At 67.1% G+C, this 49,115-nt stretch carries 51 protein-coding genes and 2 pseudogenes; 5 read left to right on the top strand and 48 right to left on the bottom strand.

Features of this window, described 5'->3' with window-relative positions; all coding sequences use genetic code 11:
- Together ABKW30_RS28865 and ABKW30_RS28860 are read left to right on the top strand one after the other, a co-directional pair.
- Nucleotides 1–263 (top strand): annotated as a pseudogene (locus ABKW30_RS28865) (type 1 glutamine amidotransferase domain-containing protein); the annotation flags it as partial.
- Between the two features lie 287 nt (nucleotides 264–550).
- Nucleotides 551–1,567, top strand: a complete 1,017-nt coding sequence (locus ABKW30_RS28860) for a LysR family transcriptional regulator (protein WP_348602420.1) — start codon at nucleotides 551–553, stop codon at nucleotides 1,565–1,567.
- Here ABKW30_RS28860 and ABKW30_RS28855 read toward each other — a convergent pair.
- From ABKW30_RS28855 to ABKW30_RS28720, 28 genes are all read right to left on the bottom strand, one after another.
- A complete protein-coding gene (locus tag ABKW30_RS28855) occupies nucleotides 1,512–1,739 on the bottom strand; it encodes a DUF2274 domain-containing protein (RefSeq protein ID WP_348602419.1) in 228 nt (75 codons plus the stop codon). The two genes, ABKW30_RS28860 and ABKW30_RS28855, sit on opposite strands and share 56 nt — an antisense overlap.
- 2 nt (nucleotides 1,740–1,741) lie before the next feature.
- Nucleotides 1,742–2,950: a TrbI/VirB10 family protein gene (locus tag ABKW30_RS28850; RefSeq protein WP_348602418.1), complete on the bottom strand. Its 1,209-nt coding sequence runs from the start codon at nucleotides 2,948–2,950 to the stop codon at nucleotides 1,742–1,744.
- Nucleotides 2,947–3,975: a P-type conjugative transfer protein TrbG gene (trbG, locus tag ABKW30_RS28845; RefSeq protein WP_348602417.1), complete on the bottom strand. Its 1,029-nt coding sequence runs from the start codon at nucleotides 3,973–3,975 to the stop codon at nucleotides 2,947–2,949. The genes ABKW30_RS28850 and trbG overlap by 4 nt, the downstream gene beginning before the upstream one ends.
- A complete protein-coding gene (gene trbF, locus ABKW30_RS28840; protein WP_348602416.1) occupies nucleotides 3,972–4,655 on the bottom strand; it encodes a conjugal transfer protein TrbF in 684 nt (227 codons plus the stop codon). Before trbF ends, trbG begins: the two co-directional genes overlap by 4 nt.
- Nucleotides 4,655–6,013 carry a P-type conjugative transfer protein TrbL gene (gene trbL / locus ABKW30_RS28835; protein WP_348602415.1) on the bottom strand — a complete coding sequence of 453 codons (1,359 nt, stop codon included), beginning with the start codon at nucleotides 6,011–6,013 and terminating at the stop codon, nucleotides 4,655–4,657. Before trbL ends, trbF begins: the two co-directional genes overlap by 1 nt.
- A 4-nt stretch (nucleotides 6,014–6,017) precedes the next feature.
- On the bottom strand, nucleotides 6,018–6,404 hold the full coding sequence (gene trbK-alt / locus ABKW30_RS28830) for a putative entry exclusion protein TrbK-alt (RefSeq protein ID WP_348602413.1): 387 nt from the start codon (nucleotides 6,402–6,404) through the stop codon (nucleotides 6,018–6,020).
- Nucleotides 6,405–6,414: 10 nt separating this feature from the next.
- Nucleotides 6,415–7,182, bottom strand: coding sequence for a P-type conjugative transfer protein TrbJ (trbJ, locus tag ABKW30_RS28825; RefSeq protein ID WP_348602412.1), 768 nt, complete (start codon nucleotides 7,180–7,182; stop codon nucleotides 6,415–6,417).
- Nucleotides 7,179–9,617 (bottom strand): conjugal transfer protein TrbE, encoded by a 2,439-nt coding sequence (gene trbE, locus ABKW30_RS28820; RefSeq protein WP_348602411.1) that lies wholly within the window; start codon nucleotides 9,615–9,617, stop codon nucleotides 7,179–7,181. Before trbE ends, trbJ begins: the two co-directional genes overlap by 4 nt.
- 7 nt (nucleotides 9,618–9,624) lie before the next feature.
- A complete protein-coding gene (locus tag ABKW30_RS28815) occupies nucleotides 9,625–9,906 on the bottom strand; it encodes a VirB3 family type IV secretion system protein (protein WP_348602410.1) in 282 nt (93 codons plus the stop codon).
- Nucleotides 9,906–10,238: a TrbC/VirB2 family protein gene (locus ABKW30_RS28810; protein WP_348602409.1), complete on the bottom strand. Its 333-nt coding sequence runs from the start codon at nucleotides 10,236–10,238 to the stop codon at nucleotides 9,906–9,908. Before ABKW30_RS28810 ends, ABKW30_RS28815 begins: the two co-directional genes overlap by 1 nt.
- Nucleotides 10,235–11,230: a P-type conjugative transfer ATPase TrbB gene (gene trbB, locus ABKW30_RS28805; RefSeq protein ID WP_348602407.1), complete on the bottom strand. Its 996-nt coding sequence runs from the start codon at nucleotides 11,228–11,230 to the stop codon at nucleotides 10,235–10,237. The genes ABKW30_RS28810 and trbB overlap by 4 nt, the downstream gene beginning before the upstream one ends.
- A gap of 169 nt (nucleotides 11,231–11,399) precedes the next feature.
- Nucleotides 11,400–11,834, bottom strand: coding sequence for a ribbon-helix-helix protein, CopG family (locus tag ABKW30_RS28800; RefSeq protein WP_348602406.1), 435 nt, complete (start codon nucleotides 11,832–11,834; stop codon nucleotides 11,400–11,402).
- Nucleotides 11,835–11,841: 7 nt separating this feature from the next.
- Entirely contained in the window at nucleotides 11,842–13,836 is a 1,995-nt protein-coding gene (locus ABKW30_RS28795; protein ID WP_348602404.1) for a conjugal transfer protein TraG, read from the bottom strand.
- 28 nt (nucleotides 13,837–13,864) lie between these two features.
- Nucleotides 13,865–15,601 carry a DUF3363 domain-containing protein gene (locus ABKW30_RS28790; RefSeq protein WP_348602403.1) on the bottom strand — a complete coding sequence of 579 codons (1,737 nt, stop codon included), beginning with the start codon at nucleotides 15,599–15,601 and terminating at the stop codon, nucleotides 13,865–13,867.
- Nucleotides 15,602–15,845: 244 nt separating this feature from the next.
- A complete protein-coding gene (locus tag ABKW30_RS28785) occupies nucleotides 15,846–16,622 on the bottom strand; it encodes a lytic transglycosylase domain-containing protein (RefSeq protein WP_348602402.1) in 777 nt (258 codons plus the stop codon).
- A 3-nt stretch (nucleotides 16,623–16,625) separates the two neighbouring features.
- Nucleotides 16,626–16,961, bottom strand: a complete 336-nt coding sequence (locus tag ABKW30_RS28780) for a DUF736 domain-containing protein (RefSeq protein WP_348602400.1) — start codon at nucleotides 16,959–16,961, stop codon at nucleotides 16,626–16,628.
- Nucleotides 16,962–16,997: 36 nt separating this feature from the next.
- Nucleotides 16,998–17,543: a S26 family signal peptidase gene (locus ABKW30_RS28775; RefSeq protein WP_348602399.1), complete on the bottom strand. Its 546-nt coding sequence runs from the start codon at nucleotides 17,541–17,543 to the stop codon at nucleotides 16,998–17,000.
- Nucleotides 17,540–18,061, bottom strand: a complete 522-nt coding sequence (locus ABKW30_RS28770; RefSeq protein WP_348602398.1) for a DUF2840 domain-containing protein — start codon at nucleotides 18,059–18,061, stop codon at nucleotides 17,540–17,542. Before ABKW30_RS28770 ends, ABKW30_RS28775 begins: the two co-directional genes overlap by 4 nt.
- Entirely contained in the window at nucleotides 18,058–18,309 is a 252-nt protein-coding gene (locus ABKW30_RS28765; protein ID WP_348602397.1) for a hypothetical protein, read from the bottom strand. The genes ABKW30_RS28770 and ABKW30_RS28765 overlap by 4 nt, the downstream gene beginning before the upstream one ends.
- Nucleotides 18,306–18,944 (bottom strand): ParA family partition ATPase, encoded by a 639-nt coding sequence (gene parA / locus ABKW30_RS28760; RefSeq protein WP_348602396.1) that lies wholly within the window; start codon nucleotides 18,942–18,944, stop codon nucleotides 18,306–18,308. The genes ABKW30_RS28765 and parA overlap by 4 nt, the downstream gene beginning before the upstream one ends.
- 211 nt (nucleotides 18,945–19,155) lie before the next feature.
- Nucleotides 19,156–20,040: a replication initiator protein A gene (locus ABKW30_RS28755; RefSeq protein ID WP_348602395.1), complete on the bottom strand. Its 885-nt coding sequence runs from the start codon at nucleotides 20,038–20,040 to the stop codon at nucleotides 19,156–19,158.
- A gap of 12 nt (nucleotides 20,041–20,052) precedes the next feature.
- Nucleotides 20,053–20,334 carry a helix-turn-helix domain-containing protein gene (locus tag ABKW30_RS28750; protein ID WP_348602394.1) on the bottom strand — a complete coding sequence of 94 codons (282 nt, stop codon included), beginning with the start codon at nucleotides 20,332–20,334 and terminating at the stop codon, nucleotides 20,053–20,055.
- Between the two features lie 134 nt (nucleotides 20,335–20,468).
- Nucleotides 20,469–20,969, bottom strand: a complete 501-nt coding sequence (locus ABKW30_RS28745; RefSeq protein WP_348602393.1) for a DUF2285 domain-containing protein — start codon at nucleotides 20,967–20,969, stop codon at nucleotides 20,469–20,471.
- 384 nt (nucleotides 20,970–21,353) lie between these two features.
- Nucleotides 21,354–21,620, bottom strand: coding sequence for a DUF2285 domain-containing protein (locus tag ABKW30_RS28740; RefSeq protein WP_348602422.1), 267 nt, complete (start codon nucleotides 21,618–21,620; stop codon nucleotides 21,354–21,356).
- 93 nt (nucleotides 21,621–21,713) lie between these two features.
- Nucleotides 21,714–21,971: a hypothetical protein gene (locus ABKW30_RS28735; RefSeq protein ID WP_348602392.1), complete on the bottom strand. Its 258-nt coding sequence runs from the start codon at nucleotides 21,969–21,971 to the stop codon at nucleotides 21,714–21,716.
- Between the two features lie 213 nt (nucleotides 21,972–22,184).
- The gene (locus ABKW30_RS28730) at nucleotides 22,185–22,583 is read right to left on the bottom strand and encodes a single-stranded DNA-binding protein (RefSeq protein ID WP_348602391.1); all 399 of its coding nucleotides are present in this window, start codon (nucleotides 22,581–22,583) and stop codon (nucleotides 22,185–22,187) included.
- A gap of 609 nt (nucleotides 22,584–23,192) precedes the next feature.
- Nucleotides 23,193–23,627 (bottom strand): hypothetical protein, encoded by a 435-nt coding sequence (locus ABKW30_RS28725; protein WP_348602390.1) that lies wholly within the window; start codon nucleotides 23,625–23,627, stop codon nucleotides 23,193–23,195.
- A 122-nt stretch (nucleotides 23,628–23,749) separates the two neighbouring features.
- A complete protein-coding gene (locus ABKW30_RS28720; RefSeq protein ID WP_348602389.1) occupies nucleotides 23,750–23,917 on the bottom strand; it encodes a hypothetical protein in 168 nt (55 codons plus the stop codon).
- 335 nt (nucleotides 23,918–24,252) lie between these two features.
- Here ABKW30_RS28720 and ABKW30_RS28715 point away from each other — a divergent pair, with 335 nt between their 5' ends.
- Nucleotides 24,253–24,813, top strand: a complete 561-nt coding sequence (locus ABKW30_RS28715) for a flavin reductase family protein (protein ID WP_348602388.1) — start codon at nucleotides 24,253–24,255, stop codon at nucleotides 24,811–24,813.
- Between the two features lie 10 nt (nucleotides 24,814–24,823).
- Here ABKW30_RS28715 and ABKW30_RS28710 read toward each other — a convergent pair whose 3' ends face one another.
- The 8 genes from ABKW30_RS28710 to ABKW30_RS28675 form a co-directional block, all read right to left on the bottom strand.
- Nucleotides 24,824–25,756 (bottom strand): DUF2493 domain-containing protein, encoded by a 933-nt coding sequence (locus tag ABKW30_RS28710; protein WP_348602387.1) that lies wholly within the window; start codon nucleotides 25,754–25,756, stop codon nucleotides 24,824–24,826.
- Between the two features lie 318 nt (nucleotides 25,757–26,074).
- Entirely contained in the window at nucleotides 26,075–27,133 is a 1,059-nt protein-coding gene (locus tag ABKW30_RS28705) for a toprim domain-containing protein (RefSeq protein WP_348602386.1), read from the bottom strand.
- The gene (locus tag ABKW30_RS28700; protein WP_348602385.1) at nucleotides 27,133–31,458 is read right to left on the bottom strand and encodes a strawberry notch family protein; all 4,326 of its coding nucleotides are present in this window, start codon (nucleotides 31,456–31,458) and stop codon (nucleotides 27,133–27,135) included. Before ABKW30_RS28700 ends, ABKW30_RS28705 begins: the two co-directional genes overlap by 1 nt.
- A gap of 92 nt (nucleotides 31,459–31,550) precedes the next feature.
- The gene (locus ABKW30_RS28695) at nucleotides 31,551–31,859 is read right to left on the bottom strand and encodes a DUF4326 domain-containing protein (RefSeq protein WP_348602384.1); all 309 of its coding nucleotides are present in this window, start codon (nucleotides 31,857–31,859) and stop codon (nucleotides 31,551–31,553) included.
- Between the two features lie 218 nt (nucleotides 31,860–32,077).
- Nucleotides 32,078–32,299 (bottom strand): hypothetical protein, encoded by a 222-nt coding sequence (locus ABKW30_RS28690; protein WP_348602383.1) that lies wholly within the window; start codon nucleotides 32,297–32,299, stop codon nucleotides 32,078–32,080.
- Nucleotides 32,300–32,322: 23 nt separating this feature from the next.
- Nucleotides 32,323–32,562: a DUF6117 family protein gene (locus ABKW30_RS28685; protein ID WP_348602382.1), complete on the bottom strand. Its 240-nt coding sequence runs from the start codon at nucleotides 32,560–32,562 to the stop codon at nucleotides 32,323–32,325.
- Complete coding sequence (locus ABKW30_RS28680) at nucleotides 32,559–32,972, bottom strand: hypothetical protein (RefSeq protein WP_348602381.1); 414 nt, start codon at nucleotides 32,970–32,972, stop codon at nucleotides 32,559–32,561. Before ABKW30_RS28680 ends, ABKW30_RS28685 begins: the two co-directional genes overlap by 4 nt.
- 108 nt (nucleotides 32,973–33,080) lie before the next feature.
- Entirely contained in the window at nucleotides 33,081–35,216 is a 2,136-nt protein-coding gene (locus ABKW30_RS28675; RefSeq protein ID WP_348602380.1) for a ParB/RepB/Spo0J family partition protein, read from the bottom strand.
- Nucleotides 35,217–35,485: 269 nt separating this feature from the next.
- Here ABKW30_RS28675 and ABKW30_RS28670 point away from each other — a divergent pair, with 269 nt between their 5' ends.
- Nucleotides 35,486–35,779 (top strand): hypothetical protein, encoded by a 294-nt coding sequence (locus ABKW30_RS28670; protein ID WP_348602379.1) that lies wholly within the window; start codon nucleotides 35,486–35,488, stop codon nucleotides 35,777–35,779.
- A 40-nt stretch (nucleotides 35,780–35,819) separates the two neighbouring features.
- Here the strand turns inward: ABKW30_RS28670 and ABKW30_RS28665 are convergent, their stop codons facing one another.
- The 3 genes from ABKW30_RS28665 to ABKW30_RS28655 all read right to left on the bottom strand — a co-directional run bounded on the left by ABKW30_RS28665 (nucleotide 35,820) and on the right by ABKW30_RS28655 (nucleotide 38,093).
- Nucleotides 35,820–36,200, bottom strand: a complete 381-nt coding sequence (locus ABKW30_RS28665) for a DUF2958 domain-containing protein (RefSeq protein ID WP_348602378.1) — start codon at nucleotides 36,198–36,200, stop codon at nucleotides 35,820–35,822.
- Nucleotides 36,197–37,156, bottom strand: coding sequence for a zincin-like metallopeptidase domain-containing protein (locus tag ABKW30_RS28660; RefSeq protein ID WP_348602377.1), 960 nt, complete (start codon nucleotides 37,154–37,156; stop codon nucleotides 36,197–36,199). The genes ABKW30_RS28665 and ABKW30_RS28660 overlap by 4 nt, the downstream gene beginning before the upstream one ends.
- A 430-nt stretch (nucleotides 37,157–37,586) precedes the next feature.
- The gene (locus ABKW30_RS28655) at nucleotides 37,587–38,093 is read right to left on the bottom strand and encodes an SOS response-associated peptidase (RefSeq protein WP_348602421.1); all 507 of its coding nucleotides are present in this window, start codon (nucleotides 38,091–38,093) and stop codon (nucleotides 37,587–37,589) included.
- Between the two features lie 56 nt (nucleotides 38,094–38,149).
- Here ABKW30_RS28655 and ABKW30_RS28650 point away from each other — a divergent pair, with 56 nt between their 5' ends.
- Entirely contained in the window at nucleotides 38,150–38,740 is a 591-nt protein-coding gene (locus ABKW30_RS28650; RefSeq protein ID WP_348602376.1) for an SOS response-associated peptidase, read from the top strand.
- Here ABKW30_RS28650 and ABKW30_RS28645 read toward each other — a convergent pair.
- The 9 genes and pseudogenes from ABKW30_RS28645 to ABKW30_RS28605 form a co-directional block, all read right to left on the bottom strand.
- Nucleotides 38,737–39,504 carry a hypothetical protein gene (locus ABKW30_RS28645; RefSeq protein WP_348602375.1) on the bottom strand — a complete coding sequence of 256 codons (768 nt, stop codon included), beginning with the start codon at nucleotides 39,502–39,504 and terminating at the stop codon, nucleotides 38,737–38,739. The two genes, ABKW30_RS28650 and ABKW30_RS28645, sit on opposite strands and share 4 nt — an antisense overlap.
- A gap of 36 nt (nucleotides 39,505–39,540) precedes the next feature.
- Nucleotides 39,541–40,050 (bottom strand): hypothetical protein, encoded by a 510-nt coding sequence (locus tag ABKW30_RS28640; RefSeq protein ID WP_348602374.1) that lies wholly within the window; start codon nucleotides 40,048–40,050, stop codon nucleotides 39,541–39,543.
- A 48-nt stretch (nucleotides 40,051–40,098) separates the two neighbouring features.
- Entirely contained in the window at nucleotides 40,099–40,725 is a 627-nt protein-coding gene (locus ABKW30_RS28635; protein WP_348602373.1) for a hypothetical protein, read from the bottom strand.
- Between the two features lie 31 nt (nucleotides 40,726–40,756).
- On the bottom strand, nucleotides 40,757–44,023 hold the full coding sequence (locus tag ABKW30_RS28630; RefSeq protein WP_348602372.1) for an error-prone DNA polymerase: 3,267 nt from the start codon (nucleotides 44,021–44,023) through the stop codon (nucleotides 40,757–40,759).
- On the bottom strand, nucleotides 44,020–45,543 hold the full coding sequence (locus tag ABKW30_RS28625; RefSeq protein ID WP_348602371.1) for a DNA polymerase Y family protein: 1,524 nt from the start codon (nucleotides 45,541–45,543) through the stop codon (nucleotides 44,020–44,022). Before ABKW30_RS28625 ends, ABKW30_RS28630 begins: the two co-directional genes overlap by 4 nt.
- Entirely contained in the window at nucleotides 45,458–46,210 is a 753-nt protein-coding gene (locus tag ABKW30_RS28620) for a damage-inducible protein (protein WP_348602370.1), read from the bottom strand. The genes ABKW30_RS28625 and ABKW30_RS28620 overlap by 86 nt, the downstream gene beginning before the upstream one ends.
- A gap of 301 nt (nucleotides 46,211–46,511) precedes the next feature.
- Nucleotides 46,512–47,981 carry an NAD-dependent succinate-semialdehyde dehydrogenase gene (locus ABKW30_RS28615; RefSeq protein ID WP_348602369.1) on the bottom strand — a complete coding sequence of 490 codons (1,470 nt, stop codon included), beginning with the start codon at nucleotides 47,979–47,981 and terminating at the stop codon, nucleotides 46,512–46,514.
- Between the two features lie 316 nt (nucleotides 47,982–48,297).
- The gene (locus ABKW30_RS28610; protein WP_348602368.1) at nucleotides 48,298–48,732 is read right to left on the bottom strand and encodes an EamA family transporter; all 435 of its coding nucleotides are present in this window, start codon (nucleotides 48,730–48,732) and stop codon (nucleotides 48,298–48,300) included.
- A 120-nt stretch (nucleotides 48,733–48,852) separates the two neighbouring features.
- A pseudogene (locus ABKW30_RS28605) lies at nucleotides 48,853–49,115 on the bottom strand (type 1 glutamine amidotransferase domain-containing protein); the annotation flags it as partial.

Below are 49,115 nucleotides of genomic sequence, written 5' to 3'. Positions count from 1 at the left end.
ACTGGCCCTATGCCGGCTACCGCGTGACGGTGTTCTCGACGGGTGAGGAACAGGCGCTGGAAGGCCCGAGCGGCCTTGGCGGCAACGTCCAGTTCTATCCGGTCAACGCGCTCGCCGAAGCCGGTGCGCGGGTCGAGAGCATCGCCAACTGGCATCCCAACGTGGTCGTCGATCGCGAACTGATTACCGGCCAGCAGCCGATGTCGGCTCCGGCCTTCGGCGACGCCCTCGTCGCCAAGCTGAACGCCGCGAAGAAGAAGTAAGCTGACGCTGTCGTTGGTGCGCGCGAGCCGAAAGGGGCACGCGCGCACCGGACATTCTGATCGGCAGCCGACTGAAGGTGTAAAGCCGCCTCAGTTCGATTGCCGACAAGGTGCCGGTCCACCGACAACTGGCTCTTGGACACCTGCTCCAGGCCCGTAGCGAGGACTTCAAGTCTCGCGATCAATCTCTCTCCCAATGCTCCACTGCAGCGGTCGCCCCGAAGCTTTCGGTGGGCAGCGGATGCTGTGGGTATTGCTTAAGTCAAGGTCTCCCACCGCGTGTACTCATGCCAGATCTAGCGCTCGATCTTCGATACCTGCGGTCCGCGATCGCAACAGCAGAGCATGGCAGCTTTCGTCAGGCGGCGATGTCGCTGAATGTTTCGCAGTCCACGGTGATCCGACGAGTCCAGCTCTTGGAGCATCGTCTCGGATTCGCAATCTTTCTCCGTGACAGGAAGGGTGTGTACCTCACGCCGGCCGGCGAGAACTTTCTGAAAGAGGCCACGCCGGGAATGAACCAACTCCGCCGCGCGATCCAGTTGGCCTCCGCGAGGCACAGAGGCGAGCATGGCGAGCTGAACATCGGCATCCTGGCTTCACTTGCGTCAGGCTTCCTCCAACTGGCACTGAAGGAATTCCGCGAGCGGAGCCCTGCCGTGAAGGTCATCCTTCATGAAGGGACCGCGCAGGAGAACCTCCACAAGCTTGCGCTGGGACGGCTGGACGTCGTCTTCATGACCGGTGAGCCCGAAATCGCCGGCCATGTCGCGCAGCGCCTCTGGACCGAGCATGTCTTCGTCGTTCTGCCCTCCGGGCACAGGCTGTCTGAAGCCGAGACGCTATCGTGGCAGGAGGTCAGGGACGAAACCTTTATCGTGAGCAGCGGCGGTCCCGGGCCGGAGATCCAGGACTATTTGATGAAACGGTTGGCGGATCTGGGCTTTCGGCCGACGATCGATGTCCACGAGGTGAGCAGGGAAAGCCTGATGCACCTGGTTGCGATCGGTTATGGGCTCACGCTCACCAGCTCCTCGACGGTCGGAGCATCGACGCAAGGCGTGGTGTTTCGGCCAATCGCCGGAGAGGACGAAGACCTTCCGTCGAGTGCGGTCTGGTCCCCCAGCAACTCGAACCCATCGCTCAAGCATCTTCTGGGCCTGGTCAAGAGATTGGCGAGCGACGTCGCCAAAAGGTTGACATGGTTGGCGCTCTGCATACTGATAGCTGCGAGCGCTGTCCCGGATCTCATCGACCTGGACGATCTCGCCGAGCCCGCGCGAATCCACGGTCGGTCTCTATGAACCTCTGGAGCATCGGTACGATGAGCCGAACCGGGTCTCCCACTGGTTGGCCCGTTTCACCGGCAAGGGCTTGCGCATAAGCGGTCAGGTCGCGATGCAACGCGGCGGGCAGCTCGACCGTGACCTTGACCGGCTTGTCATCGGCCAATGGGCCGAGTTTCAACTTCGGCATGTTCAACCTCCATAGGGCTCGAGGACGAGATCGCGGGTGACGATCACGCGCACCCCGAAACCCGGCCGGATCGTGAGCGTCGGGGCGATGTTGAGCTGGCGCCTGATGATCTGCTGACCCGCGTCGTTGATCGTGTCCTGCCCGCCGTTGCGGATCGCCTGGATCAGCCGATCGTCGTTGTTGGTGGCGAGTTCCGCGCCAACGCTGAGGAGCGTCGAGAGGCCGGCGGCCTTGGCGAGATCCCACCAGTGATAGTCGACACCGTCCTGCAGGCCGGCATTACCCTCGGCGTCGGCGCCGGGTTGACGCTCCAGAACAATCGAGCGGCCATTCGGGAAGATCAGCCGGTTCCAGACGAGAAGGACGCGGCTTTGCCCGAACTGCACATTGTTGTCGTACTGGCCGATGACGCGCGTGCCCTGTGGGATGAGCAGGATGCGCCCGGTCGGGCTGTCATAGATATTTTCCGTCACTTGCGCGGTGATCTGCCCCGGCAAATCCGAACGGATGCCGGTGATGAGCGCGGCCGAGATGACGGCGCCTGCCTGAAGGATATTGGGCGATGCTGGCGCGGCGACCCGGTCGGCGGCGACGGTGCGGCGATCGACGGGCGCATTGAGGAAAGCTTGCTGGCGCTCCTGGGCGGTGGGCGTCGCCGGCGGCGGCGCCAGCCCGAGGCTGGTCAAATCCGGAGGCGTCGGGTTGGGCTGGTTCGTCGCGACCGGCGCGGTATTGCGCGCCTCGGCGGCCGCGAACAGCCGGCTCGTGCGGGCGGTCTCGATCTCCTGGAGCCGGCGCTGCTCCTCGGCGCTGAGGCCGGGCTGCGGCGGGGCGACGCCGGGATTGGGCACGGGCTGACCCCGGTTCTGGGCGCTGACGATGGGCCGGCCGAGGTCGCCCGGCAGCGGCGGGCCGAGCTGGGGGACGCCGGTATAGTCGCGCGGCAATCCCTGCAGTCCGTCGGCCGTGTTGCGGTTGTCGGTCGAATACAGCTCCTCGGGCGCGCGACCGGAGTTGCGAGTCTGGAGCGCATAGACCAGCGCGCCGCCGATGCCGAGGCTGGCGACCAGGCCGAGCCCCGCAAGCACCTTGCGCGACAGCCGCGTCACGCGCGGCGTGTCGGCGCGCAGCCGCATCGGGGCGGCCGCGTCAGGCGTCGAGCCCGTCAGGGGCGCACCGGCGTCCTCTTCCTCCTTCCGGTCCTCGCTCACGACGCCGGCCTCCCGTCGGTACGGGTGATGCGGACGCGCTTCTGGGTGTCGCCGGAACCGAACCGCAGTTCGGCGGCAGCGAAGAGCCGGTCGACGATCATGTAGTTGTTGCGGACCCGGTAGTTGACCAGCTCGGAGGTGGTGCCCTCGGCGCCGACGACAAACAGGGGCGGCATCTCGCCTTGGGCGATGCCGCGCGGGAACTCGATGAACACCTGCCGGCCGTCGTCATAGGCGCGCAGCGGGCGCCACGGGGCGCGGTCGCCGGTGACCTCATAACGGAAGTTGATCCGCGAGAGATCGACGCCGGTTGCGACCGGCTGGGTGGCCTGCGCTTCCGCATTCTGGCGGCGCAAGGCGATGAGCTGGTCCTGCGGATATTGCCAGGACACCGAGGCCATATAGGTGCGCTCGGTCGAGCGCAGCTCCATGTGGTAGGTGCGCAGGTTGGTGTTGATGACTAGGTTCGTCATCAGGTCGGGCCTCGTGGGCTTCACTAGGATATGGACCTGCAGGGTCGCGCCGGCGCCGCTCTGCGTGTCGCCGATGATCCAGCGGACGGTATCGCCGGCGGCCACAGGCCCGGAACCGACGAGCTGCTCGCCGGGCTGGAGCGCGATGTCGGTGATCTGCCCGACGGCGGTGTAGACTTGGTAGAGGGCCCCTTGCGTGAAGGGATAGACCTGCATCGAATTGATGAAGCCGTCGCGTACCGGCTGGATGCGTGCGGCGGCGTTGGCTTGGTTGACGCGCGCGGTTGGATCGGCCGGCTCGGGCGCGCGGCGCGATTCCTCGACAGGCTTCATCTGCCCGGGGAGCGGTAGCGGGCGCGGCAGCTCGACGACCTGGACGGGGGCCGGCGGATCGACGGTCTGCACCGCGGCGGGCGCGTCGTCGTAGCTGATCTCCGGCGGACGCTGCGCGGTGGCGCAGCCGGCGAGCGTGGTGCCCGTGATCAGCAAAGCCGCGAATGTGTGGATGCGTAAAGCCGGTTCTCCGGCTTTACGGAAAATCGGCATTGTCATTGCCCCAGCTCCCGTGACCAAGAAATTGCGTTGACGTAGATCCCCAAGGGATTGGCCCGCAGCCGGTCGGCGTTGCGGGGAACCTGCACGACGATGGTGAGGATCGCCGTCCAGCGTGTGGTCTCGGCGAGCTGGCCGTTCTCGTAGCGGCGCTCGGACCAGGCGACGCGGAACGAGTCCGGCGACGCGCGGATCACGCTCGATACGTCGACGGCGATCTGCTGGCGCCCGACCTTGGTGAACGGGTCGTTCGAGCGCGCATAGTCGTTGAGCGCCGCGGCGCCGCGATCCGTGGTGAAGTCGTAGGCGCGCAGCCAGTTCTGCCTGACGATGATCGCGTCGGCCGGGATCGAGCGGACCTGCTCGATGAAGCGCGCGAGGTGGAACGCGATTTGCGGATCGGTTGGCTGATAGTCGGCGGTCGCTGGCGCGATCGCCTGCGCCTGGCCGAGCCGGTCGGTCTGTACCACCCATGGCACAACGGTGCCGCGCGCCGACTGCCAGACGAGCGCGGCGGCGAAGCCAGCCGAGAGGAAGAGCGAACCGAACGCCATGTAGCGCCAGTTGCGCGCCTGGACGCGCGCCGAGCCGATGCGGTCGTCCCAGACCTGGGCGGCGCGTTGGTAAGGCGTCTCGGGCTCGGGGGCTTTCCCGTAGTGAGTGGACGGTCTTCTGAACATCAGCGGTCGCTTTCAGAGAGGTTGATGGAACTGCCGCCGCCATGGCTGTCGCCGCTACGCACCGCATGGACCGTGGTCGACACGGCGTGGCTCATTTGTTGGGAGCGCTTCATGCGGCGGGCCCAGGCGGGCGGCTGATCGCCGGAACCGGATGCCGCAGGTGCGGCCTCGTCGGCTGCGCCGCCGACCGTGCCCATGGTCGAGGAACCGCCAGTCGCCTCGAAGGCGGCGCGGGCTCCGTCGGAGAAGTTGGAGCGCATGCTCTCGGCCGAGCGCTCGGCGGCACGGCGGAGCGGCGATGTGGCGGCCGAACCGGCGGCCCGGGCGACGCCGCCCAGGCCGCTGGCCACGCCCGAAGCGCCCGACTGCCCTGCGGCGCCCAGGCTGTAAGCGGTGGAAGCGCCGCCCGCGAGGGCCGCGCGTCCGCGAGCGGCGGCGGCCGCGCCTCCGGCCAGGGCGGCGCCTCCGGACGCGACAGCGCCAACGGCGGCGGCGCCTGAAGCGACCATGCCGCCGGCGGCAAGGCCGGTGCCGACGGCAGCGCCCGCGCCGAGCTGGGGGCCGCCGGAGACGAGGCCGTTAGCGATGCCCGGACCGAAGATGCCGAGGCCTAGCAGCGTCAGCGCCGCGAGCACGATCGCCATGGCCTGGTCGATGGTCGGCGTCGCGCCGCCGAAGCCGGCGGTGAATTCAGAAAACAGGCTCGATCCGATGCCGATGATGACGCCGAGGACGAGCACCTTGATGCCGGAGCTGATGACGTTGCCGAGCACGCGCTCGGCCATGAAGGCGCTTTTGCCGAAGAGCCCGAACGGAATGAGGACGAAGCCGGCGAGCGTGGTCAGCTTGAATTCGATCAGCGTGACGAAGAGCTGGATCGCGAGGATGAAGAAGGCGAGCAATACGAGCGCCCAGGCTAGCAGCATCACCGCGATCTGGATGAAGTTCTCGAAGAAGCTCCAGTAGCCCATCAGGTCGGAGATGGAGTCGAGGAGCGGTCGGCCGGCGTCGAGCCCCGTCTGGGCGACACGGCCCGGGCGCATCATTTCGGCGACCGTGAAGCCCGTGCCCGACGCCTTGAGGCCGAGGCCCGCGAAGCTCTCGAAGATGATGCGGGCCAGGTTGTTCCAATTGGAAATCAGATAGGCGAAGACGCCGACGAACAGCGTCTTCTTCACGAGGCGAGCGACGATGTCGTCGTCCGCGCCCCAGGACCAAAAGAGCGCGGCAAGCGTCACGTCGATCACGATCAACGTCGTCGCGATGAACGCGACTTCGCCGCTGAGGAGACCGAACCCGCTGTCGATGTAGCGGGTGAAGACCTCCAGGAAATGATCGATGACGCCGGTGCCGCCCATGATGTCAGCGAGCCTCGTTCGTATGGGAATCTGCGGCGGGCGCCGGCGTCTCGACGACGGGCTCGTGGCGCCGAGGCGGGTTGAGCGGCGTGCCTTGTGGACCGGGCGCCTGCGGCGCCGGCTGCTGGGGCACGGGCTGCGAGGGCTTCAGGAAGCGGTCGCGATTCTCCGCCCAGGTTTGCAGGCAGCCATCGTCGTGGGTGCCGGCCTCGCCGAGGCGCTGGCAGCGGCGCAGCTCGACCTTCAGCGGGTCGGCGGTCGCCTCCGTCGCCACGGCGAGGCTGCGGTAGATCGGCGGCTCGTCCTTGCGGGCGAGTTCGATGGCGGTTGCGGTGACCGCGAAGGTCACGAAGAAGACGGCGCCGATGCGGGCCAGGATCTTTCCGTCCATCGCCGCACCCTCAGTTGCCGCCATTGGGGAACATCTGCGCGTTGCCGGGCTGGTAGCCCGTCCCCGGCGTCAGGAAGCGGCGGCGCTGTTCGCGGCCCTGTTCGGCGGCGGCGGACCGCTCGGCCTCGGCGAGCGCCTGGGCCCGTCCGTTGGCGGAGACGACGGCGGTGAGATCGGCGAGCTGCTGGGCCTGAAGAGCGAGGAGCTGGTTGCCCGCCTGCGTCGCCTGCAAGGCGCCGGTCGCGCCCTGACTCTGGCCGACCAGGGCCGACATCTGCGTGCGGTTGGTGTCGATGTTGCCGACGACGCCGGCCTGGACGCGCATGGCGTCCTGCAGGCCGGCGACGGTGTTGTTCCAGCGCTCCTTGGCCTGCGCGACGAGCTGCTGGTCGGAGGCCGACATCGAGGCGCTGCCGGCCCCGTAGTTCGTGCGGAACGCCTGGTCGATGTTCTGGACGTTATAGGCGATGTTCTGAGCCTGGCTCAGGAGCTGCTGGGTCCGTTGCACGGACTGCTGGAGCTGCTGAAGCGACGAGAACGGGAGGCTCGTGAGATTGCGGGCTTGGTTGATCAGGGACTGCGCCTGGTTCTGGAGGCTCGTGATCTGGTTGTTGATCTGCTCCAGGGCGCGAGCGGCCTGCAGGACGTTCGAGGCGTAATTGGTCGGGTCGTAGACGATCCACTGTGCCGACGCCGGCGCGATCAGCACCGGCGATGCGGACAAAGGGATGGCGAGGATCGCGGCGGCGAGCGCCGCGCGGGGGACGCGCAGTTTCATGGCAGGCTCTCCAGGTTGGTGAGGTCTGGGATGAGGTCGGCGGCCCAATCGGCGCCGCGAAAACGCAGCCAGGCCGCGAGGAAGCCGTCGCGGCCGTGCTCGGTGACGATGCGGTCGATGGCGGCCTGGTCGGTCTTGGAGGAGGCGGCGCAGAGGGCGAGCGCGACGTCGGACAGGCCCAGCTCGAAGAGCCGGTTGCCCCGGCGGCTCTGGCAGTAATAGTCCCGCTTGGGCATGGCGCGGGCGAGGATCTCGATCTGGCGCGCGTTGAGCCCGAAGCGCTCATAGATCGCGGTGATCTGCGGCTCGATGGCGCGCTCGTTGGGCAGCAGGAGGCGGGTCTGGCAGCTCTCGATGATGGCCGGCGCGATCGCCGACCCGTCGATGTCGGAGAGCGACTGCGTGGCGAAGACGACGCTCGCGTTCTTTTTCCTGAGCGTCTTCAGCCACTCGCGGAGCTGCCCGGCGAAGCCCTCGTCATCAAGGGCGAGCCAGCCTTCATCGACGATGATCAGCGTCGGCTCGCCGTTCAGCCGGTCCTCGATGCGGTGGAAGAGATAGGCGAGCACCGCAGGCGCTGCGGCCGTCCCGATGAGCCCCTCGGTCTCGAACGCCTGGACGGCGGCGACACCGAGATGCTCGCTTTCGGCGTCGAGCAGCCGGCCATAGGGCCCGCCGACACAGTACGGACGCAGCGCCTGCTTCAGGTCGTTCGACTGGAGCAGCACGGCGAGGCCGGTCAACGTCCGCTCGCCGATCGGCGCGCTGGCGAGCGAGGAGAGCGCCGTCCAGATGAGTTCCTTGACGTCGGGCGTGATCGCGATGCTCTCGCGCATGAGGATGGCGACGATCCAGTCGGCCGCCCAGGCGCGCTCGGCCGTCTCGTCGATGCGCGACAGCGGCTGGAGCGCGACGCTGTCCGCGGAGCCTTCCGTCAGGCCGCCGCCGAGATCGTGCCAGTCGCCGCGCATCGCGATCGCGGCAGCGCGGATCGAGCCGCCGAAATCGAAGGCGAAGACCTGGGCTTTCGGATAGCGGCGGAACTGCAGCGCCATCAGCGCCAGCAGCACCGACTTGCCGGCGCCGGTCGGGCCGACGACGAGCGTATGGCCGACATCGTCGACGTGAATCGAAAACCGGAACGGGGTGGACCCCTCGGTTCTGCCGTAAAGCAGAGGGGGTTCGCCGAGATGGTCATCCCGTTCCGGCCCCGCCCAGACCGCCGATAGCGGGATCATGTGGGCGAGATTGAGCGTCGAGATAGGCGGCTGCCGGACGTTGGCGTAAACATGGCCCGGCAGCGAGCCGAGCCAGGCGTCGACGGCGTTGATCGTCTCCGGCATGGCCGTGAAGTCGCGGCCCTGGATGACCTTCTCGACGAGTCTCAATTTTTCCGCCGCGACGCGCGGATCGGCGTCCCAGACGGCGATGGTGGCGGTGACATAGGCTTGGCCGGCGAAATCGGCGCCCAGCTCCTGGAGCGCGAGATCGGCATCGGCGGCCTTGTTGGCCGCGTCGGTATCAACGAGGACGCTCGCCTCGTTGGTCATCACCTCCTTCAGGATCGCGGCGATGCTCTTTCGCTTGGAAAACCACTGCCTGCGGATCTTGGTGACGAGCTTGGTCGCGTCGGTCTTGTCGAGCAGGATCGCGCGCGTGCTCCACCTGTAGGGAAAGGCGAGCCGGTTGAGGTCGTCGAGAATTCCGGGCGTCGTCGCCGTCGGAAACCCGACGATGGTGAGGATGCGTAGATGCGTCTCCCCGAGACGCGGTTCGAGGCCGCCGATAAGCGGTTGGTCGGCGACCAGCGCATCGAGATACATGGGGGTCTCGGGGACGCGGACGCGGTGGCGCTTGGTCGAGACGGTCGAGTGCAGGTAGGTCAGCGTCTCGACGTCGGAGAGCCAGGCGCACTCCGGCATGAAGGCTTCGACGAGCTGCAAAATGCGATCGGTGCGGTCTATGAAGCCGCGCAGCGCCTCCCAGGCGTCGACGCCGCGTTCGGCCTTGCCTTCGTAGAGCCAGCTCTCGGCGCGTGCCGCGTCCTCGGCCGGCGGCAGGAAGCCGAACGTCAGGAAGTAGCTGGACTCGTAGTGCGCGGCTTCTTCCTCGAAATCCGCCTTGCGCTCCGCGTCGACCATCGCCGAGGCCGCGTCGGGAAAGCGGCTCGCCGGATAGGCGCCGACGGCATGGCGCTGCGCCTCGACGAAGATCGCCCAGCCGGAACCGAGCCGACGGAAGGCGCTGTTGAGGCGTCCGGCGACGGCGATCAGCTCGGCCTGCACGGCGCTGTCGAGATCGGGGCCGCGGAAGCGCGCTGTGCGTTGGAAGCTGCCGTCCTTGTTGAGGACGACACCGGGGCCGACGAGCGCGGCCCAAGGGAGGAAATCGGCGAGACGGGTCGAGGTCCGGCGGTATTCGGCGAGATTCATCATGGCGGGCTCAGACTCCGAGATGGCCGGGGATGCGCAGGTGCCGGCGGCCGACATCGACGAATTGCGGGTCGCGCTTGGCCGCCCACACGGCGGCGAAATGGCCGATGGCCCAGAGCGCCAAGCCGACGAGCCAGAGGCGCAGGCCAAGACCGAGAGCGGCGGCGAGTGTGCCGTTGAGGATGGCGATCGACCGGGGCGCCCCGCCGAGCAGGATGTGCTCGGTCAGCGCCCTATGGACCGGAACGGTGAAGCCCGGCACATCGCCGCCGCTCTCGATCGGCCCGGCCATCAGACCAGGGCTCCGCCGCCGAAGCTGAAGAAGCTGAGGAAGAACGAGCTGGCGGCGAAGGCGATCGAGAGACCGAACACGATCTGGATCAGGCGCCGGAAGCCGCCGGAGGTGTCGCCGAAGGCGAGCGTCAGACCGGTGACGATAATGATGATGACGGCGATGATCTTGGCGACCGGGCCTTCTATAGATTCGAGGATCGACTGCAGCGGCGCTTCCCACGGCATGGACGAGCCGGAGGCATGGGCGGCGGGCGTCAGCATCATGCTGACGAGCACGACTGACGCGGCGGTCGCGACGTGGCGGTGAAAACGCAAGGCGCGGCGGATCATGAGTGATCTCCTTCTGGGGGCTGGGCTGGGGGCTGGGTCGTGGGGCGGACGCTGTAGTCGCCATCGGGGCCGAGCCCCTCGACGCGGCCAAGTTCGGCCAGGCGTCGGTTCGAGCCACGACCCGACAGGACGGCGACCACGTCGATCGTCTCGGCAATAAGCGCGCGCGGGACGGTGACGACGGCTTCCTGGATGAGCTGCTCGAGACGTCGCAGCGCGCCGATCGCGGTGCCGGCGTGGATCGTGCCGATCCCGCCGGGGTGGCCGGTGCCCCAGGCTTTGAGCAAGTCGAGCGCCTCGGCGCCGCGCACCTCGCCGATCGGGATGCGGTCGGGGCGCAGGCGCAGCGAGGAGCGGACGAGATCGGAGAGCGTGGCGACGCCGTCCTTCGTGCGCATGGCGACAAGGTTTGGCGCGGCGCATTGCAGCTCGCGGGTGTCCTCGATCAGCACCACGCGGTCGGAGGTTTTCGAGACCTCCGCGAGCAGCGCGTTGGTGAGCGTGGTCTTGCCGGTCGAGGTCCCGCCCGCGACCAGGATGTTGCGTCGGTCGACGACGGCCTGGCGCAGCATCTCGGCCTGCTCGGCCGTCATGGTGCCGGCGGCGACATAGTCGTGCAGGGTGAAGACAGCGACAGCCGGCTTTCTGATCGCGAAGGCCGGCGCGGACACGACCGGCGGCAGTAAGCCCTCGAATCTCTCTCCCGTTTCCGGCAGCTCCGCCGAAACCCGGGGACTTCCGGCATGGACCTCGGCGCCGACATGATGCGCGACCAGGCGCACGATGCGCTCGCCGTCCGCCGGCGACAGCGTCTCGCCGGTGTCCGACAGCCCCTCCGAAAGCCGGTCGATCCAGAGGCGGCCGTCGGGGTTGAGCATCACCTCGACGACGCTGGCGTCCCCGAGAAAGCCGGCGATGGCGGGGCCAAGGGCGGTGCGCAGCATGCGCGCCCCGCGGAGTATCGCCTCAGATTTCTCGGAAGAAACGGCCACGTTGTCCCCGTTCTCTGCGGGACCGCGTCAGGCCGCCCCTGGATCGGGGATGATTAAGAGAACCGGAAATCGGTCCTCGGCAACAGGTGTCAGGGCGTAGTAGTAGTCTAGCGTGCAGAGACAGGCGTTCGGCGGGGTTGCCGATTACTTGTGATGCCGCAATCGCTCCTTATTGCGCGTCGCGCGCCGGCTCGATGTCCTCCGAAATCTCCTGACGCAGCTTCGGACCCTTGGCGAGTCTGCGGCCAAGCGCGGCGACGAAGGCGTCGTAGCGCTCGCCCGCCTGGGCCCGGGCGGCGGCCTGCGCCGGCTCGGGCAAAGGCGGGTTGGTGGTGAGCCAGAAGCGGACGAAGACGGCGAGCATCTCGACCGAGATGCCGACGTCGCGCTCCATGCGGGTCATGCGGCGGTCGAGCTGGTCTAACCTCTTGGTGGTGGCCGCCTCCTGCCGCTCGGCCGCATCCGGCGACAGGAAGGAGGCGATCGCCGCCTCGGCGACGAGTGAGCGCGACTGGTCGCGACGGGCGGCATGGGCGGCGAGCGCCTTCATCACATCGGGTTCGAGATAGACCGACAGGCGCTGCTTCTTCGACGGGTTGGCCATGGGCGCCTCACAGCTCCATGCCGTCGTTCGGGTCGAGCGAGACCTGGCGGGCGACGCCTTGCATGAGCTGGTTGGCCCGGCTGATGCGGGCGGTGTCCTCATCCGGCTCGGCGTCGAAGCCACCGTCGAATTCGTTCTCGATGGGCGTCTTCTGCTCGACGGGCACGGCGCGGTTCAGCTCGGGCTGGTGCCGGCGTTCCGAGCCGGTCGGATCTTCGTCGCCAGCCTCGGCCGAAGATGCGGCGCCGGCAGCAATCGCGGCGGCAAGCCGGGCCGGCAGCGGCAGCCGACTCCAGTCGTCCGTTATCGCCCGCGTCGGCTTGGTCAGCGCCGGCGGCGGGATGATCCGTTCCTTGAAGCGGCGGTCCTCGTAGTAGCGCGCCTTCTTCGCCTTGATAGGTGGTGTGCCGGCGACCATGACGATCTCGTCGGCCGGCGGGAGCTGCATGATTTCGCCGGGGGTCAGCAGCGGACGAGCGGTCTCCGAGCGGGAGACCATGAGGTGGCCAAGCCACGGGCTCAGCCGGTGGCCGGCATAGTTGCGCATCGCCCGCATCTCGGTGGCGGTGCCAAGCGCGTCGCTGACGCGCTTGGCCGTCCTTTCGTCATTGGTCGCGAACGACACCCTGACGTGGCAATTGTCGAGGATCGAGTTGTTCGGCCCGTATGCCTTCTCGATCTGGTTCAAGCTCTGAGCGATCAAGAAGGACTTGAGCCCGTAGCCCGCCATGAAGGCCAAGGCGCTCTCGAAGAAATCGAGCCGGCCCAGGGCCGGGAATTCGTCGAGCATGAGGAGCAGCCTATGACGGTTGCCGCGCGCCTTGAGATCCTCGGTCAGGCGCCGGCCGATCTGGTTGAGGATCAGCCGGATGAGCGGCTTGGTCCGGGCGATGTCCGACGGCGGCACGACTAGGTAGAGGCTGGTCGGACGCTGGGCGCCGACGATGTCGGCGATGCGCCAGTCGCAGCGGCGAGTCACCTCCGCGACGACGGGATCGCGATAGAGGCCGAGGAAGGACATGGCCGTCGACAACACGCCCGAGCGCTCGTTGTCGGATTTGTTGAGCAACTCCCTTGCGGCCGAGGCGATGACGGGGTGCGGGCCGACCTCGCCGAGATGTGCCGTCTTCATCATCGCCGCCAAGGTTGACTCGATCGGCCGCTTCGGGTCGGACAGGAAGGCTGCGACGCCGGCGAGCGTTTTGTCTTCCTCGGCATAGAGGACATGCAAGATCGCGCCGACTAGCAGCGCGTGGCTGGTCTTCTCCCAATGATTCCGTTTTTCGAGGCTGCCCTCCGGGTCGACCAGGATGTCGGCGATGTTCTGCACGTCCCTGACTTCCCACTCGCCGCGTCGCACCTCGAGCAGCGGGTTGTAGGCGGCGGATTTGGCGTTGGTCGGGTCGAAGAGCAGGACGCGGCCGTGCTGGGCGCGAAAGCCTGCCGTCAGCGTCCAGTTCTCTCCCTTGATATCATGGACGATGGCCGAGCCCGGCCATGTCAGCAGCGACGGCACGACGAGGCCGACACCTTTGCCGCTCCTGGTCGGAGCAAAACACAGCACATGCTCGGGACCGTCGTGCCTGAGATAGGCGTGTTCGTACTTGCCGAGCACGACGCCGTCCTCGCCGAGCAGGCCGGCGCCACGCACTTCGTCGGCGCGGGCCCAGCGCGCTGAGCCGAAGGTCTCGGCGTTCTTGGCTTCGCGCGCACGCCACACCGACATGCCGATCGCCACGCCAATCGAGATGAAGCCGCCGCTGGCGGCGATATAAGCCCCCTCGACGAAGACCGGCGGCGCATAGGCGTCGTAGAAGTACCACCACGCGAAGAAGGACCACGGATAGTAGACGGGCCATTCGCCGAGCATGAACCAGGCCGGCCCGAGCTGCGGCTGGAAGCCGAGCTTCCAGGCCGTCCATTGCGTCGCGGCCCAGGTGGTCAGGATGACGATGGCTAAGACAACGAGGATCTGGCCCCAGAGGATCTTGGTGGCGGACATGGCAGGCTCCTTTCGGTTGGGTTGAGGGTCACAGGCCGATCCCTCGCTGTCGGCCGAAGCTCCAATCGACGCCGCCGTCGCCGCGCGCGACGCCGGAGACGTGTTTGCCGAGCTGCTTTTCGAGCGACGGCGTCCACGGCACGAGGCTGAAGCCGAGGCCGTCGTCGATCATCGCGAAGCGGCCGGCCGCGAGATTGAGCCGCCGCTGATAGGTGCCGGTTACATACTCGCCGGCTTCGGGCTTGGATTGCGGGCGGCCGGTCTCGGCGGCGAGCCGCTGGGCGACGTCGTCCAGCTCCCGGCGCCGCAGGGTCTCGATCAGCCCCGGCTGGAAGCTGACGCCGCGCTTCTGCCGCTCGGCGAGACCCTGGCCGACAAGGTGCTCGGCCCGCCGTTCCAGCGCGTCGCGAACCTCGGCGCCGAAGCCGCCGCCGAGCGCGGCCGGCTCGCGGGCGATGTTCTGCCGGTCGAGCCAGGTCGCGCCGCTCGCCGTGACCTGCCGCTCGATGTCGACGTCGGAGCGCACCGCGATCGCGACGCGGCGATGCCCATTCGCGTTGGCGAAGGCGCGCAGCTCGACGATCGAGCCCGGCGCGCTGTCGCCGGCGGCGTCGAGATCGGGAAGCTTGATGTGGTGGGTGCGGCCGTCGACGCCGTCGACCACGGCGAAGGCTGTCCCCTTCAGCTCGTCGTCGAGCCCTCGGGCGACCAGCCGGCCGATGACCGGATGGTTAAGGCTTTCCGACGCGAGCACATAGCTCGCCGCGCTGCGCGAGATGCCGCGTTCGGTGAGGCCGTGGTGGATGCGCTTGATGATGTCGCCGCGTTCGCCGAGTTCGCGCAGCGTCGCCTCAGCCTTGTCCGAAATCGTCCACTGGCCGGGACCGACTTCGTCGGCGAGGCCGAGCCCTTCGAGCTTGCGCAGCCGGCCGACCTTCAGCGCATGGAATTCGTCCGGCTGCCGATCGGCATGTGGGGCGAGATCGATGACGCCGGTCCGATAGGCGTCGCGCGCGAGCTGACGGTCGAGGTTGGTCCAGCGATCCGTGTCGATCTGGCGTTCGAGCGTCCGGCGGATTTCCTGATCGGTGCGCGGCCCGAGTTCCTGGGTGATGATGTCGCGGGCGCGGTCGCGCATCCCTTCCTTGATGTAGTCGCGCGAGATGACCAGGTCGGAGCCGTCGTCGCGCACACCGCGCACGATCAGATGGACGTGCGGATGCTCGGTGTTCCAATGGTCGACGGCGACCCATTCGAGCTTGGTGCCGAGATCCTTTTCCATCTGCGTGACCAAGTCGCGCGCAAAGCCCTTGAGGTCGGACATCTCCACCGCGTCGTCGGGCGAGACGATGAAGCGGAAATGATGGCGGTCGCCCTCGGCGCGCGCGGCGAAGTCCTTGGCGTCGGCGCCGTCGCCATCGGGGCCGAACAGGCGGGCCTTCTCCCCGTCCCGGGTCACGCCGTCGCGCTGGAGATAATTGAGATGCGTCGACAGCGGCGCGCCGCGTCCGCCGTGACGGACGACACGGGCCTTGATGACCGCCCCGCGCGAACGGCTGGTGATGAGGCGGTTGGCCTGAATCGAGGCCCGCTGTCCCACGCCGAACCGCGAGCGCGCGCCAGGCCCGATCCTCCCGTTCCGGGAGACGCTGCCGCCGGCCCGCTGCGCGGCCGCCAAAGCCTGGGCGATGAAGGGCCGCACGCGTTGGGCGCTGGTTGAGCGGATGCGGCCCGGCCGGATGCGGAATTCGTTGTCCTCGGTCATGGCCGAGGCCCCGCACATCGCGCGAAGCCGATGAAATGCTTGAAGAAAGTGCGGTATCGCAGGCTGCGCCGATCAGGCGTACCTCGCGAAATCGCGCCATAAGCCCTTGAAAAAGCACAACCGAACCAAGGCGCACCTCGCGCCCTTTTATCCTGCCATCGTGCGGTTGTGCTTGCGGCTTCCCCTCCCAACGCCCGCCATTCTGCGCTGGGGTTCGCCAAGGTGCGATTGGGGGATGAACGAGTCATCGCGGGCCTGCCGGGTCTCGCCTCGAGACGAACAGGCCGCCGGATTGCGCCGCATCGGCGGCTTCTTCACGCGCTCGCGGCGCCGTCTCGCTGTCACGAGGCTGCGCGTCGGCCTGCACCGAAGCCGTCGTAGGGATGCGCTCGGCGGCGCCAACGAAGAGCGGCGCGCGGGTCCAGGCCATCGGGTCGGCGGCCGCGACGGTGACGGTCGCGGCGCCGGGTTCGCCGGTGATGAGCGGTGCGATCTGGGCGACATAGGCGCGCGTCTCGCCGGGCAGCGCGCGGCCGCCGGCGAGGAATTCCTCGTAGCGCCCGGGACCGGCATTGTAGGCCGAGAGGAAGCCAGGCGAGCCGTATTTGTCGAAGAGTTCGCGAAGGTACGCCGTGCCGGCCAGGATGTTGTCGCGGGGATCGAAGGGATCGCCGCCGAGACGGTGGCGGGCGCGCAGCTCGGCCCAGGTGTCGGGCATGATCTGCATGAGGCCCATGGCGCCCTTGGACGAGACGGCGCGCGTGTCGTTGGCGCTCTCGACGCGCATGACGGCCCGAATCCAGGCGACCGGGATGCCGAAGCGCTGCGAGGCTTCCGTAACGAAAGAGGCGAACGGCGCATCGGGCTGGACGATGGCCGGCGGCGCGGATTGCGCGAGCGCCGATGCGTTCGGCGCGGCGGCGAGCGGCAGGCCGGAAAGGAAAAGGAGGAGCAGCCGGGGCGCGGCGCGAGTTGATCTCGCTCCGCGTCGGCGCCGCTGTGGGTCGAGCGGGACGCGCACCGATCAGTCTCCCTTCTGCCGCTTCGGCTTCGGGGCCGTGTGCAAGCCCCATACGGAGCCGTCGTTGGTCGAGCGGAAGAGATTGGCGCGCAGCGGCTGGGGAAAGAGCGGGCTCTCGATCTCCAGCGAGAGGTAGTCGCCGGCCCGTTCGCCGACGTGTTTCCACGCCGCGCCGATGTCGAGCCCGTCTTCGTCGCCGAGCAGAACGCGGTATTCCGGCGCGTTTCCCGAGTCGGACGGGTCGGTCTGAACGAGGGTGATTTCCTCGTTCAGACCGGGCGCTCGCAGGTGCCCCGAATAGCCGGACTGAGTGCGATTGAAGAGTCCGAGATGTGCCATGATGGTCTCCTTCGGTGGGGGGTGGGAGGCGGAAGCTCAGTGGGTCGGCGCGCGCCAGACGTAGCGGGCGTCGCCGTCCTCATCGGTCCAGAGCGGGGTCGCCCGACCGATGACGGCGTTTGCGGGAATGGGCCCGAAGTAGCGGCCGTCGAGGCTGTCGCGGACGGACCAGTTCATGAGGAAGACTTCGCCGTTGGCGATGCGCCGGCATCCCTGCCAGAGGGGCAGCGGCCGGCCGAGACGGTCGCGGTCGAGCGCGTCGCCCATCGGCACGTCGTCGACCGTGATGGCGTGGCCGTGGCGGCAGACCTCTTGCCCCGGAAGGCCCGCGACCCGCTTCATCAGCGGCACGCCGCGGCCGATATAGCCCCGCTCGACCATGAGGTCGGCGAAGGCGGCGGGCGGGCGCACCGCGACCAGGTCGGTCACCGTCAGGTGACGCGGCCGGTCGAGGGTGTAGAGCCCGATCGGCGTGCTGGCGGAGGCGTTCCAGATGAAGGTCTTCGGGAAGTCAACGAACGCGGCGATCGCGGTTCCCATCACCATGAAATAGGTGACCATGACGTAGCCGAAGCGGCTCATGACAGGGTCCTCCGGCGCAGGAGGAAGGCCCGGTGATGCTCGGCGGTATAGGCGCGCGGCTGATGGCCGGCGGCGATGCGGTTGTGGACGTGGCGCCAGTGATCCGGCGAGACGTCGGCCGGATCGATGCCGATCGCCTCGATCGCGTCGATCATCTGCAGGACGCGCTCGACCCTCGGCCAGCCCTCGACGCGCAGCAGCGCATCGGCACCGGGGCGGACGAAAGGCACGCTCTGGCGGGGCTCGGCTGGCAGTGGCGCGCGCAACACGTCGAGGTTCGAGGCGACCGTGCCGAAGTCGTTGGCCGACCAACGGATGAAGGCGAAGATGGTCTCCGGCGCGAAGCGCAGCACGCGGCGGCGGCGGTCGAGGATCTGTTCGCCGGCTTCCCGGCCGAACCTGATCCAGTTCTCGACGCGCTTCTCGATCCAGGTGAGTTCGACTTCCGTCAGGTCGCTCGGCGGCGGCGTGGCCGGTCTCGGCCCGCCGCGCGCATGGATGGCGCTCGGGCCGTTCATGTCGCATCTCCTGTGCTTGGGGGGAATTCGCGCGCGAGCAGCTCGCGCAGCATGTCGGCGACCGTGACGCCGCGCTGGAAGGCGGCGATCTTGATCCGCGCGCGCTGGTCGGACGTCACGTCGATGGTGAGCCTGGCCGTGAAGGCATTGGGGTCTGGTGCGCGCGTGGGCGGCTCGGCCGATCTGATCCAGCTCTCTGCATCGCCGGGCCGGGTCGCGAAGCCGCGCTTAGGCGTGGACGGGGTCATGGCGCGATCCTCGCGATCTCGGTGGCGAGAGCGGCGATCTCGCGCGCCGCCGGGCTTTCGGAATCCAGCTCGCTCACGAGCCGTCCGGTCTGCGCGGTGTCGGCGAAGGCGACACGCTGACCAATCGTGGCGGCGAGCAGCGGCGGATCGTGGTCGGAAAGCGTCTCGGCCGTCTCGCGGGCGATGACCGTTCGCGCGGCACAGCGGTTCAGCACGAAGCGGGCGGCGAGCTGGGGCCGATAGATACGGGCTTCCCGGATCAGCGCCAGCATCTCGGCCGACGCCCATCCGTCGAATGGCGATGGCTGGACCGGGACCAGGACGAGGTCGGCGGCGAGCAAGGCCGATCGCATCAAGCCAGCGACACGCGGCGGCCCGTCGATGACGATGTGGTCGGCGTCGCGGGCCAGCTCGGGGGCTTCCCGGTGCAGCGTGTCGCGCGCCAGGCCGACGACGCCGAACAGGCGCGGCAGGCCTTCGCGCGCCCGCTGTTGCGACCAGTCGAGCGCCGAGCCCTGCGGGTCCGCGTCGATCAGCGTGACCCGTTGTCCCTGCCGAGCCCATTCCCCGGCGAGGTGCAGGGCGAGCGTCGTCTTTCCGACGCCCCCCTTCTGGTTGAGAAGCGCCACTATCATGACGCACCCGCGGCCATCGCGGCGCGGTTATCCAGAACCTGCGAAAAAGCGGGTTGCGTTAGAAAGATTCCGAAGGAATCTAAGTTAGATAAGTTAGAGGGGCCGCAAGCTGTTGATTCAGCGTGCGGATTCGGCGATTTCGGTCCCCGATAGCACGAGAGTCCGGTCCCCGATGGCACGATAGTGCCGGTCCCTGATAGCACGAGACTATTCACAGCTTATCCCCAGGGCGAGTTGACGAGCGGTGCCGGCGGCGCGGGATGCCCAGCGCGTCGGGATCGGTCGGTGTGAAGGAGAGAATTTCCGGGCCGCCGACGCACCGTTCGATGTTCAGCCGGTAGCCGGGAAGTGGTTGGCGCCGGACGATCTCGCGCAGGTCGTGCGCAAAATGCTTGAGCGGCGAAAGACTGCCGGACTTCGCGTGGAGATGCGGAAAGTCGAAGCTCCAGCCGAATTCCTGGCGACCGCCGTGCTTGCGCACGAGGCGGTAGAGCCAGCGCTCCAGGCCACCCGTCAGGTCGAAGTAATTGCGGTCGATGGTCAGTACGAGCGCGTCATCGAGGACGGCGCCGTAGAACCAGTCGGGGACGATCAGTTCGAGGCCGAGCGGCCGGCCGCGGTGATCGGCGCGCTCCTTCCACTCGTTGATCCACGAGAAACGGTGCAGCCGCCGTTCGGTCGGCTGGCGGATGGACGTGGCGATGGTGGTGGACTGGAGCCGATCAAGCGCGGCCTTTAGCCGGTCGTAGTCGCGCAGGCTGACGCCGCGGCCGATGAAGTTGAGGATTTCGTAGGGCGTGGTGCCCATCAGGCGCGACGGGCGCAGGCCGGCATCGCGCGCCTCGACGATCTGCGAGGCAGCCCAGATCAGGATGTCCGCATCCCATATCGTCGCCATGCCGTGCTCGGGCACGGCTTCGACGCGGATGACGATCGAGCCGGCCTTGAAGTCGATCGGTGCCAGTCGTTTCGATTTGGCGAGCGAGAAGAACGGGTACGCCATCAGGTCCTGCGCGTCGCGGGGCGCGAGGTCTCCGGGCAGCGCCCGGAAGAGGTCGAGCTGTTCGCGTTCGCTGCTGGGATGGCGTACCGACATCGGGCCGTCGCCTCAGCGTTCGGTGGTGCGGGCGTTGCCCGCGCCGTCGACGGTGTGGCGCTTCGCCGGCAGGATGGTGTCGCTGTCGGCGGTCGATTTCTTGGTGCCGCGATTGGCCCAGGCTTGCAGGTCGGCGATCGCGTAGACGACGCGGCCGCCGAGCTTTTTAAAGGCCGGGCCGGTGCCGTAGGTGCGATGCTTTTCGAGGGTGCGACCGGACAGACCGAGGAAGCGAGCGGCTTCCGGGGTACGAAGAAGGCGTGGGGGTACGTGAACCGTGGCGCTTTCGGCCATGATCGAAGCTCCGTGCGTTTGTGGGGTGCCGTCGGATGCTCTCGGCGGCGTCAGCGCACGGTGGCTCGGATCGACCGCGTCCACGATGTCGAAGATTTGCGGGAATAATCGACACCCGGGCGACGGGGCGTCGCTCAGGCTTTGCGGGAGCGCCTAAGCAGCTCTCGATAGCCGCCACCGACGAGCTTCATGCCGTCGCGGGCGAGTCGGATTGTTGTTTCGCGAAGCGCATCGCCAGCCCAAGCGGCGGCGTCGATCTTGTGCTGGGGGAAGAGCACGCCGGCGATGGCGCGGTAGGTTGCGTGTTCGATGCGCGCGTCCACGGCGCGGAGCATCTGCCGGAGCCGGCTGCGGCGCTGCGGCGTCAGTCGCGGATCGGCGGGCGCGGGAGGACGTCGCCATCCGTGCCAGAAGCGCGCGATCGCCTCCAGGCGATCGGGTGTCGCGTCGTCGAGCGGCACGATTGCGACCGGCTGGCCGCCCAGGCTCATTGTCACGTCGGCACGGACACGGAACATCGCACCGCCGATACTCAGGCGCTGATGGCCCGAAACGATGGTGATCGGATCAGTCGCGGGGCTCGCAGCCGCCGCAGCCGCCATAATCCACGGTGGCGGCGCCTGAAGGATCAGCATTGATGGGTCGGCGGTCGGCGTCCAGGCGGCCTCCGCCTCGGGCGCAGGGATGTCGGGGTCCGTGACGAAAGGACAACCCCCATTTTTCGGCGAGCTTCTCAGAGACTGCGTCTTCGTGGTCGCCAGCCGTCAGTCGTGCATAGTCTTTGCGATATTCCGGATTGCGCCTCAGAAATTCCCAGGCCAGGTCCGGAGGATCGAGATCATTCACATAGTCATAGGCGGTTGAGATCCGCCATCTGCCCTTCTCTGGCATCGCATGGCCTCCCAAGCCTCGCTGAACGCGAGAACTGTGGATGATACGATTCTCGGTTGAGCAGCTTTTTGGGAAGTCCGAAGATTTGCGCGCGTGATGCGTAACTTGCAGCACGGGGGATGCATTAGTTAATGATAGCTTGTCCGTATGAGATCCTTGAAGCCGTTTTCGGTCATCCAATGTGCGCGCGCCAGATGCGACCGATAGGTCTGTTCGGCGCGCGCGGCATCGTTGTCCGGATCGAGCCCGAAGATCAGCTTTGTGACTTCCTGCCACGCTGCGCCTTCGCTCTCCGCATCAAGCAAGCGGAGATATGTGGCAAGGTGGGCGCGATCATAATCGGTCAGGCACGTTTCGCTCGGCGCCTGGTCGAGGAATCCGGATTTCTTGTTCATCATTAACGTCCCCCACCGGGTCTTATCCGAAACGGATGGAGTTTGCACGACGGTCGGAGCGTATTCATGGCGGAGATCGGCGACGTGGTCGCACTAGCCTCGGTTCGCGTTGCTCTGACGATCTTTGCGAACAATCATCACCCCTTCGCCCTGATCGGAGGACAGGAAGACGATCCCGTTCTCCTCGAGCGCGCGCAGAACCTGGTGCCGCGTTGACTCATGCACGCCAAGTCCGCTCTCGGACTCGACGCGCTTGAGCGCGGTCAACGATACCAGGGCCTTGTCAGCGAGCGTCTCCTGATTCCAACCAAGCAACGCGCGGGCGGCCCGAGACTGTCGGGCGGTGATCATGCATGATCACCTCCTACAGACCTGACTGCGCACGCCACGAAAACGACTATTATAGTCGCCTTTGATGGTCAACGCGAGGCCGAAAGCTCTATCACAGGCCGTTTTCGCTTCCCTTTGGAAAACTGATTCGGTTGCGGCGTATCGGCCGTGGTGATGTTGTCGGCAGCGAAGGGAAGGCCCGGCGGCTTGAGCCGCCGGGCCGATGCGCCGGCGTCAGAACGGGATGTCGTCGTCCATCTCGCGGCTGCCGCCGTTTTCGACCGGCTTCGCGCGGCTCAGGAAGTCGACGGTCTCAGCGATGATCTCACAGCCGTAGCGATCGACGCCCTCATTGTCGGTCCACTTGGTGTAGTGGATGCGGCCCCGGACGAGTACCTTCATGCCCTTTTCGCAGTATTCCTCGACGGTCTTGCCGAGGCCGTTGAAACAGGTGATGCGGTGCCACTCGGTATCCTGGACCCGCCGCCCTTCGCTGTCGCGGACAACCTTGCCCTCAGTGTAGCGCGGACGCGAGGTCGCCAGCGTGAAGTGGGTGATGCGGGTGCCGCCTTGGGTGGTGCGGGCTTCCGGGTCCTGGCCGATATTGCCGGCGAGAATGACGATGTTCTGCATGGTAGTCTCCGTTGCTTCCGTCCGAGGGACCATTCCCTCCGACGAGACCCGGCCAAGTCCGTCGGGAGGCGACTGCACCGGAGCGCAGCGGAGGCTGGACCCCGGCGGGCCGAAGTGGTGCGGGCCGGCGCGCAGCGCCAACTCGGTTCGGCATGAAGGGGTTGTTGTCGAAAACCGAACGGGCTTAGGGGCTTGATCGGTCGGAGGGATTGATCCGCCGACGTGAGTACGCGCGGAGGCTGCCAGACACGTCATCATCGCGACGGTTCGTCGGCGCTAAACCCGGATTGGCACCACCGGCGCGCCCGCACCGCCACCCTGGCGAAGCTCCGCATTGCAATGGGGACAAGGTTGTCGGCGCGGGGGCTTGGTCAGGACAATGTGCCGCGCGCCATCGCATCATCGCGCCGGCCGGAGATCTGTGTCGAGAATGCGATCGGGCGTGAAAAGCCGTCGGGCTGGTCCATGAGGCGGACGACAGCGGGAGCGCTGGTTGGGACGTACGTGAGGAAGGCTGTGCCGTTCTGGATGCTCAGGGGCGAAGGCGTGTTGTCGGGGGGCTGGGATGGGCGACGTCTCGCTTTGCGGCGGACGGGGTGGCCCGAGGCGTCAGCCGCGAGCGAAGCCCTGCACGGGCTGGGCGGGTCCGGCCCCGGCGATGCGCAGCCATGCGGTAACGCCGACGGCGATGGCGCCGATCACCGAGAAGACGACCTGCCAAGCCTCGGACGGCATGGCGTGCTGCGCTATGCCGTGGACGGCGTGATAGCCGGCGATCGCGGCCGGCGCGGCAAAGGCCGCGCCGATGACGAGGCGCACCCACACGGGCCGCAGGAAGGCGAACAGGAACTGGCCGAGGCCGAGCGTCACGGCGGCAGAGACCAAGCCGACGAGAATGGCGCCGGGCCACCCGGCGCCCGCGCCATAGGCCCAGGCGCCGATGGTGATGCCGGCGAAAAACGGCAGCGCGTAGACGGCCAAGGTAAAGACCAGCCAGCAGAAAAGGCCGATCGCCGCAGAGATTCCGAGGATACCGAGGATCATGGTGGTAGTCTCCGATAGGTGAACGGTCGAGCGGTCGCGCGTTCCACTACCACCACGGCGCAGCCGGCAGTATAGCCGAAGTGGAGGCTCGACGGGAGCCGAAAAACCCGCGTCCGGTCCCGTCAACTCGGGAACGGATCGACTTCGTGGATGATCGCGTTGGCGTCGCCGTCATATTCGCCGGCGGGCATGACGCCCATGGTGCCGTCGCCGGCCTGGAAGATGACGATTGAGACCATGAGGGTGGAGGCGAGGCTGAAGGCGAATGCGTGAGCTTGCTTGAGGGACATCTGACCGGCTCCTGTCTTGGAGGCGGGAGACCATCTCCCGCGCGACAGGCGCCCGATGTGTCCGGCTGATGGCCGCAATCACCGCGCAGGCGAAGCCGGAGCGGCGGCACGCATTGCGTAGTCCGACCCTTACGGGTTGATGGCGTCAGGCCAGCGGCTGGACCAAGGATCAGCGCAATGGAAGCGGGAGATGGTTTCCCGCCATGACCGGGGCCACGATGGAAACGCCCGCTCAATGCTTTCGCACCAAAGCATCGCTGCCATGCAGCCGGTCGTGATGCTGCCGATATGGGCCGGTATGGCCATGCAAAGCGCAACAGCCGAAGAGGACGCCCATGCCGAAGCTTCCCAAGAAGACCGACTTCCCCGTCAGCCAGGTTCGGCGTTATCTGGAGCCCGGACCAATCGTGCTGGTGTCGTCAAAGTGGCAGGGCGCGGCCAACATCATGACGCTCGGCTGGCACACGATCCTGGAATTCTCGCCGTCTCTGGTCGGGCTGATGATCTCCGGCGGCAATCACAGCCACCGCATGATCCGCGAAAGCCGGGAGTGCGTCATCAATCTGCCGACGACGGCGCTGACCGATACCGTGGTCGGGATTGGCAATACGTCGGGAGCCGACATCGACAAGTTCGCCAAGTTCGATCTCACGGCGGAAGACGCGAGCGAGGTCGATGCGCCGCTGATCGGCGAATGCCATGCCAGCTTTGAATGCCGCCTTCACGACGATGCGCTGGTCGAGAAGTACAATTTCTTCATCTTCGAGGTGGTGAAGGCGCATGTCGCCACGTCGCCAAAGCATCCTGAGACGCTGCATTACACCGGCGATGGCGTGTTCGTAGTGTCGGGCAAGGTCATCAGCCGCAGATCGCTGTTTCGACCCGAGATACTGTGAGAGGCGGCGCTCACGCGCCACCTCCCTTCGCGCGGAAGTCGAACAGCGGGATGCCGAGCTTCCTCGCCTTGTCGGCGAGATTGTCCTGAATGCCGGTGCCGGGGAAGACGATGACCCCGATCGGCAGGACGTCGAGCATCTGATCGTTGCGCTTGAACGGTGCGGCCTTGGCGTGTTTCGTCCAGTCGGGGGCGAAGCCGACCTGCGGAACCTTGCGGGTGTCGGCCCATTTCGCCGCGATTTTCTCGGCACCCTTCGGTGACTTGCCGTGCAGCAGCACCATGTCGGGGTGCTTGGCGTGGACCTGATCGAGCTTGGCCCAGATCAGGTGGTGATCGTTGAAGTCGAGCCCGCCGGTAAAGGCGATCTTCGGACCGGCGGGCAGCAGCACCTGATTGTCGGCCCGCTTCTTGGCGGCGAGGAAGTCGCGGCTGTCGATCATCGCCGAGGTCAGGTTGCGATGGTTCACCATCGATCCGCTGCGTGGTCGCCAGTTCGATCCGGTGTGGCGCTCATAGTGCTCGGCGGCCTGGTCGCGCATCAGTTCGAAGGCGTTGCGGCGTTCGATCATGGTCTGGCCCTCGGCCGTCAGGCGTTCCAACTCGACCGCCTTCACTTCGCTGCCGTCCTGTTCCCGCTGGCCGCGCTGTTGCGCCTGCTCGTTGTCGTCCAGCTCGCGCTCGATCCGCTCGGTGGCACGGTGGAAGGTGTTGACCGTCGACCAGAGGAGATCGTCGAGGTCGGGTTCGAGGCGGGTGTCTCCCAGCGCCACGACCAGGGCGTCGACGATGTCGGCGATCGCGCCGGCGAGCACATTGCCCTCGGGAAGCGGGCGCGGATCGGGTTCGTCCTCGAAGGGGCGGTAGCCGTAGAGTTGAAGCTCGGTCAGGAGGTGGTCGGTAGGGGATGAGGCGTGGACGGGTTCGTAGTCGGTCTCGCTCATGGGGTGCTCCTTCGTCGGGTGTGACCGCGACCCTCGCGGCCTTCATGGCGACGAAAGCCGGCGGGCGGGCCCGACCTGCACCCACAGCGTCAGCACGGGGCCGGAGCACAGCGGAGGATGACGAAAGCCGGCTATTTTGCTTCGCGATGCAAAGCCCGCAGGGCGGCGGAAAATAGCCGGGCGCAGGCATTGCCGGTCGGGGCCGTTTGCTGGCCGATCGCCCTCTCGAAGGCCGGGTCGCGGTTCTCTCCCGCGTTGGAGGCGCGTCCCATGAGCGAGACCGACGACGCCCGTTCCCGCGCGCTCGTTCCTGGCCGCCTAAGCGGCAAGCGTCATGAAACGGGCGACGTCCTGGGGTGCGATCTGCGGCCGTGCCTGCGCCCGCAGGGCCTCGATGCCGAGATGGCGTAGATCCTCGTTGAAGTCGCCGAGCCGTGGCGAGACTGGGATCACCTCGATGCCGACCGCCTCGGCGCGCTCGGTCAGGGTGTCGCGCGCCCCATCGCCAGCCGGATCATCGTCAATGGCGATATAGAGCCTGCGCAGCGCCGGCGGGAACAGGATGGCGGCAAGGTGGGCTGCCGAGAGCGCCGCCATCATCGGCATGTTGGGCAGGACCTGGCGCAGCGACAGCACCGTCTCGATGCCTTCGCCGGCCGCCATGACCTCCGCGCCGACGCCGAAGCGCACCGCGTTTCCGAGAAGGTCACCCATCGCCCGGCGCGGCGTTGCGATCGGCGCCTTGCCGAGCGTGGCTTCCGAGAAGCCTGCGGGATCGAGCCAGGTGCGATGCGCGCCCCGGATGCGGCCGTCGAGATCGGTGACGGCGGCGACCATCGCGGGCCACGTCTCGGTCGGGCTGTGCTCGTCCGGCCGATAGTAGCAGCGGGGGTGGAATTGCAGGCTTCCGGTTCCGTGCAAAAGCGTAATGGCGCGGTCCCGCAGATACGTCTCCACGCGAGTCCGGAAAATCGGCTGGGCCATAGCAATGAGGCGGCGGGCCGCTTCGGGCGATCCGCTCGGCGCCGGGGCTGCCCGCATCTGGGCGGACGGCTCCGGATCGGGCGTCGGCAGGCTGAGGAAAGTCCTGGCCTCGTCGGCGACGTCCTTGAAGTCGATGAGGCCGCAGCTCTCGCGGATGATGTCGAGAAGGTCGCCATGCTCGCCGGTGGCCGCGTCGGTCCATTTCCCCGCCGCGCCCTTGCCGGATTCGGGACCGGACAGGCGCACATACATCGAGCGGCCGGGCGTGTTGCGGGCGTCGCCCACGAGCCAGTAGCGGCCTTCGCGATGGCCGGCGGAGAGATAGTGCTTACAGACGGCCTCGGCTTGGCGGCCGAGGCGCTGCGCGAGGGTGGAAGCGTCGTCATGCGCCATCACGCCGCCTCCTTCTCGCCGACGCGGTGGACCGGGAAGCGGTCGAGCAGCCGCCCGAGGACGGCGGGGCCTGCCGCGTCGGTGGGCACGAACATGCGGAGCTTCCACGAGATGATCTCGTGGAACAGTCCATAGGCGGTCAGCCGCTCGCGCATGGCGTCGGTGAAGCCGGACAGCTCGATGCGGTTGACGCCCATGACGCGGGCGCGGCGGAGCTGGAGGCCCTCGGCAAGGTCGAGGATGGTGCGGCCGTCCATCAGGGCGTTGAAGGCGCCGTCCGGGGTGAGCGTCGGGGCGTCGGACGCCAGCGCGCCGGCGACCCAGGCGGGCGAGACGCGGCGGCCGATGATGCGCTCGCCGTCATCGGCCTGCAGGCGATAGACGCGGGTCGACTCGTTCGGCAGGCGCTTCCAGATCGGGAGCAACAAGCCCGAGACGACATGGAGCGTGCTGTCGGCGAATTCCGGCACCTCGGCCAGCTCGTTGTTCCACGCCGCGGCGAAGGTGTCGCGATCGACTTCGGCCCAATGGGTCTCGGCCATCATCTTCAGCGGGACCTTGGTGCTTTCCATCGGCCGGACGAGACGCACGCGCCGCTCCACCTCGCCGTCGTCGAGGAAGAGGCTGGTGGTCGGCACCTGGACGGCGGCGCGGCCGGAGCGCTCGTTGACGAGCAGCACGGCCTTGCGCTCGCTGCCGAGACCGAGTGCCTCGTCGAGGCTGACCGGCTGGTTGCGCTGGCGCTGGGTGATGGTCAGGAGCCGTGTTTCCGCGCCGGTGCCCGGATGGACATGGATGACGCGCCGGTCGGTGACGACGAAGCTCTCGGCGCGCAGGGTCTCGAGGCCGACGTCGTAGCTGCCGCTGGCGATGGCGCCCTCGATGCGGCTGTTCAGGAGCTGCTCGAAGGCGGTGAAGAGCACGCCCTGCATGTCGATGGTCAGCGCGAGCAAGCGGTTCAGGAAGGTGGTGATTGCCGGCAGCTCGTCCCGGATGCCGTTGTCGTCGGTGAGGCTGAGGCCGGTTGCCGCCTCGAATTCGAGAAGCGAGCAGCCCTCGACCTTGCCGCGGACCAGGAGGAGATAGAGCTGGCGCAGCGCATCGCGCGCATAGTCCGATTCCAGATTGTCCTCCGGTCGGAACAGGCCCTGGCCGCCGGTCTGGCGCTGGCCGCGCGTGATGGCGCCGAGCGTGTCGAGGCGCCGGGCGATGGTCGAGAGGAAGCGCTTCTCGGCCTTGACATTGGTGGCGATCGGCCGGAACAGCGGCGGTTGCGCCTGGTTGGTGCGGTTGGTGCGGCCGAGCCCCTGGATCGCCGCGTCGGCCTTCCAGCCCGGCTCCAGCAGGTAGTGGACGCGCAGGCGCGTGTTCCGTGCCGACAGTTCGGCGTGGTAGCTGCGCCCGGTCCCGCCCGCGTCCGAGAAGACGAGGATGCGCTTGTCGTCGTCCATGAAGGCCGCCGTCTCGGCGAGATTGGCCGAGGCGGGGCGGCTCTCGACGGCGAGCCGGTCGATCCCGCCCGGTGACGTGCGGCGCACGATGCGGCGGGAGCGGCCGGTGACCTCGGCGACAAGGTCGGTGCCGAAGCGCTGGATCACCTGGTCGAGCGCGCCCGGCACGGGCGTCATGGCGGCGAGCGTTTCGATCAGCCGGTCGCGGCGGCCGGCGGCCTCACGGCTCTCGACCGGCTGGCCGTCGCGATAGACAGGTCGCGACGACAGGTTGCCCTCGGAATCCGTGAACGGCTCGTAGAGTTGGGTCGGGAAGGAATGGGCGAGATAGTCGAGGACGTATTCGCGCGGCGTGATGTCGACCTGCACGTCGTTCCAGTCCTCGGTGGGGATTTCCGACAGGCGCCGCTCCATCAGCGCCTCCCCGGTGGAGACGATCTGGATGACGGCGGCATGGCCCTGCGCCAGGTCGCGCTCGATCATGGCGATCAGCGTCGGCGTCTTCATGCTGGTCAACAGGTGGCCGAAGAAGCGCTGCTTGGCGCTCTCGAAGGCCGAGCGCGCGGCGCTCTTGGCCTGCGCGTTCATGGTGCCCTTGTCGCCGGTGATGTTGGCCGCGCGCATGGCGGCGTCGAGGTTGTTGTGGATGATGGCGAAGGCGCCGGCATAGGCATCGTAGATGCGGGTCTGCTCGTCGGTCAGCTCGTGCTCGACCAGCTCGTATTCGACGCCGTCATAGGAGAGTGAGCGGGACGTATAGAGACCGAGGGCGCGCAGGTCGCGGGCCAGCACCTCCATGGCGGCGACGCCGCCGTCCTCGATCGCGGCGACGAATTCCTCGCGGGTGGCGAACGGGAAATCCTCGCCGCCCCACAAGCCGAGGCGCTGGGCATAGGCGAGATTGTGGACGGTGGTCGCGCCGGTCGCCGAGACATAGACCACGCGGGCATTGGGCAGCGCGTGCTGGAGCCTGAGCCCCGCGCGTCCCTGCTGTGAAGCGGCCTGGTCGCCGCGTTCACCTTTGCCGCCGACGGCGTTCTGCATGGCGTGGCTCTCGTCGAAAATGATCACTCCGTCGAAATCGGAGCCCAACCATTCGACGATCTGCTTGACGCGCGAAACCCTCTCGCCGCGGTCGTCGCTGCGTAGCGTGGAATAGGTGGTAAAAAGGACGGCCTGATCGAGCGCGATCGGCTTGCCCTGGGGGAAGCGCGACAGCGGCGTGACCAGCAGGCGCTCCATGCCGAGCGACGACCAGTCGCGTTGGGCATCCTCGATCAGCTTGTCGCTTTTCGAGATCCAGACCGCCTTGCGCCGGCCCTGGAGCCAGTTGTCGAGGATGATGCCCGCGCATTGGCGTCCCTTGCCGGCGCCGGTGCCGTCGCCGAGCATGAAGCCCTTGCGGAAGCGCACGGCGTTGGGCGCGTCCTCGCGTGCGGCAGCGAGCTTGTCGAAGGTCGCATCGACGGTCCAGCCGCCCGCGAGATAGTCGCTGTGGGCTTCGCCGGCATAGACGACGGTCTCGATCTGCGCGTCGGACAGGAGACCGGCGGTCAGCACAGCGGGCGGAAGATGCGGGCGGTAGCTGGGCTTGGGCGGCGCGACGCTGGCCATCGCCGCCGACTGGACGAGCTTGGTCGGATGGGCCTGAGAGCCGGGAATACGGATCGACTGCAATCCGTAGGGCTCGTAGATGGCGTCGGTGATGCGGCCGTCCTCGGCGGGCTGCCAGTCCACGGTCTCGTAGGCGAGCGGCGCGCCTTCGATCTCGATCGGCTCGGCGCGGCGGGCGGCGGTCGCGTTGGTGCGGGCGAGATAGCCGCGCACGCTGCGGGGCGCCGGGGTGGACGGCGGCGTCGGGCGCGCGAGGGTTTCGCGGGCCGGAACGCGCTCGGCGATCCAGGCGAGCAGCGTCGCGACATCCGGGGCGACGCCTGGCGAGTCCGGAAATATGGTCGGATCGGCGGCCGGTCGCTTGTCGATGACGGTGAGACGGGTGTCGATCGTCGTGCCGTGCTTGGCATAGACGGCGCCGTCGATGGCGGCGGTGAAGACGACGCGGGCCTCCTCCTGCAGGCGCATAAAGGCGTCGCGCCAGGCCGGTTGCTCGGGTCCGAAATTGGCGCCGGTGATGGTGACGAGGCGTCCGCCCGGCGCCAGGCGCGCAAGCGCCGAGGCGACATGGCGCAGCACGGCCTCGGACGTGCGGCCTGCGACATTGGCCAGGACCGAGAACGGCGGGTTCATGACGATCACGCCAGGCGCGACGCCGGCGTCGAGGTGATCGTCGATCTGAGCGGCGTCGAAGCGGGTGACGGCGGCGGCCGGAAAGAGGATGGAGAGAAGATCGGCGCGGGTGTCGGCGAGCTCGTTGAGGGTGAGCGCGGCCCCGGCCGTCTCGGCCAGGATGGCGAGAAGCCCGGTTCCGGCCGAGGGTTCGAGCAAGCGGTCGCCGGGCGCGATGCGGGCAGCGGCGACGGCGGCCAGGCCGAGTGGGATCGGCGTCGAGAATTGCTGGTAGGTCTCGGATTCGGCCGAGCGCCGGGTGTGGGTCGGCAGGAGCTGGGCGATGCGCGCCAGCAACGGGAGGACGCTCGCCGGATCGGCGTCTTTACGGAAAAGCGCAGGTCCGTATTTCCCGAGAAACAGGACGGTGGCGGCCTCGCAGGCGTCGTAGGCGCTTTTCCAGTCCCAGGCGCCGCTCGCGTCGGAGGCCCCGAAGGCCGTCTCCATGGCGGTGCGCAGCGTCTGGGCGTCGATGCGGGCGCCGCGCTCGATATGGGGAAGGATCAGTTCGGCGGCGCGGATCAGGGCTGCCGCCTGGGGCTGGACGGTCGCGGCCTCCGAAATCGCGGGTCTGGGCATGAAGGTCATGGGAGGAACTCCGGGAGAGCTGGGACAGGCGAGCCTCCGGCGCTCTCTCTCGACCGGACGGGCTCAAACCCGTCCCGGCCGTCCTCTTCCTCTCAGGCGGCGGCCTTGACGCCGCGCCACCACGCGATGCGCTCGTCGCGGCTGGCATTGGCCAGGCGCCGCAACAGGTCGCCATGGCACGGCAACGGCGCGCAGAAGCAGACGAGATCGCGCCCGCGCAGCTCGTCGAGCGCGCGCAGCAGATGATGCTGATCGGCGAGCCAGCGCGCGTGCTTTTCTATGACGGCGGCGCGGTCGCCGTCCGGGCCGATCCGGAACGGATTGCCCCACTTGCTGCCCCGGCCGATATAGACGGCGCCCTCGGGCACGCCCGCCTGATGCTTGTTGAGAACCCTGCACATCGCCGTCGCCTCCTGATGCCGTTGCGGCGAACCGGCGGCCGGGTGCGGACAGGGCCGCACCGTCACGCGTCCGGCGCGGGAACGGCTTGCCCGTTGACGGGCGGCACGCCGCATTCAGACGGATCGAGCGGCAACGCTCAGGGGGCATGGCGCAGGGGCTCGGGATCATCGGGGCGTTCCCGTGCCGGCCGCGCCGGGCGGGTTGCCATAGGGTCAGGTCAGTAGCCGAACTCCCAGGACGGCCAGTCCTGGCCGTCATTGGCGGCGGCAACCGCCGCGTCGAGATCGCGGGCGTCGCCCTCGACAAGCGTCGGGTCCTTGACCGGCGTGTCGTCGAGGATGACGACGGCGACGACCTGGCCGTCCTCCACCTCGACATGGACCGGCACGAGATATTGGAAAATGACGCGGCGCGCCGGCGCTGAATCCGCGATGGGCATGGAATGTCTCCTTCCGGTGACGTTCAGGGTTGGGACGGCCCGACGCCCGGCTCGGGCGGCAGATAGGCGTCGTAGGGATTGCCATCGGCGAGATGGCCGAAGGGCGTGAAGACGTAATCGCCGGCCTCGCGGCCGACGGCGCAGATGACGAAGCGCGGTTCGCCGGTCGCGGCGTCGGCGCATTCCATGAGGGCGAGATTGCCGGCGGCGGCGGCGCGCAGCAGCGTGTCGAAGTTGGCGCGGGCGTAGTGGGGGATGCTCATAACGGCCTCCCTTCGGCGAGGCGGTCGGCCAGCCAGCCGGGCGTCGAGATCCAGGCGACGGTCTCGCCGGTGGCGAGATCGAGCACATGGGCGCCGCCCGAGAAGGCGTCGACGCGGGGCCGCGAGCAGGTTCCGGCCCACTGGAAGCCCCAGCGTCCGGAGAGCTGGAAAGCCTCGGCGCAGCGGAGGACGAAGTCGATGACGCTCTGGGGATCGCCGGTGACGTCGTCGCGAATCCAGAGTCGGGTCGCGCCGTGCTCGGGGGTGACTGAGACGAGGAAGGCGTCGGACGGCGGGTCCTCGGCGGCGTTCTGCGCCATCTGGATCGAATAGAGTTCGAGTGCGCGCGCGGCGTTTGCCGGCGTGCCGACATCGAGCAGGCATGAGAAATGGGTGAAGAAATCGGCCATGTCGGGCTCCGAAAACGGGACGAGCCCGGCTGGTCCCTCGGATGCGAGGGGGCCGGGCTCGGAGGTTTGGGGAAAGGCGGCGGGACGGCCGGAGCCGCCCCGCGGGGATCATTCGGCGGCGATGAGCGCGGCCGGGTCTTCCTCGGCGGCCGGCTCGCCGTCGTCCCCGCCGCGCGCGGTGAGGAACTGCGGAAGCTCGATCACCTCGTCGGGCTCCGCCTGAATGGGCTCGACGGCGGTGTCGTCGGCCACCAGGCGCAGCGGCTCGGGCAGCCAGCCGGTCTCGGCCAGCAGGCGCTCGGCCTCCTTGGCCATATCGCCCTTCTTGAGGTGGTCGATGAGCTGGGCGCTGCGCTCGCCGGCGCCTTCACGGACGGCTTCGAGGATGCGGGCCTTGGTGACGCGGCCGAGATAGTTCGCCGAGGTCGGCCGCCAGCCGGCTTCGACCATGTCGAGACCGACGGCGCGCGCCAGGCGGTCAGCATGGGCGACGCGCTTGTCGAGGCTGTGCTGGGACAGGCCGGAACCGCCCAAGCGGTCGACCTTCTCGACCAGGGCGTTGACGCCGTAGCTGACGCAATGGGCGAGCAGCGCCAGGCGGCTGGCGTCGTCGAGGCCGGCGAGCCAGTCCCACAGCGCCTGGTCGTCGTCGGGAACGTCGGCCTGCCAGCCCTCGTGCCGCTCGGTCACGGACTTGGCCGAGGGGCTGTCCTTCAGGTCCTCGGCCTGGGCCGGGAAGAAGATGTGACGCACGGAGGCTTCGAGGCATCCGCCCCCGACCAGAGGCCGGCGGAAGGTGTCGCAGACCAGCTTGTGCAGCAGCGCGGTCAAAGCGACGTGCGGATTGCCGGCGACGGCGTCGCGCAGCGCGAGCGTGCGATGGGCGGTCAGCTCCGTCACCAGCCTCTCCGGCAGCGGCTTGATCGCGTCGTCCTCGTCCTCCTCCGGCTCGGCCGGCTGGCCGCCGATGGTGATGACGGCGCGCTGCACCGCCGGGATCGCGGTCTCGCCGCCCTCTGCCGTGGGCGCGTCCGGATCGGCCTCCGGCTCGACGGGCGCCTCGTCGCAGGGGCGGACATAGCCGCGGTCGATGTCGAGGGACCCGTCGGAATCGATGCTGATGAAGACGCCGGCCCGGGCGATGTCGTCCGCTTCGTAGAAGGCCGGGCGATTGTCGAAGCTCGCCAGCGCGGTCTCGATCTCGCCCAGGCGCTGGTCGATCTCGTCGGGCAGCTCGTCGGCGCCTTCATATTCGGCTTCGAGCCCGGCGTATTCCGCGTTCAGCGCCTCGATCGCCGCCTTCTCGTCGTCGCTCAGGTCCGTGGGCACGCCGACGACCTCGCGCAGGCCGTTGGTGACGCCATAGGGGAAGCTGACGGCGACCTCGATCCAGCGCCAGCCCTCGGCGGCGACGGTTTCAGCCGCGGTCTTGAGCTTGTCGGCGACGAGCCGGTCGAGCAGCGCGGGGTCCTGAAGCCAGCCGCCGTCGTCGGACTGGAAGAGATCGCGCATGATCGCGCCCCCGGCGGCCTCATAGGCATCGACGCCGACGAACACGGCGCGCTTGTCGGAGGCGCGCACCGTGCTCTCGGTGAGCATCCGCCGGATCTGATGCGGCTCTCTTGACCAGGCGCCCTTGATGGCGTCCCAGACCTGCTCCTGGCGCGCGTGGTCAGCCGAAACGGTAAACGCCATGAGCTGTTCGAGCGTCATGCCGTCCTCTTCGTAGACGGCGAGCAGCGTGGCCGAGACGGTGGCGAGGCGCAGACGCTGCTTGACCACCTGGACCGGCACGAAGTTGGCCGCGGCGATGTCCTCCTCCGGCATACCCTTCAGGCGCATGTCCTGGAAGGCGCGGAACTGGTCGAGGGGGTGAAGCGAGACGCGGTCCGTGTTCTCGGCGAAGGAGATCTCCTCGGCGAGGATGGGATCATCGGCGCTGCGGACGATGCAGGGCACCGGCGCGGTCTTGGCGAGGCGCTTCTGCTTGATGAGCTGGCCGAGCGCGCGGAAGCGGCGGCCGCCCGCCGGCACCTCGAACATGCCGGTCTCCTGGCCTTCGGCGTCGAGGATCGGCTTGACGTTGAGGCTCTGGATCAGGCCGCGGCGGGCAATGGAGGCCGCGAGGTCCTCGATCGAGACGCCGGCCTTGACGCGGCGGACATTCGCCTGGCTGAGCACGAGCTTGTTGAAAGGAATGTCGCGCGAGGACGACAGGATGATCTTCTGAACGGCAGTAGCCATCGGGATTTACTCCGCGACGGGCGGTCGTGAGACTCTCTCTCGACCTCCAACCCGTCACGAAAATCCCGTCCTCCCTCTCACTCTCTTCTGGCCGGCGCCTGCGGCCGCGGCGATCGGACCGAACTGGATACGTTCGTCACGCGAAGCCTCTGGCATTGACGAAAGGCGACTATAATAGTCGCCCTTGGCGGTGTGGCTGGAGAGGAAAACGAGCCCACCAGTTTCGCGCGTGTCGGATCGCCCGGCGCTCGGGGCGATCGGAGGAAGCGATGGACACGGTGGTGAAGGACGGCGCGCGGGCGCCATGGCGCGATTGGCTGGCGATGCTCGGACGCCGACGATCGCGGCCGAGACTGTCGAAGATGGAGCGCGCGCTGATCGGCGCCAACGGCAAGGCGCCGACAATGCTGGTGACCGCGCTGCAGGCGCGCGGCCATCTCGACGCTCGGGAATTTTCCGAGCTGTTCGGCATTTTCAGCGTCGTGGTCGGCGAGGATGATGACCTGGAGGGCATGATCCTCGCCGTCTGGGCGGGCCTGCTGAAGGACAGCGTGTCGTCGTAAACGGCGAGACGTGTAAAACCACAGACACGCCTGCACGGATTTACGTTTTTGCGGATCGGTCGGACCTCGCGCGGTAGACGGCGTGAAGCACACGTTCGGCCTCGCGGATGCCGCCGGTCTGGCGCGCTGCCTCGGCCCAGGCCGAGATCGGATAGAGGCCCTCGAACAGGATGTCGCGCTCGATACCGAGACCCAACGGCAGGCGCACGGCGATCACCTCGGCGAGGCTGAAGGAGCCGAGCTCGGGTTCGCCGAGATCGGCCAGGCCGAACAAGGTGTCGCCGTCCTCGTCGAGTTCGGTCGCGAGCCAGACGCCTGCGCCGAGGGGGTTGAAGAACTTGACCACGGGGATGTGGTCGGCGTCGCGGTCGCGACCGTTGGCCAGGAGCTGCTCGCGCAGCTCGTCGGTCAGGAGGATCATGCGGCCCTCCTGTCGATCGCGGGCTCGGCCGACAGCGCGGCCCCGTCGGCCGGCAGGAAGCCGAGCAGCCAGTCGGCTGCCTTGCTCGCCTGGCTGGCGGCGCGGACGATGGCGCGATTGTCCTCGCGCAGTACCTCCAGCCAGGAGCCGATATAGTCGGCGTGGCGAACGGTTGGCGTGATGCCGAGCGAGGCGCAGCAGAAGGCCGCGTTGATCTCGGCCACCAGCTCCTCGAACGCATATTTCCTGCTGCCGAAGCTGCCGGACAGGTCTCGGCCGACGCGGGACGGATGGCCCGTGGCGTGGCCGCATTCGTGCAGCGCCGTGCGGTGCCAGTTGATGGGCTCGAAATAGGCCTGCGGCGGTGGGACCTGCACGAAGTCCGCGCCCGGCGCATAGAAAGCGCGATTGCCGCCGATGCGGAAGTCGATGCCGGTCGCCTTGATGAGCGCCTCGATGCGCGGCTCGATGAGGCCGGGGGCCGGCGGCGGGACTGAAGGTGCGAGATCCTCGGGCAGGTTTTCGCACTGAGCGGTGTTGAAGACGGTGAAGCGCTTCAGGAACGGGATCGCCGCGGCTTCCTCGCCGGTCTCGCGGGCGCGCTTTCTCTCGTCGTTTGGAACGAAGCGGTCGGCATAAACGACGGTCGTGCCGCGTTCGCCCTTCCTGACATTGCCGCCGAGGCCGAGCGCTTGGCGGAAGGTGAGCCAGCTCTGGCCGGGGAAGCCGTGCTCGATCACGGCGCCCCAGAGGATCAGGACGTTGATCCCGGAATAGCCGCGCTGGGTCGCCGCGTTTCTCGGCATGGCGAGCGGCGCCTTCGCTGCCGACGTACCCCAGGGCTGAACCCAGGGAAGCCGGCCTTCCTCCAGCTCGGCGATGATCTTGCCTGTGATATCTTCGTAGAGGCTCGTCCGGTCCGATCCGGCGCGAGCTTGGGCGGTATTTCTGGACATCGCGGTTCTCCGCGACGGGCGCTGGAGACCTCTTCTCCAGCCCTCAACCCGTCACGGAAACCCGGTCCGCACTCTCACTCTCCCAGGGGGCGTTGCGGGGTCTCCCCGCAGAAGGGGTCGGCCGAGACCTCGGGCTCGGCCGCAGGGGAAGGCTTTCCCCTCCCGACGCGGTCGACCGGCGGGCAGCGACGCGCCTTCTGGATCGGCATGGCCAGTTCGTGCCTGGCGCGCGGCCGCTCGATCCGGTGCCGAATGATCGTGACGTTGCGCCAGCTTGGACGCTTCGGCCGACAGGGACCGATTGAGAATAAGAACGTGCCCGGCAGTTTCCTGCCGAGCACACTGTCGCGACCCTTGGGGTAATTTCGCTGCCGTACCGGCGGTGCCGCCGTCGGGCAATGTCATTAATCCGGCAATTTCGGCCACGGGCTCAGAGCAGCGCGGGTTGGTCCTCAGCGGCGCGCAGGCGTTTGACCCGGTAGCTGCCCGCCGGCTGCGGCTGAAGCAGCTCGCCCTCGGCGATGCTGTGGTCGAGCCAGGCCATCCGCCGGTCGCGGGTCAGCACCGCCATCTGGCGGTCGTGGTATGGCGCAACGTCGTCGTTCGCAACCGTCGTCAGGATGGCGTAGGATTCCGGCCAGTCCCTAGACGCCGGGCGCCAGATGCCCGCGAAATAGAAGAAGTCGCCGCTGACCAGTGAGAAGCTGTAGCTCTTGCCCTGGCTGCGGTGGCGAAATTCCGAGGCCGGCACGAGGCAGCGGTGATCGGGGAACACGCGGTCCTCGGCGCGGATGACGGTGAAGGGACGGCTGTCCCCCTCGCGGGGCTTCAGGCCCCACGGCAGCTTCACCATCTCAACATCGCCTCTGTCGCGTCTTATGATTATCCGGAGGGTGTCGAGCGGCGCGTCGAAATCAAACGGTGTCGCGCTCATAATATGCGAACATAGCAAGAACACGGTTTCAGCGCAATCGCGACCGAGATGGAGGATGGATGTGCAATGACTATCGTTTGAAGGTCGACGTGGCGTCGATCGTCGAGGATTTCGCGGACTTGAAGATCAAGATCCGGTTTGGCGATGGCACGCCGAACGTCGAGGCGCGAGACGACATCAAGATTACCGATGTTGGGCCGATCATCCGCACGGTCGAGGGCGCGCACGGCGAAGGCGACCTGGTGCAGCGGCGATGGAGCTGGCCGGGCCAGAACAAGCGCCCGGTGTACAATTTTCGCTCGGAGGGGCGCGAGTTCACCTCGAACCGCTGCCTGATCCTGGCCGATGGGTTTTACGAGTTCACCGATCCAACCGAGAAGGGAAAGAAGCGGAAGGACAAGTGGCTGTTCACGCGCAAGGACCAGCCGCTCTTTTGCATTGCGGGCATCTGGCGGGAGACGCAGGACGTCGGAGAAGCCTGGACGATGCTGACGATGGAGCCCGGGCCCGACATCGCCCCGTATCATGACCGGCAGATCGTCATCCTCGAACGGGACGCTTGGGCCGACTGGCTCGATCCGTCCGTGCCGGCGCAGTCGCTGATCCGACCGTTGGCGGCGGGTTCGCTGACGGTCGAACAGGTCGGCTAGGCTTGGTCGGTCGGGGCGCCAGCCGGCGGCTTTGCGGCTTGCGGATAGTGCGTCGCCATCCAGCGCTGCTTGAACTTGGCGAACGCGAGCCGGCTTGGAATGGCCCGATCCCAATCGGCCGGAAAGAACAGATTGAGCTGCTCACCGACTTGTACGGCAAGCCTGCCCATCTCTGAGATCACCGCCTCCAGCGCCGTTGCTTCCATGAAAGGGCCAATCACGGCGTCGCCGTCGCGCTGCGGCCGCATCATGAAGGCGGATTTCATGGTGGGGTGTCCGGCGAGTTCGGAGAATAGCTCATACATCTCGAAGCGCTTCTTCGAGGTGACGCCGTCGCGCTTGTCGAGCGCCTCTCGGACCTTCACGGGCGCGAATTCATCCCTGCGCGCTTTCTTGTCGGCGAAGCGCCATCGCTCGATCAGGCTGCGGTCGCCGGCGAAGTAGTCGATGAGGAAGACCGTTTCCAGCACGTCGCGCAGGATGAGCGCGGCGTTCTGGTGATAGCCGGAGAGCGTCAGGTTCAGGCTTGCGCCGAAGGCGTTGAAGGTCCGCATCCCGAGTATTTGGATAACCTTTAAATCCTCGTCGGTGGTGTCGAACTGGCGCAGGACATCGGCGAGGTCCATAGCCGCCTCGGTGATGGCGAGGTGCTGTTGCAGCAGCGTATTGGCGCCGATGATCTCAAGCGCCTTGCCGCGGAAGAATTCCTCGCCTTTGTGGAGGCCGGCGAGCTTCGACAGGATCGGGTCGGGAGTATTGGACATGGCGGACTTTCCGGCTTCTCGGCCGCGTTGGTTGATCTAGCCTTCGGCGAGGCCGCCGTGGCGATCGAGCACCTTGGTCAAGACGTCGTTCGCGGTCGTGAAATTCCCGAGTTGGCCCTTGAGCTTGTAGCGCCACTTGTCGCCATGGAAGAGGTTGTTTCGGAAGCGGAAGACGATAATGAGGATGGCGGCCATGAGATTGCGCGGATCATTGTCGCTGCCGTCGATCACAGCACGCACGAGCGGCTCCCGGTCGGGGTTGCGGAGCTTCAGACCCGCGAATTCGCCGGTGACTGTTCCGTTTGCGAAGTAGCGGTTGCGGAAATAGGCCAATTCCGGCGCGAAGGCGGCTGTGTCGAGCGTATTGGCGTTGTGCCAGCTCTCGACGGCGGCGCAGATTTTTGCGGCGTTGCCTTCGGTGTTGAGAATGCGATTCTCAAACAGGCTCCAAAGCAGCGAGAAGTCCGCGATCGCGTTCTGCTCTGCTTCCGACAGTTCATCAAATCCAGGCGCTTTCGCCTTGAGCCATTCCATTACTTTGGTCATGGTTGTTCTTATCGCAATACTGTGGATTCGTGTAGAGCGGGTGGCGCGTCATCCACGATAGAGCGTCGCCGCGTCGATGCCGATCTCGACGATCTCCGTTCCCAGATAAGCGTAAACGGGCAAATCCGGAAAAGCGGCGAGCACTTCCTTGAGCGTGACCGGCTGAGCCACCACGATCGGATCGCTGTGGCCCATGAGCGCCACGTCGTAATCGGGGTGCTCCATCAGGTCGACTATCTTCGCGACTTCCAGGGGTTCGAGAAGGTTGACGAAGATGCCGATGGTGTCGGCGTCGATGACGGTCGATTCATTATAGTCCGAGGAGCTGGCGAAGGTGTCCATCACGGCCTTGCGCGAGAATGGGGCGCCGAGGCCGGTGCGCCTGCCATTCGCGTCCGGGCTCGTGCCGACATCGGTCGGGTGCGCCGACGTGACCGAGACGGTCGATCGCGGCTTCAGCACGATGCCGATCGCGCCGAAGGTCTTGGCGTGGCCCGGCCAGATGAGCGAGCAGCTCACGTCGCCGGCGCCGGTGTCGCAGAGGTCGATCGCATAGCGGAGATCGTCGGGGAAGAGCCGGCCGCCTGGCCCGACATCGCCTTTGCCCGGGCGCGAGCAATGGACGATCAGCGCGTTACGTGACGCCAGTAGTTCGATCAGCTCTTCATAAGTCATGGCGGCCCCGTCGCGTGCGAGTCTCTCGATGTCAGTGGAAGTCCCTGCTTTTTACACGAATAGTATCGATGTGCAGGTCGGGAATGTAGATGTCGCGCGTGCGCAAGCCCTTGGGCGGCAGCTCGCGCGGATCGGGGCCGGAGCCGCCATTTCGGACCTGGTCACCGCGGCCGTGCGGCAGCGGGAACGCCACGTCACGGCTGCCGACGCTGGCGAGGTCGGCCGAAAGATCGGTGATGCGCTGGGCGACCAAGTGGACGACGTCGCCCTCGCGCTGGATGCGACCGCGCACCGCCATCATGCTGGCCGAAAGGACGGCGCGGCGGTGCTGCTCGAAGACCTTCGCCCAGACCACGAGATTGGCGATGCCCGTCTCGTCCTCCAGCGTGATGAACATGACCCCTTTGGCGCTGCCCGGGCGCTGGCGGACGAGGACAATGCCGGCGGCCTCCAGCCAGCGGCCGTCCTTCGCGCCCATCGCGTCGGCGCAAGAGACGATGCGCCGGCGCCGGAGATCCTCGCGCAGGAAGCTGAGCGGATGCGCTCGGAGCGTCAGCCCGACATTGCCGTAGTCCTCGACAACCTCGCTCCCGGCGGTCATCGGCCGCAGCGCCACGGCCGGCTCGTCGACCTCGGGTACGACCGCAGCTTCGCGAGCAGCGGCTGCGGCGAACAAGGGTAGCGGTTCGTCCCGCAAGGCACGGATGGCCCAGAGCGACTCGCGGCGGGCAAGCCCAAGCGCCGGGCGGAAGGCGTCGGCCTTGGCGAGTTGCACGAGCGCGGCCGAAGGCACGCCGCAGCGGCGCCAGAGATCATCGACGGAGGCGAAGGGCTGGTCGGCCCGCGCCGCGACGATCTTGCCGCCGTGGGCGTTGGCAAGGCCCTTGACCATCCGCAGGCCGAGACGCACGGCGAACCGGCTGTCGTCCTCGGTCGGCTCCAGAGCGCAGTCCCAGCGCGAGCGATTGACGCAGACAGGTCGCACCTCGACGTCATGTTCGAGCGCGTCCCTAACGATTTGCGCGGGCGCGTAGAAGCCCATGGGCTGAGCGTTCAGCAAGGCCGTGGCGAAGATGTCCGGATGCCAGCATTTGAGCCAGGCGCTGGCATAGGCGATCAAGGCGAAGGAAGCGGCGTGGCTCTCCGGAAACCCGTATGAGCCGAACCCTTCGAGCTGTTTGAACGTGGCCTCGGCGAAGTCGCGCTCGTAGCCATTGCTGACCATTCCATCGACGAGTTTCTTCTGAAAGGCTGACACGCCCCCCGTGAATTTGAACGTCGCCATGGATTTGCGGAGCCGGTCGGCTTCGCCCGGCGTGAAGCCGGCGCACTCGATCGCGACCCGCATCGCTTGCTCTTGAAAAAGCGGAATGCCCAGCGTTTTTCCGAGCACCTTTTCCAGCTCCGGCTTTGGATAGACAACAGGCTCGAGCCCCTCCCGGCGGCGGAGGTAAGGATGGACCATGTCACCCTGGATCGGTCCCGGCCGAACGATCGCGACCTGAACGACCAGATCGTAATAGCTCCGGGGCTTCAGTCGCGGGAGCATGGACATTTGCGCCCGGGATTCGATTTGGAATGTCCCGAGGGTGTCGGCGCGCCGGATCATGGCAAAAGTGCGAGGGTCTTCTGCCGGGATGGAGGCGAGATCGAGATTGATGCCCTTGCGCTCGGCGAGCATGTCGAGGCCGAGCTTCATGGCGGTCAACATGCCCAAGGCCAGGATGTCGACTTTCATAAAGCGCAGGGAGTCGATGTCGTCTTTGTCCCATTCAATCACCTGCCTCGCGTCCATTGCAGCGGGCTCGATCGGCACCAGCTCGTCGAGCCTGTCCTGGGTCAAGACGAAGCCTCCCGGGTGCTGGGACAAGTGCCGGGGCGCGCCCATGAGCTGGCGTGCGAGATCGAGCGTCAGGCGCAGCCGCCGGTCTTTGAGATCGAGATTGAGACCTTCGACGTGCTTAGACTCGACGCCTTCCGACCAGCCCCAGACTTGGCTCGACAGCGTCTTGGTGAGGTCCTCGGTGAGGCCGAGGGCCTTGCCGACATCCCTGAGCGCGCCTTTCGTCCTATACCTGATGACCGTCGAGCAGAGAGCGGCCCGATCTCGGCCGTAGGTGTCGAACACCCACTGCATGATGATCTCACGCCGGGCATGCTCGAAATCGACGTCGATGTCCGGCGGCTCGCGGCGTTCCTCCGAGACAAATCGCTCAAACAACAGGTCATTGCGGCCGGGGTCGATTGAGGTGATGCCGAGCACGTAGCACACCGCCGAATTGGCGGCCGAACCGCGGCCCTGGCAGAGGATGTCCTTGGATCGCGCGAAGCGGACGATGCTGTTGACGGTCAGGAAATACGGCGCGTACTCAAGCTTGGCGATCAGGCCCAGCTCATGGTGGAGCGAGGCGCGCACTTCGTCGGGCACGCCCTCGGGGTAGCGCGCGTCGGCGCCTTCCCAGGTCAGCTTTTCCAACGTCTCCTGCGGGGACAGCGTCGGGTCGTCGCGCTCCTCCGGATATTGATAGGTCAGCTCGCGCAGATCGAACCGGCAACGGTCGGCGATCTCGATCGAGCGGGCGACTGCCTCCGGATTGCGCGGGAAGAGCCGGAACATCTCGGCGGGCGGTTTCAGGTAGCGGTCGCCATACTCGCGGTGATCGCCGATTTCGTCGATGGTGATGTTGTGCCGAATGCAGGTCACCACGTCCTGGAGCATGCGCCGCTCGGGGGCATGGTAAAGCACGTCGTTGGTGACGACAGTCGGCACGCGCATCCGCGCGGCGAGCGTCGCCAGTTCATGGATGCGGAGCTGGTCATTCGGCCGGCGCTGCAGGGTAAGTGCGAGATAAGCCCGGTCGTCGAACGCCGCGCGCAGCCTGCGCAGACGAAGGCCGCAGGTCTCGTCGGCCTGGTCGGTGACGAGGATGGCGATCAAGCCGTCGCCATAGGCGACGACATCGTCCCATTCGAGGATGCACTTCGCCTTGCCCCCGCGCGTCTTTCCGAGCGAGAGCAGCCGGCAGAGGCGCCCATACGCGGCGCGGTCGGTCGGATAGACCAACACCGACATGCCATCGGAAAGATCCAAGCGACATCCAACGATTAGGCGTACGCCCGTCGCCTTTGCGGCCTCCATGGCGCGCACGATGCCGGCGAGCGAATTGCGATCTGCGATCGCCAGCGCCTCGATGCCCTGCGCGGCCGCCTGGGCGAACAGCTCGTCGCAGGAGGACGCCCCTCGCAGAAACGAGAAATGCGACGTGACCTGCAGCTCGACGTAGCGGCTCGCGCTCATCCGAATATCCCGTGGATGAACCAGCGCTGCGAGCCGGTGTTCGGGTCTTCGCCGTCGCCGGACCGATAGACCCAGAAACGCTCGCCGCTGTCGTCCTCGATCCTGAAATAGTCACGCACGGCGGTGGTCTCGGCGTCGCGCAGCCACCATTCGCCCCGGATGCGCTCGGGCCCATCTGCCCGGCGCACCCGCCGGCGGATTCCCCGCCAGGTGAAGGACACCGGCGGGTGGTCCGGCAGCAGGGCCATGGTCTCGATCGGTTCGGGCGGCGTCAGCAGGCGCGAGGGGCGCGGCCAGCGGCTCGTCCAGGTCGCGCCGGTCTCCGGGGCCATGGGCGGAATGCGGCAGACGGAGCGCTCGGGGACCTCGGTCGCCACCGGCTGGGCGCGGTAGAGGCTGTGCTCGCCGACGCGGTTGATGAGGGTGTCGACCAAGTCGGATACGTCCGGCACTCCGTCGTCGACCATGGCGGTCAGGGTTTGCTTCTCGGTGAGCGGCTCAGCGAGCGTCGCCGTCAAGCTGAGCACCTCGATGCCGAAACCGGGCTCGATGGTCTCGATCTTGTCGCAGAGCAGCCGGGTCAGCCGCTTGGCGTCACGCACAGGCAGCGCCGTGCCGACACGCACGGCTTGGCGGTGATTGTCGACGCGGTGACAGATGAGGTCGAGCCGCTTGGCGCCGAGGCCCTTAGCCTCCAGCTCAGCGCAGAGCTGGACCACCAGCTTGCCGATATAACGGGCGATGGTCTCGGCGGCTGAGATCGGTTCCGCGAAATTGCGCTTCACCTGGATCAACTCCTCCGGCCGGATAGGCTCGATCGGCTCGCTGAGCTTTCCGGCGGCTTGGTCGAGCCTGCGCCCCAATTGCGGGCCGAAGCGTAGCGTCAGCGGCGCGCGCGGTTGGGCCAGGAGATCGGTGACCCGCTCGAAGCCGAGGACGTGCAGCGCCTCCAGCATTTCGGCCGGCAGACGCAACGCCGCCAGCGGCAGGCGGCCGAGGATGGCCGCGCCGTGGCCGGTGGGGGCGACGATGGTCGGCTTGTCGACATAGCGCGCGATGGCGTGCGCAGCGCCCCAGGTGTCGGCGACGGCGGCGCGAGTGCGCACACCGGAGGCCGCGAGCCGGTCGACCAGGCCGGTGAGCATGGCCGCTTCGCCGCCGTGGAGGTGATCGGCGCCGGTGGAATCGATGACGATGCCGTCGGGCGGGTCGGCGGCGGCGATCGGCGCATAGCGCCGGAGTATCCAGAGCGCGAGCCGGTCGAGGGCCTCGGCGTCGCCGCGTGCGTCATGGGGATGGACGATGAGGCCGGGCGTGAGAACGCGAGCTTTGGTCGCCGGCATTCCGACGCGCACCCCGGCGGCCTGGGCCGCCGCGTCCGCCGCCAGCACGACCTCCCTTCTTCCGTCACGGCCAATCAGGACGAGCGGCGCCTCAACCGGAGGCGCCGCGTCGCCGGCCTTCCGCCGATGCCGGTCGATCGACCAACTCGGCAGGAAGAGCGAGACGACCCGCTGCATCACACGCCTCCATCACAAAATCTGCACTTTCGCCCGCGCGGGCGCGGATCAACTCGACCAGCCAGCGGTGTCGGCCGACGCCGGGGACCGGCAGCGCCGCCGAGGGCATGACCGAGATGCGCCATCGCGTTGAGGCGGCCGTGGGTTGGCCGAAATCGGCGGCCTCGGTCTGGCGCCGCCAACGCCGGAGCGCGATGCTGACGGTGCCGCTCTCCTCAGCGCAGAGCTGGAGCCTGCGCGAGGCGGTCATGTCGAGCCGGGTGACCTCGCCGACAACCGCGCCGAGTCCACCATGGCGCAATCCCTCTTCCAGGCAGGCCAGAACGGTCTTGTCGTTGCCGGCCTCTACATAGATGACCCGATCGGGCGCGAGGCCCGCCTGAGCTAGCGCCGGGGCGAACAGGTCCTGCCGGGTGATGACCCACAGCACCTTGCCGCGCGTCCTGGCAGCGATGCCAGCAGCGAACAGCGCGGCGGCAGCGCCGTCAATCGCGCCGTTGCCGCCGCCCGCAATCTCGTGCAGGGCGCCGAGCGCGAGGCCCTTGCTGGGAAGACGCGAGTCCATATCGGAGATCCCGAACGGGAGCACCGATTGAACGCGCCGGCCTCTGCCTTCTATCTTCTCGATCTGCGCGCGCAACGACTCTATGGCGGGGCTCGGCCGCAATTCCTTTGTTGACCTCCGGGGACGGGTTCAGCATCATGTTCGCTATTTGTTCTGTTTTTGATGCCCAAGAGTCAAGGCGATTTCGTAGCCGCTCGTGATTCAGATGGCCTTGTCGCGGAGCCAGAACGACAGGCCGGCGTTTGCCAACCACATATCCCTCTAAGCAAGGGACTGAACGGCTGGGCGCGAAATGGCCCGCCGACGTGCGTCGCCCGTCGACGATCAACGGGGGGCGCTGTTCGATCCGCGGCGGCGGTTCGGGGGCAAGTTCCGCTGTGATCCGGCGCGGACCTGCTTTGCGTCAAAGACCGCCAAGGCTCATGTATTTGACCTGCAGATATTCTTCGATGCCGAGCACGGAGCCCTCGCGACCGATCCCGCTGTCCTTGACGCCTCCGAACGGCGCAACTTCCGTGGTGATGAGGCCTTCGTTGACGCCAACCATACCGGCTTCGAGCGCGCGTCCGACCCGGAATGCGCGCGCCAGATCGCGGGTGTAGAAATATGCGGCAAGGCCGAATTCGGATGCGTTCGCAGCTTCGATCGCCTCGGCCTCATCCGTGAAGGGGAACAGTGCCGCGACCGGACCGAAAGTCTCTTCGCGCGCTAGCAGCATCGCGGCGTTCGCGTTCCGGATAACCGTAGGCTCGTAAAAGGTGCCGCCAAGCTCATGGGGCTTGCCGCCGGTGAGGATCACGCCGCCGTGCCCGACAGCGTCCGATACATGGGCTTCTACCTTTGCTATGGCCGCTTCGTTGATCAGCGGACCCTGGACGACGCCATCGTCGAACCCTGAGCCGACCTTCATCTCCCGAACACGTTCTGTCAGCCGGGCAGCGAACTCCTCATAAACGCCATCCTGGACGTAGAAGCGGTTGGTGCAGACGCAGGTCTGACCGCTGTTACGATACTTGCCCGCGATAGCACCCTCGACGGCCTGATCGATGTCGGCATCGTCGAACACGATGAAGGGCGCGTTTCCGCCGAGTTCCATTGAGAGCTTTTTCATTGTGTCGGCGGACTGCTGGTAAAGCAGTTTTCCGACGCGCGTAGACCCGGTAAAGGTCAGCTTGCGCACGAGCGGGTTGGAGGTCAGCTCACCGCCGATCGCCTTGCTGTCGCCGGTCACGACGTTGACGACGCCAGCGGGCAGACCCGCCTTCTCGGCGATCACCGCATAGACGAGCCCGCAATAAGGCGTCAGCTCCGACGGCTTGACGATAACGGTGCAGCCGGCGGCGAGCGCGGGCGCGATCTTGCGCGAAAGCATCGACATCGGGAAATTCCAGGGTGAGATAGCGGCGACCACACCCACCGGTTCCCGGGTGATGAGAATCTGATTGTTCTTCCAGGGCGACGGGATGATCTCTCCATTGATGCGCCGGGCCTCTTCACCGAACCACTGTACGTAGTTCGCGCTCAGCAGGACCTCGGTGCGGGCCTCGGCTAGCGGCTTGCCTTGCTCGAGCGTCAGCATTGACGCAAGCAGCTCGACATTCTCGCGCATGATCGCGGCCATCCGCAGCAAGGCCGCCGCGCGCTCAGAGGCCAGAGTTTGGGACCAAGACTTGAAAGCCACGTGTGCCGCCTCGATCGCGGCCCTGGTTTCTGTCGCCCCCGACCAGGCAATGGTGCCAATTACGGTTCCCGTGGCAGGGTCGGACACATCCTGGGTGGCGCCGTTGTCAGCGGCGCGCCAGTCGCCACCGATCGCGTTGACTTCCCTCAGCCAGCCGTCAGCCCTGAGCATTTCAAGAAGGGGGGTGTCCATCTCAGACTCCATATCTCGGCGTCGGCTTTCTTGCGGCGCGCATCATGATTGAGAGGAGAAGCACCGTGCTTCTTCCGTGTTTCCAACGTAAGCCCAACTGGCTATGTCTTAAATGTCAAATAGGCGGCAATTTCTGACATGCGCCGGCTGGCAGCGTCTGACCCGACGCGCGCCTCGGAATGCGCCTGTGACGGGGTCACGATCCTTGAACTACCGCGGGCTCATATGCGCCCATCTCGGCAAGGTCCGCTCCGCTCAGAGGCGTAGGGAGGGGCGTGGGCGAGCACCGCCTGGGTAGGGATTGTGAGTTTGTTGCTTATCGCGCCAGCAACAGCACCCCGGTTACGGCGAGCACTAGTCCGAGCGCCTTTATCGGCGTCACCGCCTCACCGAGCACAAACACACCAAGCACCGAACCGCCGACGATGAACATGCCATAGATCGGGACGACGACGCTTGCGGGCCCTAGTGACAACGCGCGAAAGAGCGAACTGACCGCGATCGTCAGCGCCGCCCCGGCAGCCAGTGTCCAAAGACCGTCTGTGCTGCGGAAGGAAGTAACGACCTGGCGGCCCCACATCCCTGCCGAAAGGGTGATGATCCACACGCTAACGGCCACAATCAACACCGAAACCGCCAGCACGTTGAAAGCCGGAAGCACATGATTGCGCGTCGCAAGTTTCACGAAGAGAGTTGTGGCGGAATAGCTCGCCATCCCGAGCAGCGCCCAACTGATGTAGTTCATTTCCATGGTCTTGCCGGTCCTTTCCCCTATCCGGGTCCAAGGCGACCGAGACCGGGAACTGCACAATGGCATCTTGTTGAGAACATGCCCGGTGTCCCCCGGCCGAAGCCGGGGGATAGGTCGGGCTCAGCTTTGAGCCTGCTCGTTCAGCTTGGCGACGAGGGCGTCGCCGAAGGCCGGAGCCGACATCGGCTGCTGGCCGGTAATCAGTTCGCGATCGACGACCACGTTGGGATGCCAGTTGGCGATGCTCTCGACCCGCGCGCCGGCTTCAGCGAGCGCGTTGACCGGATAGAACTGGACGTTGCCGCCAAGGCCGCTCGGGCCTTCCAGCGCCTGTTCCTCACCCGTCGAGAACACCGTCACGCGGTAGCCGGCATAGGGCCAGC

Source organism: Phyllobacterium sp. SB3 (genome assembly GCF_040009165.1).
In the GTDB taxonomy this organism is placed as follows: domain Bacteria; phylum Pseudomonadota; class Alphaproteobacteria; order Rhizobiales; family Rhizobiaceae; genus Phyllobacterium.
This window is presented reverse-complemented; position numbering and strand designations above follow the sequence as displayed.

What these genes read in the sequence shown, in the direction of transcription:
- ABKW30_RS28860 (WP_348602420.1), top strand. Translation starts at nt 551, where the DNA reads ATGCCAGATCTAGCGCTCGATCTTCGATACCTGCGGTCCGCGATCGCA.
- ABKW30_RS28855 (WP_348602419.1), bottom strand. Translation starts at nt 1,739, where the DNA reads ATGCCGAAGTTGAAACTCGGCCCATTGGCCGATGACAAGCCGGTCAAG.
- trbG (WP_348602417.1), bottom strand. Translation starts at nt 3,975, where the DNA reads ATGACAATGCCGATTTTCCGTAAAGCCGGAGAACCGGCTTTACGCATC.
- trbF (WP_348602416.1), bottom strand. Translation starts at nt 4,655, where the DNA reads ATGTTCAGAAGACCGTCCACTCACTACGGGAAAGCCCCCGAGCCCGAG.
- trbL (WP_348602415.1), bottom strand. Translation starts at nt 6,013, where the DNA reads ATGGGCGGCACCGGCGTCATCGATCATTTCCTGGAGGTCTTCACCCGC.
- trbK-alt (WP_348602413.1), bottom strand. Translation starts at nt 6,404, where the DNA reads ATGGACGGAAAGATCCTGGCCCGCATCGGCGCCGTCTTCTTCGTGACC.
- trbJ (WP_348602412.1), bottom strand. Translation starts at nt 7,182, where the DNA reads ATGAAACTGCGCGTCCCCCGCGCGGCGCTCGCCGCCGCGATCCTCGCC.
- trbE (WP_348602411.1), bottom strand. Translation starts at nt 9,617, where the DNA reads ATGATGAATCTCGCCGAATACCGCCGGACCTCGACCCGTCTCGCCGAT.
- ABKW30_RS28815 (WP_348602410.1), bottom strand. Translation starts at nt 9,906, where the DNA reads ATGGCCGGGCCGATCGAGAGCGGCGGCGATGTGCCGGGCTTCACCGTT.
- ABKW30_RS28810 (WP_348602409.1), bottom strand. Translation starts at nt 10,238, where the DNA reads ATGATCCGCCGCGCCTTGCGTTTTCACCGCCACGTCGCGACCGCCGCG.
- ABKW30_RS28800 (WP_348602406.1), bottom strand. Translation starts at nt 11,834, where the DNA reads ATGGCCAACCCGTCGAAGAAGCAGCGCCTGTCGGTCTATCTCGAACCC.
- ABKW30_RS28795 (WP_348602404.1), bottom strand. Translation starts at nt 13,836, where the DNA reads ATGTCCGCCACCAAGATCCTCTGGGGCCAGATCCTCGTTGTCTTAGCC.
- ABKW30_RS28790 (WP_348602403.1), bottom strand. Translation starts at nt 15,601, where the DNA reads ATGACCGAGGACAACGAATTCCGCATCCGGCCGGGCCGCATCCGCTCA.
- ABKW30_RS28780 (WP_348602400.1), bottom strand. Translation starts at nt 16,961, where the DNA reads ATGGCACATCTCGGACTCTTCAATCGCACTCAGTCCGGCTATTCGGGG.
- ABKW30_RS28775 (WP_348602399.1), bottom strand. Translation starts at nt 17,543, where the DNA reads ATGAGCCGCTTCGGCTACGTCATGGTCACCTATTTCATGGTGATGGGA.
- ABKW30_RS28770 (WP_348602398.1), bottom strand. Translation starts at nt 18,061, where the DNA reads ATGAACGGCCCGAGCGCCATCCATGCGCGCGGCGGGCCGAGACCGGCC.
- ABKW30_RS28765 (WP_348602397.1), bottom strand. Translation starts at nt 18,309, where the DNA reads ATGACCCCGTCCACGCCTAAGCGCGGCTTCGCGACCCGGCCCGGCGAT.
- parA (WP_348602396.1), bottom strand. Translation starts at nt 18,944, where the DNA reads ATGATAGTGGCGCTTCTCAACCAGAAGGGGGGCGTCGGAAAGACGACG.
- ABKW30_RS28755 (WP_348602395.1), bottom strand. Translation starts at nt 20,040, where the DNA reads ATGTCGGTACGCCATCCCAGCAGCGAACGCGAACAGCTCGACCTCTTC.
- ABKW30_RS28750 (WP_348602394.1), bottom strand. Translation starts at nt 20,334, where the DNA reads ATGGCCGAAAGCGCCACGGTTCACGTACCCCCACGCCTTCTTCGTACC.
- ABKW30_RS28745 (WP_348602393.1), bottom strand. Translation starts at nt 20,969, where the DNA reads ATGCTGATCCTTCAGGCGCCGCCACCGTGGATTATGGCGGCTGCGGCG.
- ABKW30_RS28740 (WP_348602422.1), bottom strand. Translation starts at nt 21,620, where the DNA reads ATGAACAAGAAATCCGGATTCCTCGACCAGGCGCCGAGCGAAACGTGC.
- ABKW30_RS28735 (WP_348602392.1), bottom strand. Translation starts at nt 21,971, where the DNA reads ATGATCACCGCCCGACAGTCTCGGGCCGCCCGCGCGTTGCTTGGTTGG.
- ABKW30_RS28730 (WP_348602391.1), bottom strand. Translation starts at nt 22,583, where the DNA reads ATGCAGAACATCGTCATTCTCGCCGGCAATATCGGCCAGGACCCGGAA.
- ABKW30_RS28725 (WP_348602390.1), bottom strand. Translation starts at nt 23,627, where the DNA reads ATGATCCTCGGTATCCTCGGAATCTCTGCGGCGATCGGCCTTTTCTGC.
- ABKW30_RS28720 (WP_348602389.1), bottom strand. Translation starts at nt 23,917, where the DNA reads ATGTCCCTCAAGCAAGCTCACGCATTCGCCTTCAGCCTCGCCTCCACC.
- ABKW30_RS28715 (WP_348602388.1), top strand. Translation starts at nt 24,253, where the DNA reads ATGCCGAAGCTTCCCAAGAAGACCGACTTCCCCGTCAGCCAGGTTCGG.
- ABKW30_RS28710 (WP_348602387.1), bottom strand. Translation starts at nt 25,756, where the DNA reads ATGAGCGAGACCGACTACGAACCCGTCCACGCCTCATCCCCTACCGAC.
- ABKW30_RS28705 (WP_348602386.1), bottom strand. Translation starts at nt 27,133, where the DNA reads ATGGCGCATGACGACGCTTCCACCCTCGCGCAGCGCCTCGGCCGCCAA.
- ABKW30_RS28700 (WP_348602385.1), bottom strand. Translation starts at nt 31,458, where the DNA reads ATGACCTTCATGCCCAGACCCGCGATTTCGGAGGCCGCGACCGTCCAG.
- ABKW30_RS28695 (WP_348602384.1), bottom strand. Translation starts at nt 31,859, where the DNA reads ATGTGCAGGGTTCTCAACAAGCATCAGGCGGGCGTGCCCGAGGGCGCC.
- ABKW30_RS28690 (WP_348602383.1), bottom strand. Translation starts at nt 32,299, where the DNA reads ATGCCCATCGCGGATTCAGCGCCGGCGCGCCGCGTCATTTTCCAATAT.
- ABKW30_RS28685 (WP_348602382.1), bottom strand. Translation starts at nt 32,562, where the DNA reads ATGAGCATCCCCCACTACGCCCGCGCCAACTTCGACACGCTGCTGCGC.
- ABKW30_RS28680 (WP_348602381.1), bottom strand. Translation starts at nt 32,972, where the DNA reads ATGGCCGATTTCTTCACCCATTTCTCATGCCTGCTCGATGTCGGCACG.
- ABKW30_RS28675 (WP_348602380.1), bottom strand. Translation starts at nt 35,216, where the DNA reads ATGGCTACTGCCGTTCAGAAGATCATCCTGTCGTCCTCGCGCGACATT.
- ABKW30_RS28670 (WP_348602379.1), top strand. Translation starts at nt 35,486, where the DNA reads ATGGACACGGTGGTGAAGGACGGCGCGCGGGCGCCATGGCGCGATTGG.
- ABKW30_RS28665 (WP_348602378.1), bottom strand. Translation starts at nt 36,200, where the DNA reads ATGATCCTCCTGACCGACGAGCTGCGCGAGCAGCTCCTGGCCAACGGT.
- ABKW30_RS28660 (WP_348602377.1), bottom strand. Translation starts at nt 37,156, where the DNA reads ATGTCCAGAAATACCGCCCAAGCTCGCGCCGGATCGGACCGGACGAGC.
- ABKW30_RS28650 (WP_348602376.1), top strand. Translation starts at nt 38,150, where the DNA reads ATGTGCAATGACTATCGTTTGAAGGTCGACGTGGCGTCGATCGTCGAG.
- ABKW30_RS28645 (WP_348602375.1), bottom strand. Translation starts at nt 39,504, where the DNA reads ATGTCCAATACTCCCGACCCGATCCTGTCGAAGCTCGCCGGCCTCCAC.
- ABKW30_RS28640 (WP_348602374.1), bottom strand. Translation starts at nt 40,050, where the DNA reads ATGACCAAAGTAATGGAATGGCTCAAGGCGAAAGCGCCTGGATTTGAT.
- ABKW30_RS28635 (WP_348602373.1), bottom strand. Translation starts at nt 40,725, where the DNA reads ATGACTTATGAAGAGCTGATCGAACTACTGGCGTCACGTAACGCGCTG.
- ABKW30_RS28630 (WP_348602372.1), bottom strand. Translation starts at nt 44,023, where the DNA reads ATGAGCGCGAGCCGCTACGTCGAGCTGCAGGTCACGTCGCATTTCTCG.
- ABKW30_RS28625 (WP_348602371.1), bottom strand. Translation starts at nt 45,543, where the DNA reads ATGCAGCGGGTCGTCTCGCTCTTCCTGCCGAGTTGGTCGATCGACCGG.
- ABKW30_RS28615 (WP_348602369.1), bottom strand. Translation starts at nt 47,981, where the DNA reads ATGGACACCCCCCTTCTTGAAATGCTCAGGGCTGACGGCTGGCTGAGG.
- ABKW30_RS28610 (WP_348602368.1), bottom strand. Translation starts at nt 48,732, where the DNA reads ATGGAAATGAACTACATCAGTTGGGCGCTGCTCGGGATGGCGAGCTAT.